The following is a 55960-nucleotide window of genomic DNA, read 5'->3' on the forward strand; positions in this document are numbered from 1 at the left end:
GGCGGAGCAGGCGCGGCTCAGGAGGCAGGCCCAGGAAGAGGCCAGGCTGCGCGCCGAGGCCGAGGAGCGGCGCCGCGAGAAGCAGCGCAGGGCGGAGGAGTCGCTGCTCCGGGCGGAGGAGGCGCGGCGGCTCGCCGAGGAACCGGCGCCCGGTTCCGACAGCGGTCCCGGTTCCAGCGGTCCCGGTTCCGACAGTGGCCCCACTGCCTCGGCCGGCTCCGGGTCTGGATCTGGTTCCGGCTCCGGCTCCGGGTCTGCGATCTCGCCGAATGAGCTCACGGTGCCCACGCCGGTCATGCGGAAGCGGACGATCACGCCTGACGACGTGACCCAGGAGGTCCCGGCAGTGCGGCCGGCCGACCCGCGCGTGGCGGGAGCGCCGGACGCCGAGGAGACGCGGGTCATTCCGCGGGTGCCGGAACGGCCGGAGCCGTCCGAGAGGCCCGCGCCGCCCGAGCGCTCCGCGGATCGCGGGGTCGATGAGACCGCGGTGCTCCCGCAGGTGCCGTCGGCGCCGGTGCGGGACGGGGAGCGGGGCTCCGGCTCCGGGTTCGGTTCCGGCGGCTCCGCGGACGATCGGGGCACGCGGGGCACACAGAGCGGGCACCGGACTGGGAACGCACGGGACGCACGGGACGCGCGGGATCCGCGCGCCGTCGACGAGACCGCCGTGCTGCCGCCCGTACGCAACAGCGATCCCGCCGACCGGGTGCCGCGGGGCTTCTTCCGCGACGACGAATCGGCCGCGGCCGCCGAGGGCGGCAACGAGCGCACGCGCGAGATGCCGCAGTTCCCTCCGCAGGGCAGCCCGGAACGTGAGCCGGAGTCCCCCCGCCCGCGCCGTCGCTCGGACTGGGCGGAGGAGACTCCGCTGGACGATCTTCCGAGCCTGGCGGACGAACTGCTCGGCCCGCGCGAGGACGACGACGAGACCGACGGCAGGCGCCGCCGCTGAGCCCTCGCCGCTCATCCCTTGAGGGCGTACGGGACACGGCGCGGTGGCGGGGATCTCCGTCGTGTGCGGTCGCCGTACGCCCGCGTGTGGCGCCCTCATGTGGCGCCGTCGCGTGGGGCCGTCGCGTGGCATGTCCGCGCTGGCGGGGACCGGTTGTCGGACCCCGGCCCCACAATGGGATCGAAAGGGTTCGGAGCGGTGGGACCGGAGCCGGGGATGTACCGGGGGATGTAGGGATGCCCCCTGCGGCCCCGGCTGCCCCAGCGGCACGGCGGGCACGCCGCGACCACGCACACGGCAGGACAGCGGATGGCAAGGAGCGGTGACGGCGTATGACCGTATGGGACGACATGGTCGGGCAGGACCGCGTTCAGGTGACGCTCGCCGCCGCCGCCCGTGACGCCGACGCGCAGGTGACGGCCGACGGCTCGGGCACCCCGCCGCCCGAGGTGTCGAAGATGACGCACGCGTGGCTGTTCACCGGGCCGCCGGGTTCGGGCCGTTCCACCGCGGCCCGCGCCTTCGCCGCCGCGCTCCAGTGCACCAGTCCGGACCGCGCGCTCGGCGGTGAGCCGGGCTGCGGCTTCTGCGACGGCTGTCACACGAGCCTGATCGGTACGCACGCCGATGTCGAGGTGGTCCGTACGGACCTGCTCTCCATCGGCGTCAAGGAGACCCGTGAGCTGGTGCGCCGTGCTCAGCTCTCCCCGGCCGTGGGCCGTTGGCAGGTCATCGTGCTGGAGGACGCGGACCGCCTCACCGAGGGCGCGGGCAATGTCCTGCTGAAGGCGGTGGAGGAGCCGGCGCCCCGTACGGTCTGGCTGCTGTGCGCGCCCTCTCTGGAGGACGTCCTGCCCACCATCCGCTCGCGCTGCCGCCATCTCGTCCTGCGTACGCCACCGGTGGACGCCGTCGCCGACGTGCTGATCCGGCGGGACGGCATCGAGCCGGAGGCCGCCCACGCGGCCGCCCGCGCCACCCAGGGGCATATCGGCCGGGCCCGTCGCCTCGCCACCGACGAACGGGCCCGCGCCCGCCGTGCCACCGTGCTCAAGATGCCCCTGCGGGTGGATGACATCGGAGGCTGTCTCAGAGCCGCCCAGGAGCTGGTCGACGCCGCGGGGGAGGACGCCAAGCAGGTCGCCGAGGACGTGGACACCAAGGAGACCGAGGACATGAAGGCCGCGCTCGGCGCCTCGGCCGGCGGCCGGATGCCCCGGGGCACGGCGGGGGTGATGAAGGAACTGGCCGATCGGCAGAAGCGGCGTTCCACCCGTACCCAGCGGGACAGTCTCGATCTCGCCCTCACGGATCTGACCGGCTTCTACCGCGATGTGCTGGCCCTCCAGTTCGGCTCACGGGTCCCGCTGGCCAACGGGGATGTACGGGACGCGCTGGACCGTGTCGCCCGTGCCTCGACACCCGAGCGGACCCTGCGCCGGATAGAGGCGATCAGCGCCTGCCGCCAGGCGCTGGACCGCAATGTGGCGCCACTGCTGGCCGTGGAGGCGATGGCGGTGTCGCTGCGGGCGGGCTGACAAAAGGCCTATTCATCCGTACGGGCATCGACAGGCGGCGTACGCCATCCGGCGGCTAGGCTCCCCGAATGGACAACAGGCGCCTGTTCCGTGTCTCCGCCACCGCGCTGGCCGCTGCCGGTCTGCTGGTCTTCGGCTGTACGCCGACGTCGGGCTCGACGGCCTCCGATCCGGCGGCGTCGCATTCGGCGGCCTCCGATCCGGCGGCCCTGAAGAAGTTCTACGACCAGAAGCTCGACTGGCGCGCGTGCGGAGCCTCCGGGTTCCAGTGCGCCACGCTGAAGGCACCGCTCGACTACGCCAAGCCGGACGGGACGGAGATCGAACTGGCCGTCGCCCGCAAGAAGGCCACGGGCCCCGGCACACGGCTCGGCTCACTCCTGGTCAACCCGGGTGGCCCCGGCGGCTCGGCGATCGGATATCTCCAGGGGTACGCGGGCATCGGCTACCCGGCGCCGGTGCGCGCCCGGTACGACATGGCGGCCATCGACCCGCGCGGAGTCGCCCGCAGTGAGCCGGTGGAATGCCTCACCGGCGCGGAGATGGACGAGTACACCCAGGTCGACCAGACTCCCGACGACCAGGCCGAGACCGGACTGCTGGCCGCGTCCTTCAAGAAGTTCGCGCAAGGCTGTGAGAAGCGTTCCGGAGACATCCTCCCGCATGTCTCCACGGTCGAGGCCGCCCGTGACATGGACATCTTCCGCGCCGCGCTGGGCGACAAGAAGCTGTCGTACGTGGGCGCCTCGTACGGCACGTTCCTGGGCGCGACATACGCCGAGCTGTTCCCCCGGCGTACGGGGCGCCTCGTCCTCGACGGCGCGATGGACCCGTCCCTGCCGGCCCGCGATCTGAACCGTGACCAGACGGCCGGCTTCGAGACGGCCTTCCAGTCCTTCGCCCAGGACTGTGTCAAACAGGCGGAGTGCCCCCTGGGCAGCACATCGGCGGCCGAGGTCTCGACCCGGATGAAGGCCTTCTTCACGACCCTGGACGCCAGTCCTGTCCCCACCGGCGGGAGCCGCCCGCTGGGCGAGTCCCTCGCCACGACCGGTGTGATCGCCGCGATGTACGACGAGTCCGCGTGGCCCCAACTGCGCGATGCCCTGGCGGCCGCCATGAGCGGTGACGGTGCCCCCCTGCTCGCCCTCGCCGACTCGTACTACGAACGCGACGGCGACGGCGCGTACGCGAACCTGATGTACGCCAACTCGGCCGTCAACTGCCTCGACCTCCCGCCCGCCTTCACCGGCCCCGAAGAGGTCACCCGGGCCCTCCCCTCCTTCGAAGAGGCCTCCCCGGTCTTCGGCAAGGGCCTGGCCTGGGCCTCCCTGAACTGTGCCTACTGGCCCACCAAGGCCACCGGCGCCCCGCACCGCATCGAGGCGAAGGGCGCGGCCCCGATCGTCGTCGTCGGCACCACCCGCGACCCGGCCACCCCCTACAAGTGGGCCCAGTCCCTGTCCGCCCAGCTCTCCTCCGGCACCCTGCTGACCTACGAGGGCGACGGCCACACGGCGTACGGCCGGGGCAGCGACTGCATCGACACGGCGATCAACACCTACCTCCTGGAGGGCACACCCCCGCCGAACGCCAAGAAGTGCTCCTGACCTGCGAAAAGACCCCCACCCGGGGCAGGTACGGAGCACCCCCGGAAACTGTGTAGACTTGGCGGCGCCGCAGACCGCACCATGGTCCACACGGCACGCCGCCTTAGCTCAGTTGGCCAGAGCAACGCACTCGTAATGCGTAGGTCTCGGGTTCGAATCCCGAAGGCGGCTCATTCAAGGCCCAGGTCAGACACTCTCTGACCTGGGCCTTTCGCTTTTCCTCTGTGTGTCGCGGTCCTGCTGGTCCGGCTGGTGATGGCCGCCGGGGGCCGGGGGAGCGCGAGGGGAGCGCATCGGGACAGCGGGAGCGCAGCGGGCCGCCACGGAGGTGCGTACGGCGCGGGGCGTAGAGAACCTCTGCGGGCTGTGTGCGGTCGGCTGCCCGCTGCTTGCCACAGGTGCTTCCGGCCGCTCGGTGGGCATGGGCCAGCCACAGGAGGACCGTCTCGCGGAACAGTGCTCCGTCCTTGCGTACTTGTCGTTACCCGACAAGCGGCAGCCCGTAGGCTGGACGGGTGCCGGATATCCAGGAAAGTGTGGGCTTCAAGGCGATCGTTGCCCAGACGAGCGCGGTACTGCTGACGCGGGGCGTCGAGGTCGAACCGGTGGCCGTGCGCGACGTGGTGGCCCTGATGGTCCGCTCCGTGGCCGAGCGGATCGGTATGGACCAGGAGGAGGCTCTCCACTTGGTACAGCCGGAGGCGGTGGCCGGGGCCATCACTGCCGCTGCGGGCCCCGACCGCGAGGGTGCCGAAGATGTGCACGCCGTACGGCCGGTTCGGGTCGAAGCCCGCACCGTCGCGGTGCCGGTACGCGTGGCGGGCCGCCTGGTGATGGCCGCCGCCCAAGCCGGCAAGTACGCGACTCTGAATGGCGACGGCCGCACCGCGGCTCACGCGCTGGACCTGGCCACCGAGATCGGATCGGCGCTGTCCTCTGCCGCTGCTGGCGATGAGGCCGAGATGCCGGTCGGCGTGCTGACCGAACTTGCCAGCATCACCGAGACGGTAGCCGTACGCGTGGAACGCGACGGATGGAGCATTTGCCCCTGCGGCGAACGGCACGACCAGGGCGAAGTGGATGCGGGCATGCCCGCAACTCTGCGCACTGACGCCGCGCTCGCCCACCGCTGGAGCCAGAAGTAGATCACCATGGCGGGAGCTGTAAAATCGCCCTCTTGCCTCCCTGCCGACCAATATTCGCAGGGGAGGGGCAGCTGAGTTGCTGGATTCATTTGTCGATCAATCGAGGCGGAGGAGACTGCCTACGGAGTCCCGTTTCGCCACGGCGCGCGCCAGCGCCTGCGATACTCCCCTGGCGGCTCACAGTGCACTGACATGAGTAGCCTCGCAATGTACGCGTCGTGTACACGCTCCCGAAAGCCGGTCGCGTGCGGGCGAGTTCGGCGAATACCCTCATCCCGTGACAACGAGCACGGATGAAGAGCAGTACCTTCGGGCGATCTTGACGCGGCTGGAGCAGACGAAGCCATACGAGGCGCTCACCTCCATGCCCCTCTCCGCCTGGGACGTGCAGCCGGGCAGCGCCTTGGCGGGTGACGACGCCAAGATAAACCCATACCAGGTATCGCACCTGGCCTGGCAGGCGCTTACCGTCGCCAGCGATCACCTGCACTGCCTCCGTCGCAGCCTGGTCGGCGACGAGCAGGGCGATGAAATCACCGTCACGATGCACACGTACGCCCAGGCGACGCTGCTGCGCGGGGCGTTCGAGAACGGCGCTCGGGCGGTGTGGCTGCTCGCGCCCGGCAAGCGGCTGACGCGTATCCAGCGCCGGCTCGCCCTGCAGATGGAGGACAACGGTCACTCGGACCGTATGAACCAACTGCTCGGTACAACCCCGAGGCGCACCAAAGCTGAGCGAGCGAAGGAGATCACGGATCTGGCTGTTGGCGCCGGGATCCCGCCGAGTGACGTGAAAAAGGAACTGGCCTTCGGTTACAAGAAGATGGTTCGCACTGCTGGTGATTACCTAGCTGGTGTGGGAGCGGCCGAGGCCGAGGCCGTCTGGAGCGCGTGTAGCGCCCTCGCCCATGGAGACGTGCACAGCATGGGCTTCTTGGAACGCGAGATAGTCGGTCAGGTCGGGAACGTCGCTTTCACCAAGCTCTCTACCGACTACAAGATCATGGTCTGGGTCACCACGCGTGCGGTGCAGATGGTCGAGCACGGCTTCCACCTCTACAAGGAGCGAGCGACCGCGCCCGTGTGATGCGCCGCGGTCTCAGTTGTGGCGTGCGGCGGCCATACCACCGCGCAGGCCCTCACTGGCTCAGGCGGCTGAACGAAAGGCAACGCCCCGGTCAGTGATGCACTGACCGGGGCACGTGCAGCTGGATCGCCTACGCACTCGGGCTGTCGCCGGCTTCGTTGTCGCGGAGGCGCCTTGGCTGGGCCATCCCCGGCATGCGCTGGAACCGCCCCGTACTGCGGCTCGCATTGCCGCTGGTGCGGGCGCGAGGAACGAGCTTGATGACGGCCTCGGCTGCGGCACGCGCGAGGTCGTCGAGGACGGCTTGGTAGATGTCCCGGGTGATGCGGGTGTCGGAGTGGCCGAGGGTGTCCGAGACGACCTTGATGTCGACCCCGGCGGCGAGCATGAGGGTCGCGGCGCCATGGCGCAGATCGTGGAGGCGGACCGGGGGCAGTTCGGCGGCAGCCACCAGGCGCTCGAACAGGTCGGAGACCTTGCCGGGGTGGAGCCAGGAGCCGTCTTCCTGGGTGAAGATGCGTCCGGTCAGCTTCCACCCTGTGCCCCACTGGGCGCGTTCGCCGGCCTGTCGCTTCTTCTGCTCGCGCAGGTATGCGATGGACTCTTCGTCCAGCGCGATGGTGCGCACCCCGGAGTTCGTCTTGGGCGCGCCCTCGGTGATCTCCCAGCCGTCCTGGACGAGCTGGGTGGCCACGGCGAGCGAGGAGTCCGTCCAGTTGAGGTCCATCCACCGCAGCCCGCAGGCTTCACCACGTCGAAGGCCGCGGAACGCGATCAGGTGCCACAGACCGTAGAGGCGGTCGTCGGCGATGAAGTCGAGGAAGAGTCCTGTCTGTTGCGGGGTCCAGACCATGACGGGGGAGGGCTTCTCGCCGGTGGTCTGCCAGTGGGCGAGGCGCTCATCGGTCCACACCAGCGCCTTGGGCTTGGTGCCAGGCACCAGCTCGACGTGCTCGGCCGGGTTGAAGTTCGGCATGGCCTGCTGAGCGATGGCCACGTTCAGCGCGGCGCGCAGAGTGGCCTTGATGTGCTGCTGGGTGCTGGCCCCGGTGATCCGGCGGAAGGGCGGCATGGCCTCGATCGCTTCCTGGAGCGCGGCGCGCTGGGCCCGGCCGTCCGCGCCCTTGCGCGAGGTTGCCCGGAGCTGGGCGATGGCGGCCCGCCGCTGCGCGTTCTGCTCGCCGATCTCGATGTTGTTCTCGTTGATGGCGCCGAACATCGTGTCCAGGTGGTGCACCCGAAGTTTGTCCAGGCGTATCTCGCCCAGGTGTGGCTTGAGGTGGACACGCACGTCGAGTTCGTATCGCTTGAGTCCGGTCGGTCGCAGGCGCTTGCGGCCGGCGAGCCACAGGTCAAGCCATTCGGCGACGGTCGTCTTCGCGTTGAGGGGCTGGCCGGTGGTGAACCGGCGCCGGGTCTCGTCGTAGTCGGGCAGCGGCTCCTTGCTCCGGGCGCAGGACTCCAGCAGGTCGCTGATCAGCATCTGCCCGGCGGGGTCGTCCTCGTCGGGTATGGACAGCAGCGCCCGGACCTTGTCCAGTTCCTCGGTGGCCTTGGTGGCGGTGGGGAAGCCGGATCGGCGGTACTCGCGGCGGGTGCCGTCCTGCCGGGCCGGCAGTTCATGGCGGACGGCGTACGTGCCGTGGCGCTTGCTGGTGAACTTCGGGCATGCCTTGCCGTAGCTCTTCCCGGTCTTGGGGTCACGGCAGGAGCACCGCCGGGTAGTGGTTCCACTCACTGAAGGCCGTCCTCCGGTTGGCTGTCTGCTTCGTGCCGGTCGACGAAGGCGATCTCTTCGGGAAGGGCGGGGGGCACGAGGCTCCGCTCACACATACGGGTGCGGAAGGCGCGCAGGTCCTGGCAGTCCTCGAAGGCGTTCTCCTCGTAGCCTGCCGCGCGTTCCAGCAGAGCAGCTCTGAGCGCGCGGTCCAGAGTTGTGCTCGCCGCCCGACGCCGTTCCTTGGCCAGGGTGGTGGAGGCCATCGCGGCGGCCACCAGGTCACCGTGGGTGCGGAAGGTGTCGAGGACCTCGCGGGAGGTGCCTTCAGCGGCGGGCTGGGCCGTGGGGGTCTCGCCGGTGAACCAGGCGAGAGCGTCCCAGGTGGACACCGTTCTGCCGGGGAGGATCTCCACGGTGGCGGCGGTGCCGAGGGGGAAGAGGAGCGACACCGGTGGGACGGTCAGGACGTCGGCCAGGACGATGAAGTCGGCGATCGTCATGCTGGCCTTGCGCCCGGATTCCAGGTTCTTGACGGTCTGCTCGGTGATGTCCGGCAGCCCGCGGGCGGCGCAGCCCTGGGCGACGTCCCCCATGGTGAGGCCAGCGGCCTTGCGCGAGTCGCGCATGGCCTTGGCTACCCGTGCAGTCAGAGAAGCTGGCCATTGCTCAGGGTTCATGGCTGCACTTTATGTGGCAAGCAAGTGCGGCCGCAACTCCGTGATACACATTCTGGCGTGTGAAGGCACATTAAGACGCCAGGAGGGTACCGTGAAGGCACTTACTTCTTCTTGTGAGACGCGGGGGCTGACAAGCGAGGAACTGCTAGCTCTCCCGGTGGTTATCGACCTCGACACCGCGAACCGGGCCCTCATGATCGGCCGGTCCACTGGCTACGGGCTCGCCAAACAAGGGGTATATCCGGTCAAGGTCCTGCGGCTGGGTAACGCCTACCGCGTGGTCACAGCCGAACTGCTGAAGCTGCTCGGGCTGGAGCGCCGGCAGCCCGACACCGACCAGCCCGAGACGACGGTCGGCGAGCAAGATGGAATATGCGTATAGGGGTCACCGGTGTCCGGGATTGTCCGAAGAAACAACGTGCGCGGAGCTCTCCTCGAAGGAGAGCGTTCCGATGTTTCCCGCCGACGCTCATTGCATCGGATGCGCGGTAGCGGTTTTTGTCCCGAGTTTGTAGAGCATTGGGTAGGACTCCGACCCTGACCCGGCCGCTGGCATTGGTGCAGGGTGCGGCCAACGCTCGGCATGATGAAGTCCACGAGCGTCCACCATCCCCGTGATGGGGCCATGGGCACTCTTACGGTCGTGGGCGGTCCTGGCGAGGCATGAATGGCGGAACGCGTCCCTCCTCTCTGTCAGGCGAGGAGGGACGCTACGGTTGTGCTGCGCTCGATCAGTCGGTGGTAGCGCCAGATGCTGACGCCCCGGAACGGACCAGGTCCACGAAGGTGGTCCAAGCCGCAGCGGGAAGCACCAGGGCGGGACCGTTCTTCGCCTTTGAGTCGCGGATGCCGACCTGGCTGGTCAGCTCCACCATCTCGACGCAGGAGCCTCCCTGTTGGTCGCTGTAGGAGGACTTCCTCCAGAGGTGCTCGGGGGCTACTTCAGGTGCCATCAGGTGAGTGTTAATGGCTACTCGATCTCTCGTGCTAGTTGGTGTAGGAAGCCGGCGGTTGCCGAGGGCGCCAGAGCTTCGTCGCGCATGCTGTCGAACCTCTGGTTGTACTTCCAGACATCGCTCGGCTTGTCCGTGACCGAGATGCTGCCTGGAATATCTGACTGGACGACCGAGTCCACAGGGGCATCGAAGTCCAGGAGCGCAAAATTGATGTCTGCGCGGTATGTGACGAGTCTCTGCGGAAGGATCTGCACCACCACGTTGTCGCGAGCCGCGAGCCGTTCGATCTCCTCGTACTGCTCCCTCATGACGTCCACTCCGCCGATCACCCGGCGCAGTGCCGACTCATCCAGGATGACGCGAAGCATCAGAGGGCCGTCTGCACGAGTGATCAGGTGCTTTCGCTCCATCCGTAGGCGGACGTTGTTCTCGACGAACGCGGTGGTGGTCTCTTCGACGGGCTTGCCCGTCATGAACAGAGAGCGCACGTAGTTCTCCGTCTGGAAGAGTCCAAAGACGTACATGGGCTGCCATGCGCGGATCTCCCGTGCATCGGCTTCCAGTCCGACGTACATCGGCATTCCTGACGGCATGACATCCCGGTACGGGAGCCACGGGTCCCGGCTGAGCGAGTCCCGGTTCAGGGTCAGCAACGCTTCGCGGTCGTCGAGGTCTTCGACGCCGTATCGGTCAAGCAGCTTCACCAGGTCTTCTATACGCGGAAGGCTGTTGTGACCTGTCTCCACCCGGCCGAGCTTGGTTTCACTGAATCCGAGGCCGGCGACCGCTTCCTCGATCGTCAGGCCGACCTTCTCACGTAGGCGTCGGAGTTCCTTGCCCAGTTCCCGCCTGCGGAACGTGGGACCCCGTTTTGCTGCCACAAGTGTGACCTCTCCCTAGATCATCGAATACTTGTGTGGGTCGTCCGCTCGCCCTTGTGACAGCTCGCCGCGCCCCTGTAGGGGGTCGGCCAGCCCGTGTGTTGAGTCTCCCACGCTGTCCCTCCCCAAAGAAGACCGCTGCTCGTGCAGTGGCATGTGCCAATATTCCTGCCTTTGCAGATTCGGTTGAAGGTTAACCCCAAGGTGCAGCACGGTGGTTACCCCAGCGCATACGCAACCCGACGGCGTCTGAGAGCCGGAAGTCGGGGGTCGGTGTGTGCCGTTTCCCCAGGATTTGCGGAGGATCGTCATGTCGCTCGCCGCGAACTTCGAGGCATTTCACTGCAAGAGGGCCGCGATGGCGGCGGCCGAGAGGACTACGTGCCACGCCGCAATCACGTCTGCGTCTGAGGGGGCCCGGTGATCACGGTGCGAACCGAGCCGGTGCGCAGCGGGCTCGTGGCCCGTGAGTGGGCAATGGACTACGCGATGGTGCCCGGTTCTGTACGTCTCATCCGGATGCACCTCCGCCGGCAGCTCACGGTGATGGGCTGGCATGGCGATTTGGAGGACGCGGTCGTGATCGCATCCGAATTGGCGTCCAACGCGGTCAAGCACGCCTGGATCGCAGGCGAGTTGCTCACGGTGCGCGCGGCTGTGCTGGACGACAGCACTCTCCAGATTGACGTCGCCGATCCGGCTGGCGTGTTCCCCGGCTTCGGGGAGATGACCTACCCGCCTGCCGACGTTGAAGGCGGCCGAGGGCTCCTCCTCGCCCGGAACCTGGGTGCATCCCTTTCATGGTTCCTGCGTGAATCCGGTGGCAAGACGGTCCGGGCCCACCTCGCCATGAGGATCTGGCCGTGACTGCCGGGCGGATGGTCACCGCGGTGTCCCAGCCCCATCGTGTGACCCTGGAACGTCTTCTGGACGAGTTGAGGGACTGGCACCCGTTGCCGGTGGCTCTGGATGACGTCTGCGCGGACCTGGACCTGGTGCTCGATGAGTACGCCGATCCCACCCCGGGGGACATGACGGGCCTCGCAGACCGGTTGAGGAAGACCCTGGGCCGGCTTCTTCCGGTCGCCCGCCGAGAACAGACCAGCCCCTGCGGTAAGGACCTACTCAATCGAGCGGTGCTCCTCTGGGCCCTGGCTCTGCCTGCGTCAGCCGTGGAGGCCCTGGCCTACCTGCGCCGACTGGCCGTGATGACGCTGGACGTCCTCGAACTGCTTATAGAGGAGTCTTCGTGAACGACGCCGTGTCGCTGGCCGTCCCCGCTCCGCTGCATGTTCACCTGCGGCCCCCGTGGCAGGCGTACAACTACGAATACGTACGCTCACGGCTTGCTGATCCTCGTCTGGCGGCGGTCGGTGTCGCCATCCAGGTCTTCCGGGCCCCGCTCCTGGCTGTGCCGGTCGGCGGATGCCGCCGTGGCGGGTTCTTCATCGTGGACGACGAGCGGATCGCTCTCGCCGTCTGCGATGCCCTCTGGGGGCAGCCAGGCTTTCCCTCTCCGCGATTTCGGTGGGCTCCATCACCCGATCACTGCTACATCGTGGAATGGGGCGAGACCGCCCCCTCGGGAGACACCAATGCGCGAGGGCGTTTCTACGGCTACTCCGATCGCGCCATCACCGACGGCCGGTTCGACCTTCCTCCGCTTCCTGGCACTGATTCTGGCGCGGCTTCAGACTCGCTCTCCGGTCAGTCACGTGCTGATCCCCCGCAGCATCGAGACCAGCCGAAGAGGGGCCTCGTACATGGGGCTCCCGCTCCCTGACTCACGAGTCGTGGATCAGCCGTTGTCCGGCCTGCGCCACGGCCTGACCAGAACTCTCCGCTTGCGTAGTGGAGGTGCATTGCCCTGCCAAAACGTGTCCCGAAGGAGTATCTCTTGACCAAGCCCGAGCCTTTGCCCGATAACGACATCTTCCGGGTTGTCTCCTGGAATATCGAGCACAACGGAATCGGTCGTGACGGTGCCGATGAACGGTGGCATCTGGCGATGGATGTTCTCGCCGCTCTCAGGCCCCACGTGCTGCTGCGCCAGGAGCTGACGCGGGCCGATATGTACGGCGGGCGCGCGGTCTGGGCGGAGGCCGCCCGTCTCGGCGGCCACACGGCGTTCCTCGCCAAGGCCACTCCCGAGTCGGCCAATCCGACCGGCGTCTACACCGACCCGGCCCTGTTGGTGCCGACCGAGTACTACGAACACAGCACTGGCATGTGGCATCCGGTCTGCAATCCGGTGGTGAAGCTCAAGGGCGCTCGCGGCAAGCTGAGCATCGCCTCATTCCACCTGTGTTCCTTCGACCCCGGCCGACGGGCCAACGAGGCGAAGCGCCTGACCACTCTGGGCAAGCCGGGAATGGCGGCGATCATCGGTGGTGACTGCAACTCCTACCCCCACACCGCGGTTGAGGTGCAGTCACTGCCCGACTGGGGCAGCGTCGAGGACCGCAGTCACTTCGAGCACCGCACGATCGACCGGAACGGTGAACGGGTCTCCGACACCGAGCCGGACCGGATCCTCTCCGGAATCCATGACGACCGGCCGCCGGTGTTCGTGGAACTGGGGCACTACGCCGCGACCTGCCTGGGTCAGCCGTCGGCGCTGGCGCCCACTGCGTCGCTGTGGCGCAAGGACCAGGGCGAGAGGCACCGCATCGACCGCATATACGCCACCCCTCAGATAGTCGGGGCCCTGACCAAGCTGGAAGTAGTCGTCAACGACGAGATCCTCGAAGTGTCCGACCACCCCCCTGTGGTGGCCACCTTCAGTCTTGCCGCCCTGCGCCGCGCGCTGTCCACCGCCACGGTGACCGCCGTCTGACCCCGGAGAACAAGAGCGATGTCAGAGCAGTTGGATCTCCCATGGATTCCTCCGGGCACACGCCTGTCCGGCTCCGAAGCGGACGCCTTCGCCAAACAGGTGGTCGCGGCCTACGTCCTGCGCGGCGCCAGTATCCGCGCCATCAGCGAAAAAACGGGGCGGTCGTACGGCGCGATCCACACGGTCCTATCCGACGCCAACATCACGCTGCGCTCCCGCGGCGGGCAGGAAAGCGACGCGGAAGGGTGAATACAGCATGAGCCGCCAGATCACGGTCCTGTCCTGGAACTTCGAGAACAACGGCGCCGGCGACACGGCCAAGCGCGTTCGGGCACACGAGATGCTCGTCTCATTGAACCCGCACCTCGTACTGCGTCAGGAGATGTGGGGCTCGGACGCCAACGGCAACGAGACCATGTACCAGTTGGAGGAGGTGCTCGGCCTGCGCGGCTGGCTCGGGGCGAAAGCCTGCACCGCGGTCTTCGCCGACCAGAACCTATTCCAGCCGCTACGGGAATGGCCTGCCACCGGGCCCATGTGGGTCCTGCCGCCCACAGCGCTGACCCTGCGCTTCACACCGGCAGGCAGCCAGTCCACGCCCCTCGCCGTCGCCTCCTACCACCTGAACTACGCTTCCCCGACAACTCGCCTCGCCGAGACCGAATGGCTGTCCACCTGGGCCGACAAGAAATGGACCGCCCCGGAAGGCGAGACCGTACGGATACCCGCCCTCATCGGTGGCGACAACAACTCCTACCCCGCACCCGGTCTCGACGGAGATGTTCCGCTGCCGACCCTGGAGCACATCGCCGACGAACCTCACCGGTTACACCGCTCATACCCGGGCCCGGACGGGGCCCGGGTGATGGACACCCGACCGGACGAAGCCCTGCGTACAGCCGGCCTGGAAGACATAGCCCGCCATTGGGCCACGAATGCGAAGGACGGGGAAAGGACGGCGATGTCCCGCACCGTCAACGCCTCCGCCACGCACGGGCCGGACTCGCGGATAGACCGCCTCTATGCCACCGCCGACTTGCTGGGGGCGGTCACCGATATCGACATCATCGAGGTCCCCGAAACGATGTCGGATCATCACATCGTTCGCCTCACGCTCGATACTGACCGCCTCTCGGACATTCTCAACCGGCAGCCCAGCGCGCTCCAACAGGCTACGGCCTGACAGACGGCCACTTGGTGAGCCAGCTGCCACGGGGCCCAGCTCACCGAGCGGTGTCGCGCCTGGCGCAGGACAAGCGACCCCGCCCCTGGCGGGGAATGGCATCTCTCGCCGGGCACAGCCGCCCCACGCAGTACTCATGGCCACGCTCGGTATCACCACTTCCTCGGTTCCGTGTCCCAGCGGCTCGTTCCTCCACGGACGCTGGCGGCACGGCCTGACTCCCCCGCCGTCGGGGTGCTCGCTGAGCCTTCGGCAGCGGGGGCGCCAGAGACCATGGGGAGCGCAACCGGCTGTCATCCATCACCTTCGTCCCACTGGCACTTCCCGAAGACTTCCCAGCTTCCACGGGCCGACCGGCCTGGTGAGCTGGGATGGCCAGGAACCATCCAGGTGGGGTAACCACCTGGCTACGCTCCGCCCGATGGAGCCTGGTCGGCACCACCATCCGCAACATCCCTTCGTGATCAAAGGAGTTTCAGATGGCACCCACTACTGACCTGAGCACCACGCAGGTACACCCACAAGCGCCGCAGTCGGCGACGTCCGACGGCTTCGAGCTGGACGTCGCGCTCCTCGAAGTCGGGGACGCGGCCGGGCTGACCAACCTCACGGACGACGGCTGCGGCTCCACCTGCGGAGCCTGCACCACCAACGTGGCCTGACCGAAGGCCACGCCCTTCCCAGGCCGGTGTCGCTGTGCGAACGGTGCAGCGACACCGGCCAACCCGCCCCGACTCAGAGGTAACGGTGACTGCATTCCGATCCGGCCGAACCGCCCTCGTGCGCGCCGTCGCCCAGACCAAGTCGTCCTTACCTCCGTGGCCAGACCTCAACGATCGTTCCCCTGCGGGCACGGCCTCCCAGATCGCATGGCTGCGAGCGGTGTCGGGAAGTGACGACATCAGCGAGAGCCTGCACCATGCCAGCCCGGACCTCGCCACCCATATCCAGGCACTTTGCAGTGCCGAGGCGCCACGAGGCAGAGACGTACAGCGAGCTGTGCTCTCCGTGGCCCGTTACCTGCTGCGGGCGAGGAGCCGGCCCACCCCCTTCGGCTTGTTCGCCGGGGTGACCACGACCGCGCTCAACGGACCTGCGCGCGCCGAGTGGGGGGCTGGGCATTCCGTGACGGCACGCGCGTCTGCCGAATGGCTGACGGCGATCGTGGCACGCCTGGAGGGCTGCCCCCCACTGCTGGAGCGCCTTCCTGTGATGGCCAACGACACCCTGATGACCCGCGGGGACCGGCTGATCGTTCCGTATCAGCCGAACGTCCAGGAGCAGCGGACGCGGGCTGTGGAGGCTTCGCTGCCGCTGACCGATCCGGTGGCCGCAGTGCTCACCGCGGCGCGAACCCCGGTGCCCTTTGGTGCCGTCGCGGCGAAGCTCCTGGCGGACTTTCCAGCGGCGGGCCCGGAGAAGGCCGCGAAGCTGATCACTGAACTCATCTCGTACCGCGTTCTGATCACGAGTCTCAGGGCGCCGGCCACCGAGCCCGATGCCCTGGGCTTTCTACTGACCCGACTCGCTGCCGTGGCCGCCGACAGCGTGGCCTCGATCGCTGGACTTGTCCGCGAACTGCGGGCGATCCACGCCAGCCTGACGAAGTGCTCGGCCCGCTCGGACCGGGAAGCCGTGGCCACGCGGATGCGAGCCCAAGTGCCCGGCCTTCGGCGACACCCGCTCGCGGTCGACTTGCGGCTGGACGCTGCGGTCTCCCTCCCTCCGGCGGTCGCCAGCGAAGTCGAGAGTGCGGCCCTGGCTCTGGCACGTGTGAGTCCGGCTCCGTACGGAACCGAAGCGTGGAAGGCATATCACCAGCGGTTCTATGAGAAGTTCGGCATCGGATCGATGGTGCCACTGCGGGACGTAGTGGCGGACAGCGGAATCGGCTACCCCGACGGCTACCCGGGGGTGACCGGTGAGCGTCGCCCCCGGATTTCGGAACGCGATGAAGCCCTCGTTCGGCTGGCGCAGCGCGCCGCGCTCGACGGCCACGACGAGGTGGTCCTGGACGAGGCCATGATTGCGGCCTTGGAGCGAGGGCCCGAGCAGGTCCGCGTACCGCCGCACCTGGAGGTCGGCGTCAGCGTGCACGCGGCCGGCACAGAGGACTTGGAGCGCGGGGACTTCCGGCTGGAAGTCGTGAGCGTGTCCCGCGGGGCCGGTGTCAGCGTCGGACGGTTCCTCGGAGTGCTGGGACCGGCGGAGCGCACGGCACTCGTCGCGGAGCTGGCCGACCTGCCGACCGCCGACGACAACACCCGGGCCGCACAGATCTCCTTCCCTCCACTACTGCCGGAGAGCGCCCACGTCACCCGGACCCCGCAGGTGCTTTCCCTCGTCATCAGTCTGGAGGAGCACCGCGACGCCGCAGAGGACGTACTGACCGTCGAAGACCTGGCGGTCGGTTGCGACGGTCGCCGGATGTACCTCGCCGCCCCGGAACGCGGCCACCGAGTTGAGGCCGTGGGAATGCACGCGCTGAACCTGCGCACCCACACCCCGCCCCTGGTCCGCCTCCTGACCGAGCTGGGGCGTGCCCAGTGCGCCCAGGTGACGACGTTCGACTGGGGCGCGGCTCGCACCATGCCGTTCCTGCCCCGCCTGCGGTACGGACGGACCATCCTGTCCCCGGCGCGGTGGCGGCTGGAAGCGGCCGACCTTCCCGGGCGCGCTTGTCCGTGGGCGGAGTGGGACGATGCCTTGACGGCCTGGCGGACCAGCCGACGCTTGCCCGCGCGGGTGGCTCTGGTCGAGGACGACCGGCGCCTGGTGCTCGACCTCGACCACACCGGCCACCGCGCGCTGCTCCGGAACCATCTGGACCGCAGAGCGCTGGCGGTCCTTACAGAAAATGGGAGGCCCGGAGCGCTCGGCTGGTGCGGGGGCCGACCGCACGAAGTCGTCGTGCCGCTCAAAGCCGTCGAGCCGCCTGCCTGGCCTCGCCTTCCCGCGCCCACAACGGCACGGACCATCAGCCGCGACCAGGTGCAGACCCCGGCCGCGTCAACGGTGCTGCTCGCCAATCTGTATGGAGACGTGCGCCGACAGGACGCGATCCTGACGAAGCACCTGCCCGAACTACTCGAACGACTCGGCCACCCGGCGTGGTGGTTCATCCGTTTCCGCGACCCCGACCAGCATCTGCGCGTACGCATTGCCCTGCCGCACGAGAACGCCTTCGACAAGACGGCTCGCACGGTGAGCACCTGGGCTGACGAACTGCGTAACGTCGGCCTGCTGGCGGATCTGCGCTACCCCACGTCCTTCCGCGAGATGGGGCGCTGGGGGTCCGGCGCGGCCTGGGAGGCGGCCGAGGAGGTCTTCCGTACAGACTCGCGCGTGATTCTGACCCAGCTCTCTCAGCCGCAGCGCCCGCACCAGCGCTCGCTGGTCGTCGCCCACACCGTCGCCATCACCACGGCGTTCCTCGGCAGCACTCAGGCCGGGATGCGCTGGCTGATCGACCACATTCCGGCCGGCGCCCCCGAGCCGGTTCCCCGCCCGCAGTTCACCGAGGCCGTACGGCTTGCCGACCCCGGCGACAGTTGGGCGGCGCTGCGAGGAGAGGCCGGCGGGAAGAGCATCGTGTCGGCCTGGTCCGCCCGCGACGAGGCCCTCGCCACCTATCGGTCGCACCTGCCGGGGCCGGACACCCAGGGCATCGCCGTCGACGACGTCCTGACCTCCCTGCTGCATGTCCACTTCGTGCGCGCCGTCGCCGTGAACTTCCCTGAGGAAGCGATCTGTCTCTACCTCGCGCGTGCCGCAGCCCTGGCCTGGACCGGGAGGACATTTTGACCGCGCACCCGGCCCTCGCCTTGGTCGACGCCGTCGCCGACCGCCTCACCCACCCCGACACGGCACCCATCGGGCCCCGGGCTACGGATTGGCGCCGGCAGTCCCTCGCCCATGGTCTTCCCGGCATCGCCCTGCTGCACATCGAACGGGCCGCGCTCGACCTGGGCCCATGGCAGCGTGCTCACGACTGGCTTGCCGCCGCCTCTCGGACACCGTTCACCAGCGGGGCCGACAGCCACCTCTTCTACGGGGCTCCCGCCTTCGCTCACGCCCTCGCCTGCGCGGCCGACCACCTTCCTGGCTCCTACCAGCGCGCCCTGGACCTCTTGGACAGGCAGATGGCCGCGGATGTCTGTCGCCGACTCGGGGCCGCGCACCGCCGCATCGACGCGGGACACCTCCCGGCCCTGGCCGAGTTCGACGCGATCCGCGGTCTGTCCGGCTACGGCGCCTACCTCCTGCGCCGAAACCCCGGCAGCACCGCCCTACGGACCGTCCTGGACTACTGCGTGCGCCTCACCGAACCCATCTCCCACGACGGCGAGCCCCGGCCGGGCTGGTGGACCGGCACAGGACCCTCGGGTCGCCCGGACGGCCGATTCCCTGGTGGACACGCCAACAACGGTATGGCACACGGCATCGGCTCCATCCTCGCGCTGCTGTCCCTCGCTGCCCGGCACGGCACCCTCGTGGACGGCCACCATGAGGCAGTGCGCACGATCCTGGCGTGGCTGGACCGCTGGCAGGAGGAGACCGGCCCCGCCTGGCCGTACTGGGTCACCCAGGAGGAACTACGCACCGGCCGGGCCGATCCGTCCGCCCCGCGCCGCCCGTCGTGGTGTTACGGCACCGCCGGCCTGGCGCGCGCCCGGCAACTCGCCGCGCTCGCCCTTGGTGACACCGCAGGCCAAGTCGACGCGGAGAAAGCCCTTGTGGCCGCCCTTACCGACTCCGCCCAGCTCACCGCAACCACTGACATGGGCCTGTGTCATGGCTTTGCCGGGCTCGCCCACGTCGTCGAGCGTGTGGCTGCCGACGCCCATCCGTCCACGATCGGGCAGCTCCGGGGCGTGATCCCTGTGCTCCTGGCCACCGTCCACCCTCCGAGTACCGACCCCGTGACAGCCACCACGGGACTCCTAGAGGACGGGGGCCCGGGTCTGCTCGACGGCGCCGCCGGAATCGCTCTGGCCCTGCTCGCCCCCAGCACCGCCGCGCCGCCCCGATCCGCCTGGGACGCCTGCCTGCTCATCGCTTGACGACCACCGACCGAAGGACGCGGGATGCCCCCCAACGGCTGGCACCAGCACAACATCGTCTTCCCCGAACGCAGGACCGCCCAGGAGGTCATTGCCGAACGCCTCGGCCCGGCCCTGTTCGCTGCGGAGGCCGAAGGGCAGCTCACCGGCTGGTGGTTCATGAACAAGCAGCCATGGCCGCTGCGGTATCGCAGCGACGGTCCGGCCTCGCATATCGTCGAAGGGCTGCTCAACGACCTCGTCGACGAAGGCAAGGTCGTGGAATGGCTGTCCGGCATCTACGAGCCGGAGACGACCGCCTTTGGCGGCGAAGCAGCCATGGACGCCGCGCACGATCTCTTCCACCACGACAGCCGCCACCTGCTCACCCAGCCCGGCGGGGGGAGCCTGGGCCGCCGGGAGACAGCCGTCCTCATGGTGAGCGCGATGATGCGCGCCGCCGGTTTGGACTGGTTCGAGCAGGGCGACGTCTGGGCGAAGTACGCAGCCCTCCGACCAGCCGGCCAACCGCTCGCCCCCAAGCGCGCCGCTGCCTTGGCCTCCGCGATGCGCAAGTTGATGACCACCGACGCCCGCAGTCTGTGCAGGCCCGGCGGCCCGCTCGACGGACACAGCGAATGGGTGGCCGCCTTCGAGCGCGTCGGCGCGACGCTCGCCTCCCTCGCCACCCGTGGGCGCCTCACCCGCGGTCTGCGCGCCGTCCTCGCGCACCACCTGATCTTTCACGCCAACCGTGCCGGCCTCCCCCGGGACGACCAGCACGCCATGTCCCACATCGCACGAGAGGTAGTCATGGGATCGAGTGACAACACCGCGCCAGCGGCCGGAGAAACCCCCGAGACCGATAGCGTCAGCGCGGTGAACACCGACACGATCGCCACCCCCGAGGCCGACGCCGAACAACTCCGCAACGCTCTGGTTGACCAGATCCAGAAAGAAGGGCACGCCCTCGCGCCTGCCGTCGAGACGGCGCTGCGCACCGTCCCCCGCCACACCTTCGTGCCCGAGGCGTCGCTCGGGGACGCCTACGCCAACGCGCCGGTGAACATCAAGTACGACACCGACGGCACCTCGATCTCCTGCGCCTCCCAGCCTGGCGTTGTCGCCCTCATGCTGGACCAGCTCGAAGCCCAGCCCGGCGAGCGCATCCTCGAACTCGGTGCCGGCACCGGCTACAACGCCGCTCTCCTCGCCCACCTCGTAGGCGAGAGCGGACACGTCACCACCATCGACGTCGACGACGACCTCGTGGAGGGCACCCGCGCGCACCTCGCCGCCGCTGGCATTACCAACGTGGAGGCGCTGACCCGTGACGGGGCCGTCGGTCACGCTGAGGGAGCACCGTACGACCGGATCATCGCCACCGTCGGTGCCCACGGCATCCCGCACGCCTGGCTCGACCAGCTCGCCCCCGGCGGCCGACTTGTGGTTCCCCAGCGACTCAAGGGCAGCGTGTCCCGATCCATCGTCTACGAGTGCCGCGACGGCCGATGGGTTTCCCTCGGCAGTGAGATGAACACGTTCATGCCTCTGCGGCGTGGCATCGCCGACGACGACCGTCGCGTCGTCCCGCTGAGCACGGACGGCGCCGTACGGCTCCAAGCTCCCGCCGGGCAGTACATCGATGCCGACGCCCTGGTCGGCGTCCTGAACCAGCCGCGCACCGAGGAGTGGACCGGCATGACGGTTCGCGCCATGGAGTCGCCGGAGTGGATGGAACTGTTCGTCTCCTGCAGTCTGCCGTCCGGTTTGATCCGGATGCTGTTCCCGCAGGCCGCAAAGGGAACACTGCTCACAGAGGACCCATACCCCTCGTCGACCGCGGTGGTCGACAAGGGCGCCGTCACCTATCTCGCCCGACGCCTGTCGGAGAAGAAGACGCCCGAAGGCGGGAAGCTGTGGGAGTTCGGCGTTATCGGTCACGGGCACGGCAGCGACGAGCTGACCAGCCAAGTCGCCGATGCGATCCGCACCTGGGACCGCGAATACCGCAACCGCGAAGCCACGTTTGAACTGCAGCCCCTCGACGCCGCCCCTGTTGAGATCGTCCCCGGCCGCTTCACACTCGACACCCCGCTGAATCGCGTCGTCGTCAACTGGCAGTGACACCGATCGGCTCGTGAGAAGACGGTGCCCGTCGGCCAGGCCGACGGGCACCGCCCGCTCGTCACGCCGTCCACCAGCGTCGTCCCCCGAGGAAACTCATGGACCCGCACGGCCCTATAGCGAAGCGTTTCCCACTCGTCGCCCGTTTCCGCCCCGCCTGCCTGCCGCTGCCCGCGCGTGTGCGCGCTCTGGTCGACCTGGCCGGCACGGCGGGAGCGAAAGGCGACCAGGTACTGGGCTCGGCCGTCTACAACCAGGCCGCGCTCGTCGCCTCCGACCTCGGGCTTCCCGGCCTTGCCCGCGAGATGTGCCACCAGCACGCCGACGCCTACCTCGACGCCTGCCCGCTACCCGGAATGAGCGCGATCCGCGGCCTCGAACCAATAGTCAACCTTGCCCGCCTGCAGATTCGGGCCGGCCACACCGACGACGGCCGCCAGCGACTCCTCGATCTGTACGAAGCGGTCGACACCGGAACAGCCGCGCAGTTCGAAGGCATCACTGTCCCCGCCAACCTCACCGCGACTGCAGAAGACCGCCAGAAGGTACGCGCGTGGCTGTGGCGCGTGCTTCTTGCTGACGGCACCCGCACCCTTACCGCCACCGGCCGATGGGCCGAAGCCCTCCGCCACATCGAGCAACACCGTGGCGTAGGCCAGCGCATGCTTGACGGCCGCCAAGTCGCCGTGCTTGCCGCAATGACTACCGGCCACATGGAACGTGCCGAACACCTTCTCGCCGAGACGACACCCGGCGACCCGTGGGAGCAAGCCGTTACCGCCTGCCTGACTGCCCTATGCCACTGTGCTGCGAAGAAGTTGGTCAAGCACCAGGTGTCAGACCTCGTGAGTCACTATCTCGGACGGGGCGTCGAACCTGGCATGAACGTCTTCGACGCCCGGCTCGGCCTCACCGTCCTGGACGTCATCGGTTCCGCCGAGAACCCAGCCGCGCGGCGAGTCGTCGCTGAGTTGCACCGCCGGACGACGGAAGCGAACGACGGCCACGCCGCCCGCGAGAGCCTGGCTCACCCTCTGTTCACCGCTCTCGCCTCGAACCGGGAGACACAGGACTGCCGTGAACTCGTCCTCGCCTGCGCCCTCGGGGCGGCGGCCTTTCCCGACGAGTTGTACGACGAGCTGCATGCCGCTCTGCACGTCAGCGACCGTGTCATCCGGGACAGCGTTGCATCCTTCGGGCAGTGAAGGTGTTTCGGAATTACCTCAGCCCCCGCAGCAACCGGGCGGAGTAACGGGGACCTCGATAGCTTGCGGCAAGACCCGCTGTTTTGGCCGTGGACGCGAGGACGGGACGGCCGGGGGGCTTGTTATTCCGGCGGGCTGGTGGGCTGGGTGCCCGGCTCGTTGTCGGGTGCCCAGCTAACGATGGTGAGTTGCCAGTCGGGAAGGGCGCCGGGGCGGAGGACGTGGCTGACGACTTCGACGATGTCGGGGCCCAGGGCGGGTATGACCATGCGGTGGTGTGCTCCGTCGCGGCTGCCTGACATGGCGCTGCTGGATATCCAGATCGCGTCGCAGTCCGGGGCGCGGCGCACTTCCTTGATCAGCCGGGCAAGGTCGATGTCGTGCGGATGGCGGGCGCTGGCGAGGCGGAGCATGGCGATGTACTCGGCTGCGTGCTGATGCCAGTCGACGTACTGGGTGTGGCCTTCCTCGGTGAGCAGGGCCCAGCGCATGAAATTCGCGTCGGGCTGCTGTACCCAGGGCCACCAGGAGGCCATGGCGTCGTTGAAGCCGACGATGTTCCAGACGGAGTCGGTGACGAAGGCGGGCAGGGGCATCTGCCGGTCGAGTAGCAGTTGGACTGCTCGGCGTGTGGGGTCGTCGGCGCGCGGTGCTGGAATGGTGGGCAGATCACCGTCAAGGGCATAGAGATGCAGGGCGGCGCGCTCGTCGCGGCCCAGGAGCAGTACTTGCGCGAGGGCGTCGATGACCGGCCGGTCGAGCTTCGGCCTGGCTCCGCTTTCGAGCGCCTGGTACCAGCGCAGTCCGCGATGACCTAGGCCGGCCACCACTTCTTCTTGGGACATCGGCCGCCCCAGCCCCCGCTTTTCCCCGGCGGCGGCACGCCAGGCGCGCAGTAGGCCGGCCAGGCCCATGAGCTGACCTGGGGTGAGCGGCTCTTCGTCGGGCCCAGGCATGGGGACTCCTCCGTGTTCGTCGCACGGCGTCGCAACTGGGCCGACTGTGAGAACAGGCCCTGATGTCTCTAAATCGACATTATCAAGCGTGCGCGTGGACTGCCTGGCGCCAGCGGCCCGGGTGGGGATGGTCGGTGTGCGCTCGGTGCCACCGATCTGTGCAGCGTTCAACCTTCTGTGGGGTCGGGATCAGGGCGAAGGGATTTAAGGAGGACGAAACCGGCCGCACTTTTTTGCGGCTCCGATTCACCCGCAAAACTTTGCGGGATAGGAATTCGGAGAGGGAATCTTGATCCAGCCCCCAAATGGCTGCTCCATGCGGGCCCGGAAGTGCTGGTGTTTCCGGTTGGTTGGGGAGTAAACGCCTTTGCTTGCAAGGGGGTTAAGGGGTCGTGATGGGTTGGTGTCGATGCCGCACTCGCTCATCTGAGGTCGTATTGACCGTTTTGCATTCTCATTGACGTGGACGGTTGGTGGGGCTTAAATCTCAGAGGGTGTTTCACGTCTGCAGGCAGGAATCGCCTCGCAGGGGGGAGGGGTAATGCGAGCGGTGACCTGGACGGCCGTTGCGCTGTGGGAGATGGACACCGGATGTCGCGGGCGCGCGTGCGATGTGGCCGACATTTCCTCTTGCCTTGTCTGCCGATGGTCTTCCCCAAGTCCACGGACTGTCGCCCATCGCTTAGCAGACGCTGAGCCCCCACCAAGGTGGCCAATGCTTCGCCAGCTAGCTGCCTGGCGAATCGGGCCAGAGAGACGGAAAGAAGAGCCGCCACCGGGAGCGCCGGCGGGCCCCACGGTGTACCTCTCTGTCCAGGTCGCTTGCCGGACTCGCCAGCCTCCGCAGCCACACGGTGCCCGGCTGCGCCGGGCGGCACCGCTTTCGATGAATCGTTAGCAATTCCGGTGAAAACTAAGGACTTTGACGCTGTGTCGGTAAGGGGGTGCAGCGAAGTGGCGTTACTTCAGAGGAGTCTGGCATGCCGACCGCCCCGTGCAAAGGGCCGAACGTCCCAACCTGCCTCATACAGAGGCGCGGTCGGCCTATTTCCGCGGCTTGTGGGCGATGTGCGCGCGGTGCCTGGGAAGGGGGTGGATCTTTGCCGAGCGCGTGCATATGGTGCTGGTCGCTCGACGGACGACCCGCCGCAGCTCTGACCGAATGACGAGGGGGAGAACGGGATGAACGCCCTACCGCCACGCATGGCCGCCAGTCACAGGAGCCGCGCCGCGCCAGGCCGGGGCTGAAATGAGACCGGCGCCCGGGAGCTACCAACTCCTGGGCGCCGGACCGGTGTCCGAAGAGCACCGATTCACAACTACGCGGGCGGCTGGGCTTTTCCACGAGAACAGCCGCACCGCGCTCCTACAAATCACGGAGTATTGCATGCCCGTCATACTGAGCGGAACCCCAGCCTGCCCGAACAACGCCGACCGCCGGCGCCGCCTCGCCCTCCAGCTTGCCGACATGATCCCCGGCGCGGCCACCGTCCGCGTGAGCCTCCGGGACCCCCAGGTGGTCTGGCCGCACCCGCACGCCCGCGTCTGGGACGCGGAGGGGCAGCCGATTGAACTCAGCCGCACGAAGGCCACGGTCGCGGCCCGCTGGATTGTGCGGGTGTGGCCGGATGCCGACTGGACCCGGCCCCACACCCTCGACCTCGCCTCGGCGGTCCTCACCCGCAGCGATTCCGCCGCCTCTCGTCGGGGGCGCTGAGATGGCACGGATACGGACCATTAAGCCGGAGGCGTTCTTCTCCGAGTCGCTCGCCGAGGTGAGCGTCGAGGCGGAGCGCACCTTCTTCGGCCTGCTCACCCAGGCCGATGACCATGGCCGTCACCGGGACAACGCGGCGATCATCGCCGGGCTGCTCTGGCCGCTGCGCGCCGAGCACACCTCGGTGCACGTTGAGGACGACCTCCAGCAGCTCGCCAACGCGGGACTGGTCTGCCGGTACACCGGCTGCGACGGCCGCCGCTACCTCCATGTCGTGACCTGGTCCGAGCATCAGAAGATCGACAAGCCCAGCCAGTCCCGGCTGTCCTCGTGCCCGCAGCACCAGACAGCCGACCGGTGCGGTGCCTGCAAGGACACCTGCGCCAGGCACACCGAGGTGTCGCCCGCGCCTCTCGGAGGGCTCGCCGAGGCTTCGCCGAACACTCCCCGAGCCCTCGATCTGCCCGCACAGCCCGCACGGACGCCCCCCGCACCGCGAGGCGGGCCCCCGGCCGCCCAGTGGGACGCCCCTGTCAGCCTCGACGGCACCCCTGACCACAGTGGCGAGAAAACCCCAGGTCAGACGGCACTCGACGAGGACTCCCCGAAGGCTCCCCGAAATGTCGGGGAGGGCTCGGCGCCTGGATCTAGGATCTTGGATCCTGGATCTTCTTTCCCTACGGGGCGCACAGCGCCCGATGCCACCGTCTCGGCGAAGGAACTGGTCGGCGAGTACGTCGCCTCGTGCCAGGAGCGCCCGCCGGGCGACGTGATCGGGCACCTCGGGCGGATTACCAAGAAGCTCCTCGGCGAGGGCATCGCCCCCGAGCACGTCCGCGCCGGACTCAAGCGCTTCACGGACATCCAGGGCCACCCCAGTCGCCTGCCGAGCCTGGTCAACGACGCCATGAACGCTCCCGCCGCCGGTTTTGCGCGGCCGGGATCGCGGTCTACCGTGCCCGCTCACCAGGCGTGGACCACCCCGGTCGATGCCGCCGCTTACGCCGAGGAGCTGTGATGCGCACCCGTACCCGCGACCCGCAGACCCTCGGCGCCGGGGGTGCCCTGGACCGGATGGCCCGGATCCTGGCCTCCCGGAACATCGCCCCGGCAGCCGTCGTCGCCTTGGCCGACGAGCCCGAGCGCGTCTCCGCCCTTGATGCCCTGTCGGCGGGGATGCCCCCGCGCTACCGGGGTGCGGTGGCCGACCACCCCCAGGTCCTGGACTGGATCCGCGACGTCGCCCGCCAGGCCGTCGCCCCGAGCCGGGGAGCACGTCGGCAGCTGACCACCGGCCCGAGCTTGCTGATGGCCGGGGTGGTCGGCGCGGGCAAGACCCACCAGGCGTACGGCGCGGTCCGCGCCCTTGCCGGGGCCGGCATCGGGGTGCGGTGGCGCGCGGTCACCGCCGCGGACCTGTACGCGGAACTCCGCCCCCGGCCCGGGACGGACAGCGAGCGGGAGCTGGCGGTGGTTAGCCGGTGTCCGCTGCTGATCCTCGACGACCTCGGCGCTGCCAAGGCCAGCGACTGGACCGAGGAGATCACCTACCGGCTGGTCAACCGCCGGTACAACCACATGCTCCCCACGCTGGTCACCACCAACCTGGGTATCGGGGATCTGCGCGCCTATCTCGGCGACCGGGTCGCCTCCCGGCTCGCGCAGATGACCGCCCGGGTGGAGTTCGAGCCGGTGGACCGCAGACGCCTCCGCGCCGCCGCCTGACCCAGCAGGCCGCCGCCGCGCCTGCCCCGTGCGCCCTCGGCGCACCCCGAGTACCTCCCGACCCAGTGCACTCCTCCGCCGACGCCCCGTGCGCGCGGAGAGCGATCGGAGCAACCCCGCATGAGCACCACGACGAACGGCCCGGCCCGCCACCGCTCGCTCGGCGACCAGACCTGGCAGGACCAGGCCGTCTGCCAGAGCACGGAGTACCACCCGGTGGATCCGGAGATCTTCTTCCCCGAGCCGGACGAGATGGACCGTATCCGCGCCGCGAAGGCACTGTGCCGCCAGTGCCCGGTCCAGCGCACCTGCCTGGACGCCGCCCTGGAGAACAACGACGCCCACGGCATCCGAGGCGGCATGACCGAAGAAGAACGCGCGCCGCTGCACGCGAAGCTCGCCACCCGCCTCGACTACAGCCGGGTCAACGCCACCCTCGCCGGACGCGACATCCACCTCACCCATGCCGAACGCCGCGCGGTCATCCACGCCGCCTACCGCCACGGCCTCACCGAGCAGCACCTGGCCCGGCTGCTGAAGGTCACCGAGGAATACGCCAAGAAGCAGTACCGCGAGATCCGCCGTGCTCTGCGCAACCGCGATGTGGAGCAGAGCCGGGAGAACCCTCCGCCTCCCGAGGCCGACGGCAAGCGTCTCCGCCGGGACGACTTCGGGACGGCGGCGTGACCAGCACCACAGCGCCGATACCGGCACACATCACCGGCTGGGACCGCGCTGCCATCGTGGCCCTGGGCGCGGCAGGCTGCGCCCTGTCGTACGACGCCCTCCAGCAGATGGCCGTCGCGATCCACGTGCGGGGCCCGCTGACTTACCTTTTCCCTCTGGTGATCGACGGGTTCATCGCCTACGGCGTACGGGCCTTGCTCGTCCTGCGCACCGCCCCGCTGCGGGCCCGCGCGTACGTATGGCTCCTGTTCGGCACGGCCACCACCGCGAGCATCTGGGCCAACGCGTTGCACGCGGTCCGCCTCAACCAGCAGACGGCCTTCGCCAACGCGCTGCGCCTCGGTGACACGGTGGTTGCCGTCCTGTCCACTCTCGCGCCGCTGGCCCTGGCCGGAGCCGTCCACCTCTACATCCTCATCGCCCGGGGGCCGGTCAAGGACAGTGATCGCCCTGACCGCGATGACCTCGCTCAGGGCGGTCACTCCGGTCAGGCTGAGCGCGTCGCGGTCACTTGGACTGACCGGGCCGGTCAGCAGCAGCCGCTGCCCGGTCAGTTCGGCGCCGGAGAGCCGGTGACCGCGCTGACCGGGCGGCCCCGGCTGTCGCTGGACAAGCAGACTCCGGACACCCGGACACTGGCCCGGGACGGTGTCCCGGCGGGTGCCGCCCGCCGGGACACCGGTCACCGTGACCGGGGACCCGAGGCCGCTGACCTGGTCGGACAGCCGGACACCTTCCCGGCGGTCAGTGACCGGCCAACCACCACCGATCCGGTCCCCGGCCATCGGGACAGCCTTCCGCCGGTCACTGACCGGCCGGTCACTCCGCCGCCGGTCAGTGACCAGGACAGCCGGACGGCCAGTGACCGGCGGTCAGACCCGGACACCGAGGAGCTGCTGGAGATCGCCCGGTCGGCGGTCAGGGCCGAGGACAAGCTGACCCGGAAGGTGGTCGCGCAGGCGATCCGCGGTCAGCAGATCCCGCTGTCCAGCGACACGCTGACCGCCCTGATGGTCCAGCTCCGCAAGCAGCACGGACAGCCGGTCACCTCCTCCCGGGACTGACCGGACCCCACAGGAGTGGGTGACCATGCCGGAAGTTCTCGACCGGTCACCCGCCCCCAGACACGAGCCCCAAGACTTTCTGAAGCGAACCGGAGAGCACCATCATGCGCACGAACCCCACTACTGCGGCTGAGGTGGACTCCTGGCTCGCTGTCCTGCACCAGCGCGGCTACCTCCACCATGCCGAATCCGCTACCGACGGCACGTGGACCGTGCAGCGCCATTCACACGGCGGCCCGTGGACTCTGCACCACCCGGTCCTGGCCATGGACTGGATCGAGGACATCCTGCGCGACGTCCACCAGCAGGACACGGGGACAGGCCGTTGAGCGCCAACGACCCGGCGGCCACTGCCTCCGAACCTTCGCGTGAGTCAAAGGCGGCTCCTGGCGGAGCAAGTTGTCGCATACGACGGTCCTACGGCCCGTCGCACGCACTTGCCCCCGCCCAGGAGGGCGGGGGAGGTCCGGCTGGTTCCCGAGCGAGGGCGCACGGGAACCAGCCGGACCCCCGGCACCAGGGGGCGCCAGCCGTGGAGGGAGAAGCAGATGCCCGCGCACCGCGCGAGCAGCCGACTCCGAGCCCGCCCGCCTTCCCCGACCGCACGCCACGCCGCCGCGCCCGCAACCCGAGCCAGCGCACTCACAAGACGACCACCCGCCTGTCCGACACCGAGAAGACCGAGATTGCCGGCGCGGCCCAACAGCGTGCCGTCACCGTTGCCCGGTTCCTCGCCGCCGCCGGCCTCGCCGCCGCCCGCGGTACGACTGCAACGCAGACCAACGAGCAGCTCGACGCTGCCATCGACGAGCTGGCCGCCCTGCGCACCGCCCTCTCCCGCATCGGCAACAACATCAATCAGATCGCCTACGTCCACAACGCCGGGGGACGGCCCCGTCCCGGCGAACTCGACCGTGCGCTCACGGCCTTGACTCGCGTCCTGGCGCGCGTCGATGACGCGGCCGATTCCCTGGTGAAGAAGCGCCTGTGATGGTCCCCAAGATCCGGCGCGGCTCGCGCACCCATGGCCTGCTCGCCTACCTGTACGGGCCCGGAAAGCGCGACGAGCACACCGATCCCCATCTCGTCGGGAGTTGGGACGGCTTCGCGCCTGACCCCGGCCGCGACCCCGAGGCGACCCTCGCACGCCTCGCCGCAGCCCTCGATCTGCGGGTTAAGCAGGCCGGCACCAGGGCTCCGGCCCAGCACGTCTGGCACTGTTCGGTCCGTACCGACCCCGGCGACCGGCTCCTGAGCGACGACGAGTGGAACACCGTCGCCCGCCGCCTGGTCCAAGCCGTCAACCTCGTACCCCAGGGCGATCCGGACGGCTGCCGCTGGGTCGCCGTACGCCACGCGGACGACCACATCCACATCCTGGCCACCATGGTCCGAGGCGACCTACGCCGACCCCGGATGAACTACGACTTCAAGAAAGCCCAGGCCGAATGCCGCCGCATCGAACAGGAGATGGGCCTGCGGCAGCTCAAGCCTGGCGACGGCACCGGAGCCAAGGCGCCCACCAGCGCCGAGCGCTTCAAGGCCGAGCGCACCGGCCGCCCCGAGACCCCGCGCGAGACACTGCGCACAGCAGTCCGCCAGTCCCTCGCCGGTGCGGCCGGTGAAGAGGAGTTCTTCACCCGGCTCCGTGAGGCGGGCGTGCGCGTCAGGCTGCGGCACGCGCCGTCCGGCGATGTGCTCGGCTACAGCGTCGCGCTGCCCGGCGACCGTAACCGCGACCGCGAACCCGTCTGGTTCCCGGGCTCCGCCCTCGCCCCCGACCTGTCCCTGCCGAAGATCCGCCGCCGCCTGGCCGACGGTACGCCCGAACCCGTCATGCAGGATGATGCGGGCGAGGCCCGTACGGGCTGGTCTGCGCCGGCACACCAGCGGCGCCGGGTCACCACTATCGCCGAACGCGCCGCGACAGCACTCGACGAGGACGACGACGAAGCTGCCGGTCAGCTCGTCGGCGTCGGCGAACTCCTCGACGCCCTCGCCCAGACCTCCCCGGCAGCGACCCGCGCCGAACTGGGCGCCGCCGCCCGCGCCTTCGAACGCGCCACCCGCAGCCACATCCGCGCCGGACAAGCCGACACCCGAGCCATCCGCTCGGCGGCCCGGGGCATCATCCAGGCCGGCGGCGCACTCGGCCGAGGCGAGGACGGCGGCGCCACCGCCATGCTCCTGTCGACCCTGGTCCTCGTCACTATCGCCGCCGTCCGCTGGCACTCCGCCCGCGGACACGCCCAGCAGGCCGCAGCGTCCCAGCAGGCCGCCGAGCACCTGCGTGCCGCCTACCGCCAGGCCGCCACCGCACCCATGCGAACCCTGCGCGCCCAAGGCCACACCCTGCCCGAACCCGAACGCCGACGGTATGAAGCCGCCATCCGGGCTGCCCTGCCCGAGGCCGGAACCCGTGCAGGGGCCGAACCGACCCACTACGCTCTCGCCGCCACCCTCGCCCAGGCCGAACAGGCCGGGCACGACCCCGAGACCCTCCTGCGGAAGGCCGTCACCCTGCGCGAACTGGACACGGCCGAGGACGTGAACGACGTCCTGGTCTGGCGACTGCGCCGACTCGCCCACCTCCCCGCACACCCGGAAGACACCAGCCGCTCCACATCCGGCACCGGCAGCCCCAATGCCCCGGCCAACCGGACCGGCGTACGACCCACCCCTGCGACTACGGCTCGGCCCGCCCCACCGGACCCGCACAACCGGCCGCCGCGCCGCTGACCAGCAGTGCGGCAGGCTGGCTCCCGGCCGACCGGACTGCAGCAAACCTCTGGACAAGCGGATTCACCGGCTGTTATGGATGAACGAGAAGGCCCTCGACCGGGAGATGACGCTCGTGCCCAGATTGACCGACCGCACCGCAGAGCCGGCCCCCTCCCTGCCCTCCATCCCCCTCGCCGACGATCCACTGCTGCAGCTCCGGTACGAGACGCAGCCGCCCGACGGCCCCAGCGGCGCCCGCTGTCTCACCCACCCGCAGGAACTGGCCTTGCGCGGAATCCCCGTGAGGTGCTCAGCCTGCCGTGCACGCCGGGACTGGCTCCTGATCAACCAGGGACGCCACGTCTGGGTCCGCTGCCGCTGCAGCAACCAGTGGCTGGAGCCCGAGATCACCCGCGCCGACTACGACGCCATGATCGCCACCCCGCAGCGGACCATCTATCCCAGCGTCGAGCAGGGCCTGATCGCCATGGGCTTCGACGGCGCGTTCGCCGGCACCTACCTGGAGTAGGCGAGCGACGAGCCTGGGCCATGAACCTCACCGAACACAGAGGGGTGCCACCGCATGGCGGTGACACCCCTCTGTTCTGTACGACGGTCAGCCGCGGTTGCCGTGGTCCTTTGGGAATCGGCCCCGGAGCCGGGAGCGGGCTGTGCCGCCTTCTATGCTCAGGGTGTTCCGGTAGATCATGCAGGCAACGCCAGCGTGGAGCTTGAAGATCTTTCCTGTGATGATCTGCCGGCCCGCGACGCGCGGCCCCTGACCGAGGGCTGCAGTACTGGCGGACTGGAACCAACTTTGATCCACCATCTGATGACCTTGAGCCCAAGCGACCTTCGCGTGCGCGATGGAGCATCAGCTCGCTCGCCACGAGCTGGCCACCGTGATCACTCTCGGGGAGAACTACCGGCGATGGCAGCGGATGGGCCAACGGCATATTCAGGACACCCAGATGGGTGATATAGGACTTTCTTACGATACTCAGCCCGGGAGACCAGTCGTCGTGCACTATGAGCATCGAAGACATCACTGAGCGCACTGGTTATCGAGGAGTTGACGTGGGCCAGCAGTTGGCGGGCGCCGAGGAACCTGACGATAGTGTCGGGCAGAAGTCCAGCCCCCGGGTCCGATTCCTGAAGAATGAGGCGGCACCGTCCGCTCCTCGCATGGTGCTAGGCAAGGAACTGCGCCGTCGGCGCGAAGCCGTGGGGCTGCAGCAAAAGGAGGTCTCCTGGCGCCTGGGTTGGTCGCTGTCGAAGACCAGCAGAATCGAAAGCGGCCAGGTCAAGGTCAAGGAACAAGACCTGCTGGCTTTCTTCTCGCTGTACGAGATGAACGATGCGAGTGAGCAACAGCCGTTTCGCGAACTGGTACAGATCACCAGCCGGCCCATGTGGTGGAAGCCGTGGTCAGGGATCGCGCCCCGGTACCTGCAGGCCGTGGTGAGCTTCGAGGACATGGCCTGGCGCATCAGGTCCTACGAGCCCCTGTACCTGCACGGGCTGCTGCAGACTCCGGAATACGCTCGGGCGCTCATCGAACGGGGACGAGGGCCGCGGAGTCAACACACCGCCCTGGCGCAGCTCCGCAGCGAGCGGCAGGCCAAGTTCGCCGAGTCGCCTGGCAAGGAGCTACTCTGTGTGATCGATGAGGCGGCAGTCCGGCGGACCGTCGGCAATGCGGAGATCATGCGCCGACAAGTTGAGCATCTGATCGACTTGGGTGAGGACGGTCGCTTCCAGCTCCGGCTCGCCGAGCTGAACCGCCCCAACCTCCCTCTGGAACTCGGGCCCACCACCATCTTCGAATTCGCGGAGACCTTGCTCCCCACCATCGCCTACTCCGAAAACTTCGACGGTGGCCTGGTCATCCAGGACATGGACTCTGTAGACCGTAGGGTGAGGACGTTCGACGTTCTCCGTGCCCGTTCCCTGACGCAGGGTAAGACGACACAGAAGCTCCGCGATCTGCTGGCGTCCGGCTACTACCGCTGACGCCCGCTCCCGCGGCCTCGGTCACGGCTTGCGCGCCACACCTGCGTACAAGGACACCTGTGCGTTGCTGACGAGACTGGGGCCACTCCCGGGCTCCGGGCGCCAGTCGTGCGCCAGGACGACCCCGGGCTCAACGAGATCCAGGTTGTTGAAGAAGCGTAGAACCTCTCCCCGGGAGCGCACCTGCAGAGGGGTTCCCCGCTGCGAGTACGTCTCGACGATGGTCTGCCATGCTTCCGGGGCGAAGTCGCCGGTGCAGTGGGACAGGCTCAGATAAGAGCCGGCGGGCAACTGGTCCAGGAGGCGGGCCACGAGGTCGTACGGATTTTGCTCGTCGGGCACGAAGTGCAGTAGGGCGTGTAGGGACAGGCCCACGGGGCGGTCGAAGTCGATGATGTCCTCGGCCTTCACCGCGGCCAGAAGTTCATCTGGCCTCGTGGCGTCGGCTTGCGCGTAGCCAGTCCGTCCCTCAGGGGTTCCGTACAGCAGTGAATCCGCATAGACCAGGACGATCGGATCGTTGTCCACGTAGACGACCCGGCATTCCGGGTCGACTGCCTGCACCACATTGTGGAGGTTTGGTGCGGTGGGTATGCCGGTGCCCACGTCGATGAACTGGCGCACTCCCCGCTGTGCCAGATACCGCACGGCGCGGTGCATGTAGGCACGGTTCGCGCGGGCCACCGTCTCGACCGCAGGAAACGCCTTGATGACCTCCTGGGCCACCTCTCGGTCCACGGCGTAGTTCGTCTTTCCGCCGAGGTAGAAGTCGTACATCCGCGCACTGTGGGCCCGGTCCTGCCCTAAGTCCACTTCCATGCGTCCCTGTTCGGGTGCGGGCTGGTCTCCCACTGTGGTCCCCCGGTTCATTGATGTGTCCTGCTGCTCGTGCGGGGCGGCAGGATGCACTTGCATTATTCCCGTGCCTGCTGGTCGGTTATCGCCGATGTCCAGAGCTGAACGACCTTCTTGCCGGTGTGTCACAAGCGAGCTATGAAATGAGCGCGCAGCAGGCCCGGACCCGCTGCGCGCTAGTGGGCCATGTGAACGGCTATGAAGTTGCAGAAGCACACACGCTCTGCGCGGCGGTGCGCCGGCATCGCCTCAGATGCTGCCTGAGACCAACGCCGACACGAAGGCTGCAGCAGAGGAGTGGGACACGGTCACGACCGGACTGCGTCGGACCTTCGAATCGCGGAAGAAGACCTCCCCTGTGAACGGCTGTGCGATCTCAACGCATGCCCCCTCGGGAAGGCTGTGTGAACTCTTTCGCCAGACGACACCCGTAGGTCGTATAGCACTCGTCGGCTTCCTCACCGGACTACCTCCTGCGGTGAATGAACTCCCCGTCGTCGAGATGCAATTGCATCTGGACCCGACCAAGGGAGGATCACCGCCCTGCCGAGCATGTATGCAAGGTTGGGGGAGAATGTCTGGATTCCACCGTCGGCACTACGTGCAAGTGCTGCCCCGGCGCCTACGTGTTCATCGTGCTGTCGGGCACCTCGCGACGCCCCGTAAGACTCTGGTCGGCAGGTCGCGCAGGCAGGGGAACAGTGTCCGCAAGCCACCCCTCTAAGAGCCTCTCACCAGGGAGATTTCCGATGGTCGTACGGGGAGAGTGCGTGGAGGAGGTAGTACTGCGCGGAGGCGAAGGCAGTGAACCTGCCTCCCTCTGTGGCCCGTTCGTGAGCGCAGACGTGGAAACAGCCCGGGAAATATCGACACGCTCCGCTTAACGTCGACCGCGCTCAGCAATTGAGCTGAGCGGCATCAGGACCCCGGTGTTGAAGTTGAGAGCCTCAGCCGGGGCCCCGTGTCGACGACTCTCGAAGGAGAACGTGGTGGGGCTTTCCCCGCGCCGACGACGCCGCAAACCAAGGCATGCCCGACCTCGCCCCACGCCATGGGCGCGACTGTGCACGCCCTGCCTCGCGGACTGCCTGCAACTCCTGGCCAGCCACAGCGTGGGGCCGCTGTTGGTCCAGCAGCCTGAGACCTGGCTGAACACGGCTGTGACCGTGGCTCTCTTGGGCATGTGCGTGAAACGGCACGACTCCGCCCATGGGCCGAGCCAGTCCTAGTAACTCCCTGGGCGCTGCCTTGAGCAGCGCCCAGGCATTTCGTGACCCTCCTGCCCCCGGAGCCACCATGTACCAGTCTCAGCGTCCCACTGGAAGTCTCTCGGTACACATCGGACTTGTCCTGGATCAGATCCGTCTGCAGGCTCGCTTGACGCCCGAGGTGCTGGCACGGGAGACCGACTCCGACCTTACGTACGTGACTGACGTCCTCTCCGGCAACGCCTTCCCCAGCCGGCTGTTTACGCTCCGCTACGCGCTCGTCAGTGGAGCGGACCCTCAGCTCCTATTACGCGTCTGGGAAGACGAACAGGCACGCCGTCGGGCGCGATGACGAATTATCGAGGCCGAAACAGGGACGTACCCCTTGCGTGGGTGGCGTCAGCCTCGGGCCGTACGTTCGGCTTGTCCGAGTTGGGCTCTCTGAGCTGAGAACCGGACGTCGGGTGCAGCCGCCCGCACCTTCGAGCGCGCCGTCCGCAATCACCCTTCGGGTCGAGCGCGCCGACACCCGGGTCGTCCGCCCGGCGGCCCGGGGCAACACAGACGGCATTCGACCAGGGGATTGATCTGAACCGGATTTTGTAGCGGCCCTGAAGCCAGGCATGATCGCCACCCCGCAGCGGACTATCTACCCCAGCGTCGAGCAGGGCCTGATAGTCATGGGTTTCGACGGCGCGCTCGCCGGAACCTACCTGGAGAGGTGGCGAAGGACCTACACAGCCTCGGGTGCCGGCTGCCGCACTCGCCAAACACCGAGGAGTTCAATGGCTTGGTTATGGGCACTCCTCTTTTCTGTACGGCGGTCAGCCGCGGTTGCTGTGCTTGGGGAGCTGGCCCCGGAAGTCGCAGCCGGGGCAGTCGTCCTCCCCTTGGATGTGGCCCTCGTACCAGCCGTGGACGGCGGCATTAAGGATCGCCTCGTGCACGGTGGCCTCGCCGGTCTCGACCGATGCGATGGCGTTCCCGACGATCACGCGGAGCACGGTGCTGTCGGGTGAGGGGAACGGCGGGGACGGCATCGGGGCGTCGGTCATGAGCGTGAGCCTACGGGGGCCGGGACGGAGATTAGCCGGAATGAGACTTCTCCGTGCTGTGCAGGTCGTTGCGGAATCTCCGGCCGAGCGGCTTCCGGTTCTGGAAGGTGGCGGGCTTCCATCGGGGCCGGTCGGGCACGCTGGTGTCGTCGGGTACGGGCGGGGTTCTCCGGCTTTTGCGGCTGCGGGCGGCCCGGACGGCGATGCCCAGGTGGGCGGCGGCCTCCGGGTACCCCGGAATGGCTGTTTATCGGCCGTCGTCTCCTCCTGCTTTCCTCAGCGTTGAGCGTACGTACCGTCCGGGTGGCTGGGGATACGGCGAGGGCCGGGCCGCCCCGTGCCGGTCGGCGCGGGGCGGCCCTTGTGGAGTGCCGGTCAGGTCCTGGCGAGGCGGTTGGAGAGGTCCAGGGCGGCGGTGGCCACCCCGAGGGCGGCGCACAGGCCGGTCACCTCGTAGAGGGTGGGGCGGACCAGGTGCGGCCAGGTGCCGGGGGTGTTGGGCCAGGTGGCGAGGAGGACCTCGGTGGCGGGCAGGCCCAGGTGGGCGGTGATGGTCCAGCTTGCGGAGGAGGCGGGTTCCCAGTGCAGGCGGATACGGCCGGGAGGAAGTTGCGGGGCGTCCGCCGGGAGCCAGATGACGTCGAGCGGGCCGTCAGGGACGGCGGAGACGCGGTGGACGAGCGCTCCGCATACGCCCGGCGGCATGGGCCGCAGGGCGAGACCGTGCAGCGGGCGCGGCGGGGAAGGCCGGTGTGGCGGCGGGATACGGGTCTCCTGGTCGTGTTGACGTGGGGCCGGGTCAGTTCCAGGCGAGGGCGCCGCGGACGGGGGCGGGCAGATATCCCTCCTGGCCGTCCTCGGCGATGAAGACCACGCCGTCCCGTTCGATCACGTCGGCAGCGATGAAGTGGGTGAAGGGCCAGTCGGGGTTGACGGCGAGCCGGACCGGCAGGCCGGGGTCCACGTTCTGAAGCTGGCGGACGAGGTGGCCGACGGTCAGGTATTGCGGCAAGGGGAACCTCCAGGAGCGGGGCGGGCAGGACGGGTGTGCTGGCGCGGTGTTACTGCGGGTCGAGGCCGAGCAGGTTGCGCAGCACCTCCGGGCCGGCGCCGTCCTCCTCCTTCTGGTGGGTGGCGAGGTGCCGTCTGCGGCATTCGTTGACGTAGCCCTTGCCGGGGTGCTTGATCTCCCAGGTGCCGCAGGAGCAGACGGCCTGGGAGTAGAAGCGGCCGGGACACTCGGGGTGGAGCGGTTTGCCGGTGACGGTGTGCTTGTGCTCGGACGGGCAGATCGAGTCGTCGGCGTGGTGGTTGGTCAGCGGAGCGCGGTGCGGCAACGGGGGTTCCTCTCGGTCGGGGTGGGGTCCGGTCGGTTCGACGTCCGGACCAGCGAGCAATTGGGGCGGGGCCGGTCGAACAGCCGGCAGGAGTGCATCGGCAGCGTTTCGTTCTCGGTCTCCAGCACCACCAGGCCGTCCTTGACCAGGCGGGCCGGGGATGTGCCGACCACGGGGTCGTGGAGTTCCCGGGAGCGGAAGGGCGTTGTGGATTCCTCGCGGTGTATGGGCTGGAACCGGTCGGCCGGGTTCGGTGAGCCGTAGGCGTGCGCGGTCATTCGGCGAAGTCGCGCTGCCACTGGCGTCGTTCGGCACGGCGGGCAGTGCGACGGCGCACGGTCTTGGTACGGCGGCCGTACTGACCGGGTAGGTAGAAGCAGGTGCAGCGTCGGGCGTAGGCGCATTTGCGGCGGTAGCCGGGGCGGGTGGCCAAGAGCATGCGCATGATCGGAACCTCCTGTCAGTCGGTGCTGTTCGGGATCAGGGCGGTGCGGAGACGGAGTCAGCGGTGGGCGGCGACGGCGGCGATGAATCCGGCGACTGCCACGGACGGCGTGTCAGGGCCGAACTCCTGGACCCAGGGCTCTCCTCCGGCGGGGACGACCCTGACCTGCCAGACGATGTCGCGCTTCCACGCGGACGGGTCCTCGGGCAGCCAGCCGACGTAGACGCGCCGGTCCGGGCTGGTGCAGTGACGTTGGCCTCCGGGGTGTCGACAACGGCCCAGCCGAGCCCGCCGAGCAGGTCGAGGACGGGGCCCGCGCAGTGGTCGCTGGAGAGCCACGCGCCGTCTTCCACGGCGGGGCGGACGACATCGGGCAGGAGGATGCTGGAGGTGTTCACGGTGAGACGATCCCTTCGTTGACCTGCGGGTTTTCCCGACGGCCGTACGTTGGCATGGGGTGCGCCAATGTACGTAGTCGTTTCCCCGGGGGAGGGTGTCTGCCGTGGGCGAAATGGCCGCCGAAGGCGTCCGGCCAGGCTGGGGACCCCATCGTCGACGGCGTGCCGTATGGGAGCCGGAGTGACGATGCGGCCGAACACACCGGTATGAGAGGCGCCCGGCTGGGGCGCAGGTGCCGTGCGTACGGGCAGGCGTGGACGCCGGGCGGCATCGCTGTGGTCATGGACGGCCAGTGGGCGGTGCAGGTAGAACGGCGACCGACCAGAGCCTGGGCGTCGTGAGAAAACACCCCGTGCGGGACGCCGTTGGTGGGCGTCGGTGGCTGGTCTCTTCCCGCGTCGCGGCGCTTCGTTGAACTACGTGTTAGCGGCCTTTTGTTTGGGGCCCTCAGATGTGATTCGCCCGAGGTGATTATGGCCAAGTTGCCCCGCGTGCACCCGATGTGACGTAGCGTGTTGTCGAGCTGGCGTCACTCACCTCTCGCCCGCTCGGCATGCAACACCGTCGGCACACGCCGAGCCCTTGGTGCCGTGCGAATGAGAGGTGGACATGAGTCGTAGCAGGCCGCGTCATGCGGCGCCGCAGGACACGTCAGCGACGAAGAAGGGCCTCGGACGCTGGGCCGTCTGGCTGTTGATCCAGTTCCTGGTGAACAAGATCTTCAGCTAGCGGCCCGCGGGCGCCCGAGACCCCAGGAACTGAGAGCCATGATCTGTGAGGCAGATTGCTCTCATCTGTGCCGGGCACCCGCTGCGAACGGGTGCTCGGCACAACTCCGCCCCTCTCCTGCGCGTGCCCCACTACAACGGGGCACGTTGGGCAAGTGGAGAGCAGTTAACAACCTTGGCGCGTTCTCTCGTACCGGCCTGACATGTCAGGTGTCACTCACACTAACGAAGCTTGGGAAACCGCGGAGTGAGTTTCACGAATTGCGACACATAAAATGTAACGCGAGGTACTTGGCTGGGTACTTCAGAGACTGGGCTTCTGGACGATCGTGGACGTCTCTCGGAAGCGCGTCAGGGCTGGTCACTCGTGTGCTTTGACGACGAGCTGGGCATGGCTTGGAGCCAGCGGGTGTAGGTCATTCGAGTGGGGGCCTTACACTTCTGGTCCTCCTGGAAACAGGGCGCCGATGGACCTGGTCGGCCTGCGGAAAGCCAGTCCCCGTGCGCAGCCCGGTCCCGCGCTGCCGGAGATCTTTCCCGTCGATCGACGAGATCCCGTTGACGGCCTGGACGTCTTGTCGGTCGACGCGTTGTTCCGGCAAGGGAGTTCTGGCGGCGCCCCGAACAAGGTCAGGGGCTGGGAGCCGTGCGGGATGCCCCCGGGCGATATGGCTGGGGCGGGGATGGCGGTGGGTGGCTTTGTCCACGAGAACGGGTTCTGGCTCAACTTCCGTGGTCTGCACACGGTGAGTGACGACGTGCCGGTGCGGTAGGTGTCGGGAAGTTGCCCGGAATTCGCCAGCGGCCGGGTTGTGGTGGCTGACAGTGCGGGACCGTGGATGATCTGGTGCCCCGGCTGGAGGGGCTGCTGTTTCCATCGGCCGCGGGCGTCACGGTGCTGTCGGCCGACGTGGACATCGAGTCGGTGAACGTACGCGTCAAGTCCGTCGCGGTGGGTCATGGTTGCCCGGGGTGCGGGAGGTGGTCGACCCGAGTGCACAGCTCCTACCTACGGTTTCCCGTCGACGGTCCGGTCGGAGGGAGACGGGTCCGGCTGAGCCTGCGGGTACGGCGCTTCGTGTGCGGCGACTCGTCGTGCGCGCGGCGGACCTTCGTCGAGCAGATCGAAGGGCTGACGCGGCGCCACGGCCGGTGGACCGAGCAGTTGCGGGCCACGCTCGCCTCGGTCGGCCTGGCGCTGGCCGGACGGGCCGGTGCCCGGCTGGCCGGAGTGTTCGGGGTGTCGGTGAGCCGGAGCACGGTGCTGCGGCTGGTCGGGGAGCTTCCCGATCCGCAGCCGCCGGCCCCGAGGGTGGTGGGCGTCGACGAGTACGCCACGCGCAAGGGCCACACCTACGGGACGGTGCTGGTCGATATCGAGACCCGCCGGCCAGTGGACCTGCTGCCCGACCGGGAGGCATCGAGCCTGGCGGCCTGGCTGGCCGAGCGGCCGGGCGTCGAGGTCGTCTGCCGCGACCGCGCACCATTCTTCGCTGAGGGGGCCACCGCCGGAGCCCCGCAGGCCGTCCAGGTCGCGGACCGCTGGCACCTGTGGCACAACCTCAGCGAAGCGACCGAGCGGGCAGTCGCCCGCCACCGACAGCGCCTGCATGCCACAACTCCTATGGCCAGCAGCGCCGTTACCGTCGAATCCGCAGACCGAGAGGAGAACGTGGATCAGCCCTGGCCGACAGGCCACCGGTTCGCCGACCGGACCCGGGCCCGGCACGCCGAGGTGCACGCCCTACTGGCCGCGGGGCACAGCCAGCGCGCCGTCCAACGGCAGCTCGGCATGACCTGGCGCACGGTCAAGGCCCTGGCCGACACCGCGAGTCCGGAGGAGCTTTTTCGGGGCCAGTGGCAGGGCCGCCCGTCCGTCCTGGACGAGTACAAGCCCTACCTCGACGACCGCTGGAACGAGGGCTGCACCAACGCCTGGAAGCTCTGGGAGGGGATCGTCCCGCTCGGCTACCAAGGCAGCTACCAGCGCGTCAGCGCCTACCTGCGGCGGAAGCGGACCTCTCCCCGGCCCGTGACCGCGCAGCCGCCGTCGCCCCGCACCGTCGCTGGCTGGATCCTCCGGCGGCCCACGACGCTGTCGGAGCCCGAGCATCTCCAGCTCAAGACCGTCCTGACCCACTGCCCCGAACTCGACGCTCTGACCCGGCACGTGCGCTCCTTCGCCGTCATGCTCACCGAGCGCCAGGGCGAGCGCCTCCCGGAATGGCTCGACGCGGTCCGTCAGGACGACCTGCCCAGCCTCCACACCCTCGCCGCCGGGATCGAACGCGACCGGGACGCCGTCATCGCCGGTCTCACTCTGCCCTGGAACTCCGGCATCGTTGAAGGTCATGTCAACCGGATCAAGATGCTCAAACGCCAGATGTTCGGCCGCGCAGGGTTTCAACTTCTACGCAAGCGCGTGCTGCTGGCGTGACCACAGGGCACGCGGACCCGCGTGGGAGCTGGCATCGAGTGGGCTGCGACAACACAAGTACACCGCTCACTCGAAAACGCTATAGCTTCGGCTTGTGACCGACAGCCCTAGTCAAACCGACGCCGCCTTGCCGGACGAGCTCCCGCATCACCAAACGTTCCTGGACGAGACGGACTGGGCGTCACTGGCCACCCCGTGCGGGACAGGCGAAACCCTTCCGGCGGCGCTGGCACGCCTCCTGGATCCCGATCCGGGCATCAGAGCTGCGGCCGTCGTCGACGCCCTCGGGGCAGTGACCCACCAGAACAGCATCTACGAAGCCACCGTGCCCGTAGCGCTGTACGTGGCAGCCATTCTCAACCATCCAGCCACCGCCGCAGGCGACTACAGCCAGGATGCGAACCGGGCACCGCGTCGTCCCACCCGCGCGGCACTTTTGGACTGGCTCAGCAGCACCGCCTACGACGCCGACGACGAGAACGTGGCCGCTGGCGAACGTCACTGCGGCAAAGAGTTTCTCGACGACTACCAGGAGATGCGAGCGTTTCGCGACCTGCGTCCAGTGCTCTACTCCGCTGTCCAGCCTCTCCTCGGCAACGACGACGCGGAGGTACGCGCCACAGCCGTCATTGCCGCCATCCCCTTGGTGGAGCACCCCGCTCTCGCTCTGCACCGAGGAGAGTTGGCCGACCGAGCCCGCAATCTGCTGGCCACCAGCAAGGACCGCTACAAGCGCGACCGTGTCTTCGACGCGCTGAAAGCGTGGGGACATGACACGAGCGGCCCGGAGAACGCGGACGACCTGACCGCCCGCGAGCTTCGGTCCCGTCGCATAGCCGAACGTGATTCCTGGGCGGGTGGTTACGCCGAAGAACCGCCGTTCTGACTCAGTGATCGGGGAGGGCCCCAGCCCCGGCCAATTACTGAGCGTAGCTGCATCACGGAAGTTGAGCCAGAACCCGTTCTCGTGGACAAAGCCACCGGTAAATGTCGATCCGGCGAGGTAGCGCAGAGTGATGTGGTATTGGCGCCACCGCTCGGGGTCTCGGTTGTACGGCACGGTGTCTCCGGAAGGATCGGTCAGCGGCGGTGCGGCGCGGCGGGCGCGGGCGTGCTGCGGGCAGGCGGGGCGGCGGGTGCGGCAGGGCCGCTGAGCGAAGCGTTGGTGGTGCGGGTGAGAGCGGCGAACCGGCGTGGATCGGGGCCCGCGTTGGCCGGCCGGGCGGTGACGTACGGGAGGTTCCGCTCGGGGATGGCGTGGAGCGGGCGCTCGACGGGGTCAGTGCTGCTGAGCGCGAGTGCGGCTTCGTGTACGAGGTAGAGGGGCGTGGCGCTGGTGAAGTCGGCGTGCCAGCGTTCGCCGTTGACGCGCTCCACGCAGCCGTACATCGCCCACTGCGCGGGTCCCCCGCCCTCCAGTTCGGTGTAGTCGTCGAGGTGGTCCTTGCGCAGGCGGAAGTAGGCGTGCCCGTCCGGCGCGTACTGGTAGAGGTACGCAGCGGTGTCCTCGGTGTGCCAGCCGCGGTCGGCGAGGGTGCGGGCGGGGCTGGTGTGACGGTGGTGGGGGCCGCCATGGAGGAAGTCGCGGTGGTTGCTGGGGAGCCCTTCGGCGAGGGCGCGGGTGAAGGCCGAGGTGATCTCGGCCGGGGTGTTCTGGCTGAAGGCGGCCGACCAGACCGGCATGCCGAGCGGCTCGCGGTACTGGGTGACCTTCCAGCCCCCGTACCGGCTTTCGGGAACCGAGGCCACCAGCGTGTCCCCGCGCGGACTGGTGAACACCAGCCCGGTGTCGGTCTTCGCCGTACCCCAGCCGAGGGTGGCGGATAGGGGCTCGTGGATGGCGGTGGTGTCTCCGTGACCGGCGAGGTAGACGGGGAAGACCAGCATGTTGGTGTCGGGTGAGGGTTCGCCTGACGGGTGGCTGTTCACGCTGAGGGTTCCTGGAGGCAGGAGCACCGGCCGGCGCGCGGCCGGAAGCGGATGACAGGGCGGCGCGCGGGCACGGTGCTGGTGGGGACGGACGGGATGCCGGTCTGGCGGTGGGGGCCATGGCGGATCACCGGCCTCGGCGCGGGGCGGAGTGGGCGGTGACCGTCGCCGGGACCTGTGGTTGCTGCGGTGACGCGTGGCTGAACAGTCCGCCTGGCGTGGCCGTGGTCCGCCGCAGAGCCACCGCTGCCCGTATGTCCTGGGATTGCGCACGTGGCTCGGTGTAGGTGCGGGTGGCCGTCGCGGTAGGAACAGGGGTAGGACGCGGTGTGACGGCCGGATTACCCCAGTGCTCGGCGGCGGCATAGACCGGACCGAGGGCTTGGCCCGCTTCGGTCAGGGTGTAGGGGTCGCCGTGGCGCGGTCCGGTTCGGGTCACTAGCCCGTCGAGCTGGAGTCGGTGCAGCCGGTAATAGGCGAGGCCGTTGTCCAGCCCGGTCTCTTCGGCGATGTGGGCGAACCGCATGGGGCCGTTGGCGGTGTCGAGGAGCTGGATCATCGCAGTCGTGTTGCGCAGGTACAGACGGCGTACGGCGTCTTCGACGCGCTCGGCACCGGCTGCGGTACCGAGCGGAATATGGGCCTGGGACCACTCGGAGAGGGCATGGTGGACCGGTGCGAGTGACTGGCCGAGCGCGCTGAGCTGGTACGGGGCGCCAAAACGTGTATCGGGACGGGTTACCAGGCCGTCCGCGTGCATCTGGAACAGGCGCTTGCTGACGAGGTTGAGACGGATGAACGGGAGCTGCGCGGCGACATCGCGCACACGCATGGGGCTGCCGTCCTGCGCGAGCGTCTGCGCTGTCCAGGTTGTCCACCTGGGCGCGATCAATGTGAGGGCTTGCTCCACCCGCTGGGCGTCGACGGAGCCGATCAGGGAGAGGCCGGAGTGGGAGGCGGTGGTCATCGCGGTAACTCCACATGCGGTAGGGAAAGTTCGGTGAGGGTGACGCGTCGGGCTCCGGGGCGAGAACCTGTTACAGGTGGGTTCGTTCGGTGCGCAGGCGGTGGAGGACGGCGCCGAGGCGGCGGTTGCTGGCGTGGATGCCGTGGTCGTGCAGGGCCTGGCGCAGGGTGTCGCGGTTGAGCCGGGGCAGGCGGGCGGCGACCTGACGGGCGGCGGCCATCAGCTCGTCGGTGTCTGGCGCGGTGTGTGTCCGCCGGGCGGAGGCGGGGTGGTACGTGGACTGTTCCAGCAGAAGGCGGACATCGAGGAGGTCCCAGAGGGCCTCGGCCTGCGATGCCTCTTGCCGTTCCAGGTCCGCGAGGCGGGTGGCGTAGCGCAGGACGAGGTCGTCGAGGCCGTGCTCCGCAGTGCGGTAGCGCTGCCAGGCCGCGTCGAGATCATGGCGTGCAGATCGGGCCTCGGTGTCGGTCCGGGTGAGGCCGCCGAGGCGTCGCAGCAGGACGGGCAGGACCGGGTCGTAGAAGTGACCGGAGGCGTTGCCGCGTCGCAGGTCTTCCAGCGGGCGGCCGTACCGGTGCTCGACCAGACGGCGGGCGTAGATCACGGTGGACATGGGGGACGTCCCTTCCTGGGGGGAGATCAGCGGGAACGGGAAGGCTTGGTGGCCGCGCTGGTTGCGGGTGCGGCAGCCGGATCGGCGGTGGCGCCGGAGATCGCCACGGTGTTGCTGCGGCTGAGGGCGGCGGACATGCGCGGCGTGGCCGTCCGTGCGTCGCGAAGGGGCCGCTTCGCCCTGCGGTGTGAGCGAGAGGAGCTGTCCGGGCCGGTAAAGTGCCTCGCTGGTGTCCTGGTTCAGTAGCCCGTCGGCGACCAGCCGCTGGACGGTTTCGGGCCAGACCTCTGGGATGGGGCGCGGGCCCCGACCGTCGGAGAGATAGATGTAGCCGTGGACCCCGCTCTGGTGGAATCGAAGCCCGCCCGCCTCCACGGCTTCAAGGGCACCGAGCCGGCGGTCACCCGAGATGGCCCAGTCATCGTCCCGGCCGGAGTCCTGTTCCTTGTTCGGGCCGTGGACCGGCGCCTTCGAGGGCTGCACGGCGTTCGGCTCGGGCAGGAGACGACGGTACGTGGATATGGACTGGGCGAGCCGCTCGTGGGCTGTACCCCGGCGCGCGATGAGCTGCCCGATCTGCGGGACCGCGGTGCGCAGCAGTGCATCGGCGACACGCGTACCGCCGAATTCGCCACGCCCGACGGGTTCGAGCAGTGCGACGGCGGACTGGGCGGCGCGGGTCAGTTCGCCGTGCAGCTCGTCGACGTCGCGGGCGGCCTCGACGACCATCCTGCCGGCCTGGCCGACCAGGCCGAGCGGATCGCTCAGCGGGCGGTTGTTGCTCAGCGCCCAGGGGTCCTCAACGCCGAACTCCTCGGCGACCAGGTGGGCTCCGGGCCGGTTGGCCGCGTCGTGGGGGTTCATTCGGCCGTCTCCATCCGGGCCAGGAGGGTGCGGACGAGGGTGGGCAGGCTGCCGGGGCCGTCGCCGAGCCGGACATGGTCCGTCGCTTCGCCCAGCACGTACTGGGCGTCTTCGAGCAGCCCGCTGGAGATCTCGGTACACGCGTCGGTGATACGGGAAGCGGCGAGCAACGCCTGGGACAGCACCTGGACGTACGCGCCGGGGGTGAGGCCGGCCGCTTCGGCAGCGGTGCGGATGGCTGCCACCTCCAGCACACTGAACCGGAAGCCTGACTCGGCCGGTTCGGCGGCGGCAGGCGGGATGGAGGCCGGGTCCGGTGGTGTGGCGGGGAGGCCGGCGCGGGTGCAGATCTGGTCGACCGAGGTGGTGAGTTCGGCGAGGGACTCGGTGAGCCAGCCGAGTGCGGAGGCGAAGGAGGCCAGGGTGAACAGCCCTGCGGGGGTGGCCGGGAGGGGTTCGTCGAAGAACTCTTCGAGCCGGTCGTTCAGCTCGCCGATCACCCGGGGCCCCGCGGACAGCGCACCGAGGACGGGGTGCAGGTAGGACCGGCCGGCGGGGGTGGGGTACTCGGCGCTCAGGATGCCGGAGATGCTCTGCGCTGTGTCGGTGAGCAGCCCGGCCAGTTCCGCGCGCGTCAGAGAGGTGCGGTCGGCGCTCATCGCAGGGCCCTTCGGGGATCGGCGGCGGATGCGAGCCGGACGGGCGCCACAGGCGTGGCGGCGGACGTGACGGGGGTCTGCTTGCCGGTGTGGTGGGAGCGGGAGCGGGCCGCTCGAACGCGTGCCTCGGTGGCAGTGCCAGTGTCGGCGGGCCGGTTGAGGCCGGTGCGGTGGGTCCGGAGTTGAGCGGTGCGGTAGACGGCGTAGTCCTCGCGGGATCCGGCCGCGACGAGGTACACCTCGCGGGCATACCGGGAATCTGGTGGCGCGGGGCGGAACTGGACGACCAGGCGGTGGGAGGCGAAGACGGTGCCGGCGCCGAGGTACACCTTGTGGAACCCTTCGAGGCGCCCCTCAAGGCGCTTCGCGACGCGCTCCCCGTGGACGAGGTCCTGGAGATGGAGGAGCGCCTGGTCGCGGATGGGGTCGGGGAGTTGGCGCAGGTCGGTGAGGGCGTCGGGGTGCGCGGCGAACGCGAGGCGGGCGCGGCTCACAACGGCCTCGGCAACGACGTCCGTACCGCTGGGCTCGTCGCCGGCGCGGCGCCACGGCTCGCGTCGGTCTGCGAAGGCACCGAGCCGGAGGAGCGGGTGAGGGCAGCACGGGTGCGCGAAGCTGCCGCATCAGCGTGATACTCCGGCGGCTCCGGCAAGGGGCCGTGGCGGTAGAACAGCCAGTCCATCGCCGCTTCTTCATCGGCGAACGCGCCCTCGCGCAGGGTGTACGTATCGGCGCCGAGGCTGCTGGTTTCCAGGAAGACCCTGACCGGATCGTGCACGGCGCGCTGGTCATGGACCATGGTCCACGCCTCGTACGGGTAGTCGTGCGAGGCATAGGTGTGCAGGACCTCGTAGTCGCCGACCGAGTCGCGGATCCTCTGCTCGGCCTGGACGGTGAGGTCGTCCGCGGGTGCGACGCCGGTACGGTCCGGGATGATGGGCTCGGGCGGGCAGCCGCGTTCGATCAGCCAGCCCTGGGCGAAGGCCAGGCCGGCGTGCGGGGCCGATTCGAACGTGAACGTACCGGCGCGCGGATCCCGGGTGATCCTGACCGAGACGAGCTGCGGCTGGCCCGGTACGCCCCAGGTCACCGAGAGGTCGTGGGCGATGAGGTAGCTGTGCGATCCGGTGGGAGTGTGGTGCTCGGCCAGGACCGCGAGGTCCCCGGCCCACACGCTGCTCTCGGCGTCTGCGGAGGCGGTGTCGGCGGGCTCGAATCCGTCGAGGCGGAAGTCGGTTTCGGTGCTCACCGGACCGCCCCGGCTGTCTCGGGCGCCGGGGTGGTAAGGACGCGGTGGTTGGGGCGTGTTGGGCTGGTGGTGCAGGCCGCGAAGGGCCCGTCCGGGGCACGCAGGTGGGCCAGGGTGTGGTCGAGGTGGTCGCGGTGCCAGGTGGAGGGACCGGAGAGGCCGGCCTCGGCGTCGGTGAGCTGCTGCCACGCGAGCCAGAGGGCGTGCAGGCGGGCGACGGCCTCGGGATGCTCGTGCCACTGGTCACACCAGGGACGGGTCGTGCTGATCTCCCGGCCGTAGACGGGCAGGAAGAGGTAGTTCACCCAGTCGGTGAGCGCCGCCAGCTCGGTGACGTACGCCTTGCCGTCGAGGGCGAGGATGAACACGGACGCCGGACCGTCATCACCTTGTCCGGCGCCAGTGTCCTCGGCACTGGGAACGGTTTCGGCGGTCGGCCGGGCCGCGGGCTCGGTGGGGGGTTCGGTGCCGAGGCGGTCGAGGATGACGCCGTGGTGGCGGACCTCGGCCATGGTGCGGGCGAGCGTGGTGGCGAGGTCGTCGAGATCCTCGTCGGGGACACGGAAGTCGGGTTCGGGGGTGGCCGTGCTGGGGTCTGACATGACGGATCCAAGAAGTGAGAGCGAGCAGGGCGGGACGGGGTGCTCGGCGCTCTTCTGCAGTTCACGGCAGTGCTCCATCGGTTCGAAGGCGGCATGGGGAAGAGGATCCGCGGACTCCGGGATTTGGCCCGGCCGGGAAAAGGCGGTAGGAGGCCGCTACGGCGTGGTGCAGCGGGGGCAGCGCGGGAATGGCGGAGCCAGCAATTCCATAGCACGGGTGGCTTGTTGGGGGATGACGCCGTTGCCGAGGGCGGTGAGCTGCGCTGGCCGGCCGAGTCCCCGGGTGCCGGTGACCCAGCCGGATGGGAGCCCCTGCATCCACTCGACGAACTCCGCACGCAGGCGTCCGCCCGCGTCGGTAGGCGGCGGTGCAGGCCGAGTGAGCGTCTCCCATCGGGTGACCGCGGCGCCGTACGGTCCCCACAGGCCGTCGGCTCCCCGGTCTCCAGGCTCGTCTCGGACCACAGCGGCAGGACGTCCGCCGACAACTGCGGACGTCGGCTGCTCCCCGGGCTGCGGCCAGGCATGCCCGTGCGGTCCCGATGGGGTGTCGGCAGCAGCGAGGCCGCTGCCGAGGGGAGCGTCATGTCGCCGTTGCCGTGGCGCTGGTTCGGTGAACCCTTGATCCCGTCCGACGCCTTCGGCGTGGGCAGCAGCCACTCCACCTCGTCCGCGAGACTCGGGCCATGGCCGCCGCTCTTGCGTTTCGCGGGGTGCTGGGAGCCGCCGTTCTTGCCGATGTTGCTCGTCGGGGTCTTGAGGAGTGGGTCCGGCGGGCCAGGCGGTGAGGAAGGTCCGCTCGCGGCGGTGCGGGGCTCCGACATCGGAGCCGCGTAGCACGAGCCACCGAGCGTCGTACCGGAGGTCGGCCAGGGATCCGAGTACGGCACCAAGTGCCCGCAGAGGAGGCTGATCTGGGGTGTCTCCCAGACACCACGGGCAGAATTCCACGTCGCCAGGGGAACCGGCGGGCGAGGTGAGGAGTCCGCGGACATTCTCGATCACCACCAGGCAGGGACGGAGGGCTTCGACCGCACGGGCGACGTGCAGCCACAGCCCCGAGCGGGTACGGGCGTTGAGTCCGGCCCGGCGGCCGGCGACCGAGACGTCTTTGACACGGGAAACCCGCCGTCAGGACACACACCCGCTCGACATCGGCCCAGTTGACGGCGCTGATGTCGCCCAGGTTGGGCACGTCAGGCCACTGCCGGGCCAGGATCCGGGCAGCGTCGGGGCTGGTCTCGGCGTGCCAGGCGACCCGGCCGCCGAGGGCGCCCTGCACGCCCAGGTCCAGGCCCCCGTACCCGGAGCACAGCGATCCGATCAGCGGACCGTGCGAGGCATTCGTCTCCACGTCATCGGCCCCGTACGGACGCCGGGAGGCCCGCTGTCGCAGAGGCTGTCTTCGCGGGAGCCGGTGGCGGTGTTGTGCTGGCGGTGGTGTGGGACCGGCTGAGGGCGGCCCGGAGCCGTACGGACGGGGGCGAGAGTGTTGTCGAGGCGGCGTGGAGCCAGGTGGCCGCGTCGTGCAGGGCGTTGTTGGCGGTGGCGAGCGCGTCTTCTATGACGTGGACGGCCGATTCGCGGGCTTCGCGTACCCAGGGGTGGTCGTGTGACGGTTCGGTCTGGGCCAGGACGGCGAGCTGGTGGTTCACGGCGCCCAGGGCGGTGACGGCCTCGCCGGCGGGCTCGACGGCGGAGGCGAACGCGGTGATCACCTCGTGGCTGTGCGGCGCCCGGTCCGGGGCGGTGGCGCGGGTCAGGACCTCGTCACTCAACTGGGTTGTCAGCTCGCCGAGGTCAGCGATCAGGCGGCAGACGGCCGTGGGTTCAGGTGAGCGGTGCGCGTCGCCGAGCACCGGCAGCCGGCCGCGCTGGGCGTCGAACGACGACGCCATGTCACGCAAGGCCAGCGCGTCGGTGGTAGGGGTGTTGGCCATGAAGTGCTCCAAAGGGTGAGAGGCAGACGGACCGGGCCGGGTGGTTCAGACGGGGGTCCGTGAGGAGGGGCGCCCGGCCGGTGGCGTGGGCGGAGCGCCGGGGCGCTGCGAGGGCCGGGACGGTGGTTGCGGTGTGCTGCGGGCGAGCGCGGCATGGACCCTGACCGGCGGGGATGTGTCGGTGGCGGTGGGCGCGGGGGCGGGCGTTGGCCCAGGGACATCGCATGCGCTCTGCCAGCGGGCACGGACCTCGTCGAGCGGGCCGAGGGCATACAGGGCATGGCTGATGAGCCGCCCCGGGGCCAAGGTTTCGTCCTCGGCCAGCGCCCGGACGGTACGGGCAGTGGCGGCGGCAGTGCGGGTGAGGGAGGAACGGATGACCTGTTCGCCGAGCCACTCGGCGCTCCCGGCACCCACGCCGTCGCAGATCCCCGCGAGCTGCTCGGCGGTCAGTGTGCCGTCGGCGAGCAGACCGCGCCGCTGCGCCTCCCACAGGAGTGTCATCCGGTCGATGGGCTCACCGCGGTGATGCAGCGCGCCCAGACATTGGTAGAGGTGGGCGTGGGCGGGGTCCGCGAAGTCGACCGGCCGCAGCCAGCCGACCACCTCATCCATCGCCCCGGACCGCTCGGTCAGCACCGCCAGGAGGAACCGTTCGTCCTCGACCGCGTCGTCCGTACCGGCGAGCGCGGGCTCGGCGGCTGCGGTGGCGGGCGGTGTGGTGGGGGCTTGTGGGCGTGGTTCGGTTCCCCAGCGGCGTGCGAGATCGCCGAGCACCCCGGCCAGAACATCCGCCTGATGCAGTGCGCCCTCGACATCGCCCCGCAGGGCGTCGGCGCGCGCGGCCTGGTGCAGACGGACCGCGTGTTCGGTGACGGTGCGGTGAATCGCGCCTTCGAGCACCATACGGCCATACAGCGGAGCATTCCCGGAGCGGGGGCACGCCGCGATCAAGGCGTGGGCGTAGGGGGCGGTGAGTCCGCGGACATGGCGGCTCGCCTCGGCGACCGTGTCGGTCACCCACGACAGCGGCACCACTGCCTTCGCCTTGGTTGACACTGCGGGGTGGGCGTTGGTGTGGAGTGTGCGCATCGTGGTGAACAGGGCTCGGTGGACCGGCCGGGAGAAGTGCTCCGGCGCTAGCCAGCCCAGGCGCCCGAGCTGGTCCGGGTCGAGGAGAACAGCGCCGAGGACCGCCTGTTCGGCGCGCAGCAGCGGATTCACCGCTGCCCCCGTGGAGGGGAGGCGGGGGATTCGTGCTGCTCGTCAAGGAGGTCGGCGACGGCCTGGTCGGCGGCGGCGAGCGCCGTGGCGAAGCGGTCCAGCTCCCCGGTGAAGACCGGGTCGGCGGCGAGGACCGAACCGGGACCGCTGATCAGCCACCACCGGCCGTCGCGCCGTACGGCTGGCGAACCGGCCAGCCGTACGGAGTGCGGAGTGGGGAGGGAAGGGATGGGTGAGGACATGAGGAACTCCGGGACCGTGCAGGGGGATGGGGAGTCAGGCCGTGAGGTTGAGGTCGGCCTGGGTGGGGACGCCGGAGCGGCACGACCAGGGCGAGCAGCCTTCCGGCTCGCCGAGTTCCAGCTCCGTATCGGCGACGGCGTTGAAGACGTCGCTTTGGCGGGCGGACCATTCGTGGGCGGTGACATGGTCGATCGGCGCCTGGTCCAGGGGCCGGCGGCTGCGGTGCAAAAACGCCTGGCCCAGCAGCGGCTTGCCTTCGGCGGTCGTCGGCGCGTTGCCTGTACGGATCGCGGCGTCGAACTCGACGACGTCGCGCCACTCGTCCGGGGAGCTGTCGCGCAGGACCCTCCACTGGGCGTTGCCGTGGTACGGGCACCCCAGGCATGCACTTTTCGGGGTGTTGCCGAAGCCGTGCGAGCGCAGCATCCGCAGGCAGTCCGCGCGGGAGAGGCCCCGCTCGATGAGCGGGAAACGGTTCTTCATGTAGGCGACGTCGGCGTCCTTGGCCCGGTGGAACTCGTCCACACTGATGCCGATCCACTGCTCGACGAACATCCCCGCCGGGATGCGCTGCGGGTGGGGACGGCCGAGCAGCTCGCGGACCTTCTCCTTGATCGGCCGGATTTTGTACTGACCCGTGCTTCTCTGCACTTCGCTCGAATGGGTGACGAGGTATGTGGTGGGCATGGCAGGCTCCATTTCTGACGGATCGGCTCATGGGTTGCTGCAAGGTGGGGAGGTGGCCGGCGCTGGGGATGTCCCCACTTCGACGTCGGCTGCGGGAAACATCTCCCGGACGTGCGAGTGCTGGCTTGCCCAGGCGCTGTCGTGCTGCTGGGGCGAGACGGTGTGGCGGATGCCCGGGGCAGTTGAGGCCGTTATTTCCGTGCATGGACGGATGGGCATCGCCTAGCCTGCTCCGCATGCCCGCCAACACCACGCACGCGAAGCGTGACGACCGGCCTGAGGAATCCCGGCGAGTGCGCCTGAGCCAGACGTTCGATGAAGATGCGGAGTTGTACGACCAGACCAGGCCCGGCTACCCGTCGGAGCTGTATGACGACCTTGCGGAGTTCGCCGGTGCCTGCCCGGGTAGCCGAGTACTGGAGATCGGCTGCGGGACCGGGCAGGCCACGGTGCCGCTGGCCGAGCGAGGCTGTCGGATCACGGCCGTCGAGGCAGGACCGAGTATGGCCGCAGTCGCCCGCCGCAACCTGAACGGGGCCGCGGGGGTAGAGATCGTTACGGCAGACTTCGAGAGTTGGCCTCTTCCGGAGGATTCGTTCGACGTGGTCTTCGCAGCGACCGCTTTCCACTGGATCGACCCGGCGGTAAGAATGGCGAAGGCTGCCGAGGCGCTGCGTCCGGGCGGGGCGCTCGCTGTGGTGCGGACCCAGCATGTGAGGGGTGGTACCGAGGAGTTCTTTGTCGAGGTGCAGCGCTGCTATGAGCGGTTCGATCCGGACACGCCGCCTGGGTTTCGGCCTCCGGAAGCCGCCGACATCGACGGCTCGGACCACGCCCAGGAGGTCGTGCGGAGCGGTGCGTTTGGTCCCACGGTCTTCCGCCGTTACGAACGGGACCTTACGTACACCACGTCGGAGTATCTGAGGCTGCTTCAGACCTACTCCGGTCACCGTGCTCTTGCAGAAGCTGCCAGGAACGGCTTGCTGGGGTGCATCGCGGACCTGATCGACGGGCGATACGGCGGTCGGGTGACCAGGCGGTATCTCATCGAGTTGGCGGTGTCGCATCGGCGGTGACGCCGTTTGGCACACCGTGACACCCTCCGTGGCCACAGAGCACGAGGGGCAAAAGGTCCAGTTTGTGATGGCTCCGCTCAGGAGGCGCACTGCTTGCTGAGCGCCCGAGTCGTTCGGCTGGTAGGCCCAGAAGCCGCCCAGGTCACTCCAGCCCGGCCCCGCGAACGGCGGGGCCGACGGCTCCGGGGCCGGTACGGGTGTGCCGCGGTCGGCGACGGTGAACAGATCGATCAGCGTCTCGTCGTTCAGCGCGTTCTTGACCAGCCCGAGGACCTCGGACGCGTCCAGTCCCTCCCGGGCTTCCAGCACACCGATGACATGCCGCAGGGTCCGCAGTGTGTGCCGCGCGTCCTCGGGGGCGATGAGGTCTTCGGCCGGGCCGGATTCCTTCAGCTCCAACCGCACCCGTAGGGCTGCCGAGCGCAGCCCGTCCATCTGCTGGGGGCCGGGCCGGTCGGGAAGCTGCTCGACGCGGTAGAGAAGGGCGTCGAACGGGCGCATGTGCTGACGTACGGCGTGCTGTGCGTAGCGGTCGGCGTGTTCCCTGAACGCGCTGGTGGCGGCGGTGCGGACCCCGTCGTCGTGCTTGCGGAGGGAGGTGAGCAGGCTCATGTAGCGGTCGCGGGTGTCGATCTGTTCGCGCAGGACCGACTCGTACGCCGCGTTCAGCAGCTCCAGATCCGAGAGCCCGGCAGCGGACTCCTCCCCGTACCGCACGGCCTGATCGCGCAGGGCGGCCACGCGGTCGGCGGCGGGGGCGTTCCACACGCTCATGCCGACAGCCCGAAGTCGTCACGGCGGCCCGGGGACTTGGCGAGGGCCCGCTCGGTGATCGCCTGCGTCGCGCGGGCGGATGCCGGGCCGACCGTCTTCGCCGAAGGCTGGTCGTACCAGGGCCGGAGGTCCAGCATGGCCGCTCGGATACCGGTCGCGAACAGCAGCGCCCGCCCCTTGGGCAGCGCGCGGATCGCGTCCGGAGGCAGGATCCGCTCCGTACGCATGCTCACGGAGGTCGACTTGCCGCTGTCGCTGGTGGAGACGGAAGTGGTCTGGACGTCATGGTCGCCGATCAGTCGGGACAACCGGTCGGCGAAGTCGCTGTCGTCGATGCCGGAGCCGATGATTTTGACGGTGGCGGCGGACCACAAGGCATCCATCCCGGCTTCGCCCCAGCATTTCTGGCCCTGCCGGTAGGACTGCAGGATCGTCATCGGGATGACACCCCGGGAGCCCAGGTGGGAGTAGAGGTCGGGGAGATCGGAGATCTTGCACACGTTGGCGGCCTCGTCCAGGACGCACAGCGCGGGCGGGTCCAGCCGCCCGCCCGAGCGCTCCGCAACGACCACGGCCGCGCGCATCACCGCGTCGGCCGCCGCCGCGATGATCGCCGACGCAGAGCCGCCCCCATCCTTGCTCAGCAGATACAGCGTGTCGCGGGAGGTGGCGAACGCGGAGGGCCGGAACTCAGGAAGATGCTTGGCGGGGGTGACCCAGGCGGCGACATCGGGATCGAGGAGGCAGCTCGCGTACTGGCGGGCGGTCTCGTAGATGCCGTCGCGGGTTTCGGTGGCGCCGCTGACCGTGCCCTGGAGCTGGGC

The 55960-nt window shown here is 69.1% G+C and carries 58 protein-coding genes, 1 tRNA gene and 1 pseudogene (2 of these 60 cut by a window edge); 32 read left to right on the forward strand and 28 right to left on the reverse strand.

The window, feature by feature from the left end:
- The 6 genes from tmk to ACFYYH_RS08585 form a co-directional block, all read left to right on the forward strand.
- On the forward strand, positions 1–955 hold the 3' portion of the coding sequence (tmk, locus tag ACFYYH_RS08560; protein WP_388547667.1) for a dTMP kinase. 2720 nt of this gene lie to the left of the window's left edge; 955 of the gene's 3675 nt are visible here — the last part of the coding sequence; the start codon falls outside the window, past its left edge; it ends in the stop codon at positions 953–955.
- A gap of 332 nt (positions 956–1287) precedes the next feature.
- Positions 1288–2493, forward strand: a complete 1206-nt coding sequence (locus ACFYYH_RS08565) for a DNA polymerase III subunit delta' (RefSeq protein WP_388547669.1) — start codon at positions 1288–1290, stop codon at positions 2491–2493.
- Between the two features lie 68 nt (positions 2494–2561).
- Positions 2562–4103 carry an alpha/beta hydrolase gene (locus ACFYYH_RS08570; protein WP_388547671.1) on the forward strand — a complete coding sequence of 514 codons (1542 nt, stop codon included), beginning with the start codon at positions 2562–2564 and terminating at the stop codon, positions 4101–4103.
- Positions 4104–4200: 97 nt separating this feature from the next.
- Positions 4201–4274, forward strand: a tRNA-Thr gene (locus tag ACFYYH_RS08575).
- A gap of 344 nt (positions 4275–4618) precedes the next feature.
- Complete coding sequence (locus ACFYYH_RS08580) at positions 4619–5248, forward strand: hypothetical protein (protein WP_388547673.1); 630 nt, start codon at positions 4619–4621, stop codon at positions 5246–5248.
- A gap of 277 nt (positions 5249–5525) precedes the next feature.
- Positions 5526–6335, forward strand: coding sequence for a hypothetical protein (locus ACFYYH_RS08585; protein WP_388547676.1), 810 nt, complete (start codon positions 5526–5528; stop codon positions 6333–6335).
- Positions 6336–6465: 130 nt separating this feature from the next.
- Here ACFYYH_RS08585 and ACFYYH_RS08590 read toward each other — a convergent pair whose 3' ends face one another.
- Positions 6466–8073: a tyrosine-type recombinase/integrase gene (locus ACFYYH_RS08590; RefSeq protein ID WP_388547677.1), complete on the reverse strand. Its 1608-nt coding sequence runs from the start codon at positions 8071–8073 to the stop codon at positions 6466–6468.
- Positions 8070–8732, reverse strand: a complete 663-nt coding sequence (locus ACFYYH_RS08595; RefSeq protein WP_388547679.1) for a helix-turn-helix domain-containing protein — start codon at positions 8730–8732, stop codon at positions 8070–8072. Before ACFYYH_RS08595 ends, ACFYYH_RS08590 begins: the two co-directional genes overlap by 4 nt.
- A 91-nt stretch (positions 8733–8823) precedes the next feature.
- Between ACFYYH_RS08595 and ACFYYH_RS08600 the strand changes: the two genes are divergently transcribed.
- Entirely contained in the window at positions 8824–9114 is a 291-nt protein-coding gene (locus tag ACFYYH_RS08600; protein ID WP_388547680.1) for a hypothetical protein, read from the forward strand.
- A 349-nt stretch (positions 9115–9463) separates the two neighbouring features.
- Here ACFYYH_RS08600 and ACFYYH_RS08605 read toward each other — a convergent pair whose 3' ends face one another.
- Positions 9464–9685 carry a DUF397 domain-containing protein gene (locus tag ACFYYH_RS08605; protein ID WP_388547682.1) on the reverse strand — a complete coding sequence of 74 codons (222 nt, stop codon included), beginning with the start codon at positions 9683–9685 and terminating at the stop codon, positions 9464–9466.
- 17 nt (positions 9686–9702) lie between these two features.
- Complete coding sequence (locus ACFYYH_RS08610; protein WP_388547683.1) at positions 9703–10569, reverse strand: helix-turn-helix domain-containing protein; 867 nt, start codon at positions 10567–10569, stop codon at positions 9703–9705.
- 420 nt (positions 10570–10989) lie between these two features.
- Here ACFYYH_RS08610 and ACFYYH_RS08615 point away from each other — a divergent pair, with 420 nt between their 5' ends.
- The 11 genes from ACFYYH_RS08615 to ACFYYH_RS08665 all read left to right on the forward strand — a co-directional run bounded on the left by ACFYYH_RS08615 (position 10990) and on the right by ACFYYH_RS08665 (position 22962).
- Positions 10990–11436 (forward strand): ATP-binding protein, encoded by a 447-nt coding sequence (locus ACFYYH_RS08615; RefSeq protein ID WP_388547685.1) that lies wholly within the window; start codon positions 10990–10992, stop codon positions 11434–11436.
- On the forward strand, positions 11433–11822 hold the full coding sequence (locus tag ACFYYH_RS08620; RefSeq protein WP_388547687.1) for a DUF6415 family natural product biosynthesis protein: 390 nt from the start codon (positions 11433–11435) through the stop codon (positions 11820–11822). The genes ACFYYH_RS08615 and ACFYYH_RS08620 overlap by 4 nt, the downstream gene beginning before the upstream one ends.
- Positions 11823–11830: 8 nt before the next feature.
- On the forward strand, positions 11831–12352 hold the full coding sequence (locus ACFYYH_RS08625; protein WP_388548108.1) for a DUF6302 family protein: 522 nt from the start codon (positions 11831–11833) through the stop codon (positions 12350–12352).
- Positions 12353–12466: 114 nt separating this feature from the next.
- Entirely contained in the window at positions 12467–13405 is a 939-nt protein-coding gene (locus tag ACFYYH_RS08630; RefSeq protein ID WP_388547689.1) for an endonuclease/exonuclease/phosphatase family protein, read from the forward strand.
- 18 nt (positions 13406–13423) lie between these two features.
- The gene (locus tag ACFYYH_RS08635; protein WP_388547691.1) at positions 13424–13654 is read left to right on the forward strand and encodes a helix-turn-helix domain-containing protein; all 231 of its coding nucleotides are present in this window, start codon (positions 13424–13426) and stop codon (positions 13652–13654) included.
- Positions 13655–13661: 7 nt separating this feature from the next.
- The gene (locus ACFYYH_RS08640; RefSeq protein WP_388547693.1) at positions 13662–14588 is read left to right on the forward strand and encodes an endonuclease/exonuclease/phosphatase family protein; all 927 of its coding nucleotides are present in this window, start codon (positions 13662–13664) and stop codon (positions 14586–14588) included.
- Positions 14589–15067: 479 nt separating this feature from the next.
- Positions 15068–15250: an FxLD family lanthipeptide gene (locus ACFYYH_RS08645; protein ID WP_388547695.1), complete on the forward strand. Its 183-nt coding sequence runs from the start codon at positions 15068–15070 to the stop codon at positions 15248–15250.
- Between the two features lie 202 nt (positions 15251–15452).
- On the forward strand, positions 15453–18392 hold the full coding sequence (locus tag ACFYYH_RS08650) for a lantibiotic dehydratase (protein WP_388548110.1): 2940 nt from the start codon (positions 15453–15455) through the stop codon (positions 18390–18392).
- A complete protein-coding gene (locus ACFYYH_RS08655) occupies positions 18389–19651 on the forward strand; it encodes a lanthionine synthetase C family protein (RefSeq protein ID WP_388547697.1) in 1263 nt (420 codons plus the stop codon). Before ACFYYH_RS08650 ends, ACFYYH_RS08655 begins: the two co-directional genes overlap by 4 nt.
- Positions 19652–19675: 24 nt before the next feature.
- Positions 19676–21757 (forward strand): methyltransferase, FxLD system, encoded by a 2082-nt coding sequence (gene fxlM / locus ACFYYH_RS08660; protein ID WP_388547699.1) that lies wholly within the window; start codon positions 19676–19678, stop codon positions 21755–21757.
- Between the two features lie 98 nt (positions 21758–21855).
- Entirely contained in the window at positions 21856–22962 is a 1107-nt protein-coding gene (locus ACFYYH_RS08665) for a hypothetical protein (RefSeq protein ID WP_388547701.1), read from the forward strand.
- Positions 22963–23084: 122 nt separating this feature from the next.
- Here the strand turns inward: ACFYYH_RS08665 and ACFYYH_RS08670 are convergent, their stop codons facing one another.
- On the reverse strand, positions 23085–23807 hold the full coding sequence (locus tag ACFYYH_RS08670) for a helix-turn-helix transcriptional regulator (RefSeq protein ID WP_388547703.1): 723 nt from the start codon (positions 23805–23807) through the stop codon (positions 23085–23087).
- Positions 23808–25305: 1498 nt separating this feature from the next.
- Here ACFYYH_RS08670 and ACFYYH_RS08675 point away from each other — a divergent pair.
- The 10 genes from ACFYYH_RS08675 (at position 25306) to ACFYYH_RS08720 (ending at position 33845) form a co-directional block, all read left to right on the forward strand.
- Positions 25306–25635 (forward strand): transcriptional regulator, encoded by a 330-nt coding sequence (locus tag ACFYYH_RS08675; RefSeq protein WP_388547706.1) that lies wholly within the window; start codon positions 25306–25308, stop codon positions 25633–25635.
- A 1-nt stretch (position 25636) separates the two neighbouring features.
- Positions 25637–26653 carry a hypothetical protein gene (locus ACFYYH_RS08680; protein ID WP_388547708.1) on the forward strand — a complete coding sequence of 339 codons (1017 nt, stop codon included), beginning with the start codon at positions 25637–25639 and terminating at the stop codon, positions 26651–26653.
- Positions 26653–27360 carry an ATP-binding protein gene (locus ACFYYH_RS08685; protein WP_388547710.1) on the forward strand — a complete coding sequence of 236 codons (708 nt, stop codon included), beginning with the start codon at positions 26653–26655 and terminating at the stop codon, positions 27358–27360. The genes ACFYYH_RS08680 and ACFYYH_RS08685 overlap by 1 nt, the downstream gene beginning before the upstream one ends.
- Positions 27361–27480: 120 nt before the next feature.
- Positions 27481–28047: a WhiB family transcriptional regulator gene (locus ACFYYH_RS08690; protein WP_388547712.1), complete on the forward strand. Its 567-nt coding sequence runs from the start codon at positions 27481–27483 to the stop codon at positions 28045–28047.
- The gene (locus ACFYYH_RS08695; protein WP_388547715.1) at positions 28044–29111 is read left to right on the forward strand and encodes a DUF2637 domain-containing protein; all 1068 of its coding nucleotides are present in this window, start codon (positions 28044–28046) and stop codon (positions 29109–29111) included. The genes ACFYYH_RS08690 and ACFYYH_RS08695 overlap by 4 nt, the downstream gene beginning before the upstream one ends.
- 104 nt (positions 29112–29215) lie before the next feature.
- Positions 29216–29440, forward strand: a complete 225-nt coding sequence (locus ACFYYH_RS08700; protein WP_388547717.1) for a hypothetical protein — start codon at positions 29216–29218, stop codon at positions 29438–29440.
- A 203-nt stretch (positions 29441–29643) separates the two neighbouring features.
- Positions 29644–30102 (forward strand): MobC family plasmid mobilization relaxosome protein, encoded by a 459-nt coding sequence (locus ACFYYH_RS08705; RefSeq protein WP_388547720.1) that lies wholly within the window; start codon positions 29644–29646, stop codon positions 30100–30102.
- Complete coding sequence (locus ACFYYH_RS08710) at positions 30102–31850, forward strand: relaxase/mobilization nuclease domain-containing protein (RefSeq protein WP_388547722.1); 1749 nt, start codon at positions 30102–30104, stop codon at positions 31848–31850. Before ACFYYH_RS08705 ends, ACFYYH_RS08710 begins: the two co-directional genes overlap by 1 nt.
- 79 nt (positions 31851–31929) lie before the next feature.
- Positions 31930–32361: a hypothetical protein gene (locus tag ACFYYH_RS08715; RefSeq protein ID WP_388547723.1), complete on the forward strand. Its 432-nt coding sequence runs from the start codon at positions 31930–31932 to the stop codon at positions 32359–32361.
- Positions 32362–32861: 500 nt separating this feature from the next.
- Positions 32862–33845 carry a helix-turn-helix domain-containing protein gene (locus ACFYYH_RS08720; protein ID WP_388547726.1) on the forward strand — a complete coding sequence of 328 codons (984 nt, stop codon included), beginning with the start codon at positions 32862–32864 and terminating at the stop codon, positions 33843–33845.
- Between the two features lie 21 nt (positions 33846–33866).
- Here ACFYYH_RS08720 and ACFYYH_RS08725 read toward each other — a convergent pair whose 3' ends face one another.
- From ACFYYH_RS08725 to ACFYYH_RS08765, 9 genes are all read right to left on the reverse strand, one after another.
- Positions 33867–34664: an SAM-dependent methyltransferase gene (locus ACFYYH_RS08725; RefSeq protein WP_388547728.1), complete on the reverse strand. Its 798-nt coding sequence runs from the start codon at positions 34662–34664 to the stop codon at positions 33867–33869.
- A gap of 285 nt (positions 34665–34949) precedes the next feature.
- A complete protein-coding gene (locus ACFYYH_RS08730) occupies positions 34950–35162 on the reverse strand; it encodes a DUF397 domain-containing protein (protein WP_388547731.1) in 213 nt (70 codons plus the stop codon).
- Positions 35163–36732: 1570 nt separating this feature from the next.
- Positions 36733–36963, reverse strand: a complete 231-nt coding sequence (locus ACFYYH_RS08735; RefSeq protein WP_388547734.1) for a hypothetical protein — start codon at positions 36961–36963, stop codon at positions 36733–36735.
- Positions 36964–37338: 375 nt separating this feature from the next.
- The gene (locus ACFYYH_RS08740; protein ID WP_363080150.1) at positions 37339–37668 is read right to left on the reverse strand and encodes an esterase; all 330 of its coding nucleotides are present in this window, start codon (positions 37666–37668) and stop codon (positions 37339–37341) included.
- 94 nt (positions 37669–37762) lie between these two features.
- Complete coding sequence (locus tag ACFYYH_RS08745) at positions 37763–37975, reverse strand: hypothetical protein (protein WP_388547736.1); 213 nt, start codon at positions 37973–37975, stop codon at positions 37763–37765.
- Positions 37976–38024: 49 nt separating this feature from the next.
- Positions 38025–38300: a hypothetical protein gene (locus ACFYYH_RS08750; RefSeq protein WP_388547739.1), complete on the reverse strand. Its 276-nt coding sequence runs from the start codon at positions 38298–38300 to the stop codon at positions 38025–38027.
- Positions 38279–38578: a hypothetical protein gene (locus tag ACFYYH_RS08755; RefSeq protein WP_388547742.1), complete on the reverse strand. Its 300-nt coding sequence runs from the start codon at positions 38576–38578 to the stop codon at positions 38279–38281. Before ACFYYH_RS08755 ends, ACFYYH_RS08750 begins: the two co-directional genes overlap by 22 nt.
- Positions 38575–38745: a hypothetical protein gene (locus tag ACFYYH_RS08760; RefSeq protein WP_388547744.1), complete on the reverse strand. Its 171-nt coding sequence runs from the start codon at positions 38743–38745 to the stop codon at positions 38575–38577. Before ACFYYH_RS08760 ends, ACFYYH_RS08755 begins: the two co-directional genes overlap by 4 nt.
- Before the next feature lie 57 nt (positions 38746–38802).
- On the reverse strand, positions 38803–39084 hold the full coding sequence (locus ACFYYH_RS08765; RefSeq protein ID WP_388547747.1) for a DUF317 domain-containing protein: 282 nt from the start codon (positions 39082–39084) through the stop codon (positions 38803–38805).
- 1255 nt (positions 39085–40339) lie between these two features.
- On the opposite strand from ACFYYH_RS08765, the gene ACFYYH_RS08770 reads away from it, so the two are divergent.
- The 3 genes from ACFYYH_RS08770 to ACFYYH_RS08780 all read left to right on the forward strand — a co-directional run bounded on the left by ACFYYH_RS08770 (position 40340) and on the right by ACFYYH_RS08780 (position 43195).
- Positions 40340–40645 carry a hypothetical protein gene (locus ACFYYH_RS08770; protein ID WP_388547749.1) on the forward strand — a complete coding sequence of 102 codons (306 nt, stop codon included), beginning with the start codon at positions 40340–40342 and terminating at the stop codon, positions 40643–40645.
- A gap of 62 nt (positions 40646–40707) precedes the next feature.
- On the forward strand, positions 40708–42309 hold the full coding sequence (locus ACFYYH_RS08775; RefSeq protein ID WP_388547752.1) for an ISL3 family transposase: 1602 nt from the start codon (positions 40708–40710) through the stop codon (positions 42307–42309).
- 94 nt (positions 42310–42403) lie between these two features.
- Positions 42404–43195 carry a hypothetical protein gene (locus ACFYYH_RS08780; RefSeq protein ID WP_388547755.1) on the forward strand — a complete coding sequence of 264 codons (792 nt, stop codon included), beginning with the start codon at positions 42404–42406 and terminating at the stop codon, positions 43193–43195.
- A 194-nt stretch (positions 43196–43389) separates the two neighbouring features.
- Here ACFYYH_RS08780 and ACFYYH_RS08785 read toward each other — a convergent pair whose 3' ends face one another.
- From ACFYYH_RS08785 to ACFYYH_RS08845, 13 genes and pseudogenes are all read right to left on the reverse strand, one after another.
- Entirely contained in the window at positions 43390–44238 is an 849-nt protein-coding gene (locus ACFYYH_RS08785) for a DUF317 domain-containing protein (protein ID WP_388547758.1), read from the reverse strand.
- Positions 44239–44365: 127 nt separating this feature from the next.
- Positions 44366–45205: a winged helix-turn-helix transcriptional regulator gene (locus ACFYYH_RS08790; RefSeq protein ID WP_388547761.1), complete on the reverse strand. Its 840-nt coding sequence runs from the start codon at positions 45203–45205 to the stop codon at positions 44366–44368.
- Positions 45206–45275: 70 nt separating this feature from the next.
- Positions 45276–46682, reverse strand: a complete 1407-nt coding sequence (locus ACFYYH_RS08795; protein ID WP_388547763.1) for a hypothetical protein — start codon at positions 46680–46682, stop codon at positions 45276–45278.
- The gene (locus ACFYYH_RS08800; RefSeq protein ID WP_388547765.1) at positions 46679–47341 is read right to left on the reverse strand and encodes a hypothetical protein; all 663 of its coding nucleotides are present in this window, start codon (positions 47339–47341) and stop codon (positions 46679–46681) included. Before ACFYYH_RS08800 ends, ACFYYH_RS08795 begins: the two co-directional genes overlap by 4 nt.
- Complete coding sequence (locus ACFYYH_RS08805; RefSeq protein ID WP_388547767.1) at positions 47338–47835, reverse strand: hypothetical protein; 498 nt, start codon at positions 47833–47835, stop codon at positions 47338–47340. Before ACFYYH_RS08805 ends, ACFYYH_RS08800 begins: the two co-directional genes overlap by 4 nt.
- Positions 47832–48590 (reverse strand): glycosyl hydrolase, encoded by a 759-nt coding sequence (locus tag ACFYYH_RS08810; RefSeq protein WP_388547769.1) that lies wholly within the window; start codon positions 48588–48590, stop codon positions 47832–47834. Before ACFYYH_RS08810 ends, ACFYYH_RS08805 begins: the two co-directional genes overlap by 4 nt.
- On the reverse strand, positions 48587–49192 hold the full coding sequence (locus ACFYYH_RS08815; protein WP_388547771.1) for a DUF4913 domain-containing protein: 606 nt from the start codon (positions 49190–49192) through the stop codon (positions 48587–48589). The genes ACFYYH_RS08810 and ACFYYH_RS08815 overlap by 4 nt, the downstream gene beginning before the upstream one ends.
- A gap of 156 nt (positions 49193–49348) precedes the next feature.
- Positions 49349–50248 carry a DNA cytosine methyltransferase gene (locus ACFYYH_RS08820; protein WP_388548113.1) on the reverse strand — a complete coding sequence of 300 codons (900 nt, stop codon included), beginning with the start codon at positions 50246–50248 and terminating at the stop codon, positions 49349–49351.
- A gap of 115 nt (positions 50249–50363) precedes the next feature.
- Positions 50364–50546: pseudogene (locus ACFYYH_RS08825) on the reverse strand (DNA methyltransferase); the annotation flags it as partial.
- Between the two features lies 1 nt (position 50547).
- Positions 50548–51132: a hypothetical protein gene (locus tag ACFYYH_RS08830; RefSeq protein WP_388547774.1), complete on the reverse strand. Its 585-nt coding sequence runs from the start codon at positions 51130–51132 to the stop codon at positions 50548–50550.
- Positions 51133–51177: 45 nt separating this feature from the next.
- Complete coding sequence (locus ACFYYH_RS08835) at positions 51178–52356, reverse strand: DnaB-like helicase N-terminal domain-containing protein (protein WP_388547777.1); 1179 nt, start codon at positions 52354–52356, stop codon at positions 51178–51180.
- Complete coding sequence (locus ACFYYH_RS08840; protein WP_388547779.1) at positions 52353–52598, reverse strand: hypothetical protein; 246 nt, start codon at positions 52596–52598, stop codon at positions 52353–52355. The genes ACFYYH_RS08835 and ACFYYH_RS08840 overlap by 4 nt, the downstream gene beginning before the upstream one ends.
- A gap of 34 nt (positions 52599–52632) precedes the next feature.
- Positions 52633–53286, reverse strand: coding sequence for a hypothetical protein (locus ACFYYH_RS08845; protein ID WP_388547782.1), 654 nt, complete (start codon positions 53284–53286; stop codon positions 52633–52635).
- A 236-nt stretch (positions 53287–53522) separates the two neighbouring features.
- On the opposite strand from ACFYYH_RS08845, the gene ACFYYH_RS08850 reads away from it, so the two are divergent.
- Positions 53523–54362 carry a class I SAM-dependent methyltransferase gene (locus ACFYYH_RS08850; protein WP_388547785.1) on the forward strand — a complete coding sequence of 280 codons (840 nt, stop codon included), beginning with the start codon at positions 53523–53525 and terminating at the stop codon, positions 54360–54362.
- A 770-nt stretch (positions 54363–55132) separates the two neighbouring features.
- Here the strand turns inward: ACFYYH_RS08850 and ACFYYH_RS08855 are convergent.
- On the reverse strand, positions 55133–55960 hold the final stretch of the coding sequence (locus tag ACFYYH_RS08855; protein ID WP_388547787.1) for a type IV secretory system conjugative DNA transfer family protein. It continues 960 nt past the right edge of the window; 828 of the gene's 1788 nt are visible here — the last part of the coding sequence; the start codon falls outside the window, past its right edge; its stop codon occupies positions 55133–55135.

It is taken from the genome of Streptomyces sp. NPDC002018 (assembly GCF_042890865.1).
Lineage (GTDB): Bacteria > Actinomycetota > Actinomycetes > Streptomycetales > Streptomycetaceae > Streptomyces.

What these genes read in the sequence shown, in the direction of transcription:
- ACFYYH_RS08605 (WP_388547682.1), bottom strand. Translation starts at nt 9,685, where the DNA reads ATGGCACCTGAAGTAGCCCCCGAGCACCTCTGGAGGAAGTCCTCCTAC.
- ACFYYH_RS08710 (WP_388547722.1), top strand. Translation starts at nt 30,102, where the DNA reads ATGGTCCCCAAGATCCGGCGCGGCTCGCGCACCCATGGCCTGCTCGCC.
- ACFYYH_RS08815 (WP_388547771.1), bottom strand. Translation starts at nt 49,192, where the DNA reads ATGTCAGACCCCAGCACGGCCACCCCCGAACCCGACTTCCGTGTCCCC.
- ACFYYH_RS08595 (WP_388547679.1), bottom strand. Translation starts at nt 8,732, where the DNA reads ATGAACCCTGAGCAATGGCCAGCTTCTCTGACTGCACGGGTAGCCAAG.
- ACFYYH_RS08760 (WP_388547744.1), bottom strand. Translation starts at nt 38,745, where the DNA reads ATGCGCATGCTCTTGGCCACCCGCCCCGGCTACCGCCGCAAATGCGCC.
- ACFYYH_RS08565 (WP_388547669.1), top strand. Translation starts at nt 1,288, where the DNA reads ATGACCGTATGGGACGACATGGTCGGGCAGGACCGCGTTCAGGTGACG.
- ACFYYH_RS08640 (WP_388547693.1), top strand. Translation starts at nt 13,662, where the DNA reads ATGAGCCGCCAGATCACGGTCCTGTCCTGGAACTTCGAGAACAACGGC.
- ACFYYH_RS08840 (WP_388547779.1), bottom strand. Translation starts at nt 52,598, where the DNA reads ATGTCCTCACCCATCCCTTCCCTCCCCACTCCGCACTCCGTACGGCTG.
- ACFYYH_RS08830 (WP_388547774.1), bottom strand. Translation starts at nt 51,132, where the DNA reads ATGGCCAACACCCCTACCACCGACGCGCTGGCCTTGCGTGACATGGCG.
- ACFYYH_RS08735 (WP_388547734.1), bottom strand. Translation starts at nt 36,963, where the DNA reads ATGACCGACGCCCCGATGCCGTCCCCGCCGTTCCCCTCACCCGACAGC.
- ACFYYH_RS08850 (WP_388547785.1), top strand. Translation starts at nt 53,523, where the DNA reads ATGCCCGCCAACACCACGCACGCGAAGCGTGACGACCGGCCTGAGGAA.
- ACFYYH_RS08770 (WP_388547749.1), top strand. Translation starts at nt 40,340, where the DNA reads ATGGACCTGGTCGGCCTGCGGAAAGCCAGTCCCCGTGCGCAGCCCGGT.
- ACFYYH_RS08675 (WP_388547706.1), top strand. Translation starts at nt 25,306, where the DNA reads ATGCCCGTCATACTGAGCGGAACCCCAGCCTGCCCGAACAACGCCGAC.
- fxlM (WP_388547699.1), top strand. Translation starts at nt 19,676, where the DNA reads ATGCCCCCCAACGGCTGGCACCAGCACAACATCGTCTTCCCCGAACGC.
- ACFYYH_RS08645 (WP_388547695.1), top strand. Translation starts at nt 15,068, where the DNA reads ATGGCACCCACTACTGACCTGAGCACCACGCAGGTACACCCACAAGCG.
- ACFYYH_RS08685 (WP_388547710.1), top strand. Translation starts at nt 26,653, where the DNA reads ATGCGCACCCGTACCCGCGACCCGCAGACCCTCGGCGCCGGGGGTGCC.
- ACFYYH_RS08700 (WP_388547717.1), top strand. Translation starts at nt 29,216, where the DNA reads ATGCGCACGAACCCCACTACTGCGGCTGAGGTGGACTCCTGGCTCGCT.
- ACFYYH_RS08680 (WP_388547708.1), top strand. Translation starts at nt 25,637, where the DNA reads ATGGCACGGATACGGACCATTAAGCCGGAGGCGTTCTTCTCCGAGTCG.
- ACFYYH_RS08715 (WP_388547723.1), top strand. Translation starts at nt 31,930, where the DNA reads ATGAACGAGAAGGCCCTCGACCGGGAGATGACGCTCGTGCCCAGATTG.
- ACFYYH_RS08725 (WP_388547728.1), bottom strand. Translation starts at nt 34,664, where the DNA reads ATGGAAGTGGACTTAGGGCAGGACCGGGCCCACAGTGCGCGGATGTAC.
- ACFYYH_RS08845 (WP_388547782.1), bottom strand. Translation starts at nt 53,286, where the DNA reads ATGCCCACCACATACCTCGTCACCCATTCGAGCGAAGTGCAGAGAAGC.
- ACFYYH_RS08795 (WP_388547763.1), bottom strand. Translation starts at nt 46,682, where the DNA reads ATGAACCCCCACGACGCGGCCAACCGGCCCGGAGCCCACCTGGTCGCC.
- ACFYYH_RS08690 (WP_388547712.1), top strand. Translation starts at nt 27,481, where the DNA reads ATGAGCACCACGACGAACGGCCCGGCCCGCCACCGCTCGCTCGGCGAC.
- ACFYYH_RS08790 (WP_388547761.1), bottom strand. Translation starts at nt 45,205, where the DNA reads ATGACCACCGCCTCCCACTCCGGCCTCTCCCTGATCGGCTCCGTCGAC.
- ACFYYH_RS08665 (WP_388547701.1), top strand. Translation starts at nt 21,856, where the DNA reads ATGGACCCGCACGGCCCTATAGCGAAGCGTTTCCCACTCGTCGCCCGT.
- ACFYYH_RS08635 (WP_388547691.1), top strand. Translation starts at nt 13,424, where the DNA reads ATGTCAGAGCAGTTGGATCTCCCATGGATTCCTCCGGGCACACGCCTG.
- ACFYYH_RS08670 (WP_388547703.1), bottom strand. Translation starts at nt 23,807, where the DNA reads ATGTCCCAAGAAGAAGTGGTGGCCGGCCTAGGTCATCGCGGACTGCGC.
- ACFYYH_RS08570 (WP_388547671.1), top strand. Translation starts at nt 2,562, where the DNA reads ATGGACAACAGGCGCCTGTTCCGTGTCTCCGCCACCGCGCTGGCCGCT.
- ACFYYH_RS08755 (WP_388547742.1), bottom strand. Translation starts at nt 38,578, where the DNA reads ATGACCGCGCACGCCTACGGCTCACCGAACCCGGCCGACCGGTTCCAG.
- ACFYYH_RS08720 (WP_388547726.1), top strand. Translation starts at nt 32,862, where the DNA reads ATGAGCATCGAAGACATCACTGAGCGCACTGGTTATCGAGGAGTTGAC.
- ACFYYH_RS08740 (WP_363080150.1), bottom strand. Translation starts at nt 37,668, where the DNA reads ATGCCGCCGGGCGTATGCGGAGCGCTCGTCCACCGCGTCTCCGCCGTC.
- ACFYYH_RS08800 (WP_388547765.1), bottom strand. Translation starts at nt 47,341, where the DNA reads ATGAGCGCCGACCGCACCTCTCTGACGCGCGCGGAACTGGCCGGGCTG.